The sequence below is a fragment of the Lacrimispora sp. genome, assembly GCF_046972725.1.
Taxonomy (GTDB): domain Bacteria; phylum Bacillota; class Clostridia; order Lachnospirales; family Lachnospiraceae; genus Lacrimispora.
In genome coordinates this window covers 1,669,820-1,727,490 of record NZ_JBKVXF010000001.1, presented here as the reverse complement: position 1 = coordinate 1,727,490, position 57,671 = coordinate 1,669,820, and the positions used below count along the sequence as shown (strand labels likewise).

General features: G+C 45.8%; 46 protein-coding genes and 1 other annotated feature (1 of these 47 cut by a window edge). Of the genes, 33 read left to right on the top strand and 13 right to left on the bottom strand.

Translation table 11 applies throughout. The features are described 5' to 3' along the window. Window positions 1-144 precede the first annotated feature (144 nt). From ACLTWA_RS08180 to ACLTWA_RS08170, 3 genes are read right to left on the bottom strand one after another with little or no spacing between them, the layout of a single operon-like run. Window positions 145-732, bottom strand: coding sequence for an ATP-binding cassette domain-containing protein (locus ACLTWA_RS08180; RefSeq protein ID WP_412327138.1), 588 nt, complete (start codon window positions 730-732; stop codon window positions 145-147). Between the two features lie 3 nt (window positions 733-735). Next, window positions 736-1,506 carry an ABC transporter permease gene (locus ACLTWA_RS08175; RefSeq protein ID WP_412327137.1) on the bottom strand — a complete coding sequence of 257 codons (771 nt, stop codon included), beginning with the start codon at window positions 1,504-1,506 and terminating at the stop codon, window positions 736-738. A 27-nt stretch (window positions 1,507-1,533) separates the two neighbouring features. After that, window positions 1,534-2,574, bottom strand: a complete 1,041-nt coding sequence (locus tag ACLTWA_RS08170; protein WP_412327135.1) for an ABC transporter substrate-binding protein — start codon at window positions 2,572-2,574, stop codon at window positions 1,534-1,536. A gap of 154 nt (window positions 2,575-2,728) precedes the next feature. On the opposite strand from ACLTWA_RS08170, the gene ACLTWA_RS08165 reads away from it, so the two are divergent. Both ACLTWA_RS08165 and ACLTWA_RS08160 read left to right on the top strand, forming a co-directional pair. Next, complete coding sequence (locus ACLTWA_RS08165; RefSeq protein WP_412327133.1) at window positions 2,729-3,559, top strand: purine-nucleoside phosphorylase; 831 nt, start codon at window positions 2,729-2,731, stop codon at window positions 3,557-3,559. Between the two features lie 302 nt (window positions 3,560-3,861). Beyond that, window positions 3,862-5,313, top strand: coding sequence for a 4Fe-4S dicluster domain-containing protein (locus ACLTWA_RS08160; RefSeq protein WP_412327132.1), 1,452 nt, complete (start codon window positions 3,862-3,864; stop codon window positions 5,311-5,313). A gap of 77 nt (window positions 5,314-5,390) precedes the next feature. On the opposite strand, the gene ACLTWA_RS08155 is transcribed toward ACLTWA_RS08160, so the two are convergent. Both ACLTWA_RS08155 and ACLTWA_RS08150 read right to left on the bottom strand, forming a co-directional pair. Continuing rightward, complete coding sequence (locus ACLTWA_RS08155) at window positions 5,391-5,636, bottom strand: spore coat protein (RefSeq protein WP_412327130.1); 246 nt, start codon at window positions 5,634-5,636, stop codon at window positions 5,391-5,393. 13 nt (window positions 5,637-5,649) lie between these two features. Continuing rightward, complete coding sequence (locus tag ACLTWA_RS08150; protein WP_412327129.1) at window positions 5,650-5,823, bottom strand: hypothetical protein; 174 nt, start codon at window positions 5,821-5,823, stop codon at window positions 5,650-5,652. 206 nt (window positions 5,824-6,029) lie between these two features. Between ACLTWA_RS08150 and ACLTWA_RS08145 the strand changes: the two genes are divergently transcribed. Continuing rightward, the gene (locus ACLTWA_RS08145; RefSeq protein WP_412327128.1) at window positions 6,030-6,995 is read left to right on the top strand and encodes a polysaccharide deacetylase family protein; all 966 of its coding nucleotides are present in this window, start codon (window positions 6,030-6,032) and stop codon (window positions 6,993-6,995) included. Window positions 6,996-7,069: 74 nt separating this feature from the next. On the opposite strand, the gene ACLTWA_RS08140 is transcribed toward ACLTWA_RS08145, so the two are convergent. Genes ACLTWA_RS08140 through ACLTWA_RS08130 form a run of 3 tightly spaced genes read right to left on the bottom strand, consistent with a single transcriptional unit; the run spans window position 7,070 to window position 9,236 of the window. Continuing rightward, complete coding sequence (locus tag ACLTWA_RS08140; protein ID WP_412327126.1) at window positions 7,070-8,275, bottom strand: class I SAM-dependent rRNA methyltransferase; 1,206 nt, start codon at window positions 8,273-8,275, stop codon at window positions 7,070-7,072. 17 nt (window positions 8,276-8,292) lie between these two features. After that, window positions 8,293-8,808 carry a hypothetical protein gene (locus ACLTWA_RS08135; RefSeq protein ID WP_412327124.1) on the bottom strand — a complete coding sequence of 172 codons (516 nt, stop codon included), beginning with the start codon at window positions 8,806-8,808 and terminating at the stop codon, window positions 8,293-8,295. Further along, window positions 8,805-9,236, bottom strand: coding sequence for a DUF4430 domain-containing protein (locus tag ACLTWA_RS08130; protein ID WP_412327123.1), 432 nt, complete (start codon window positions 9,234-9,236; stop codon window positions 8,805-8,807). Before ACLTWA_RS08130 ends, ACLTWA_RS08135 begins: the two co-directional genes overlap by 4 nt. A gap of 151 nt (window positions 9,237-9,387) precedes the next feature. Here ACLTWA_RS08130 and ACLTWA_RS08125 point away from each other — a divergent pair, with 151 nt between their 5' ends. From ACLTWA_RS08125 to ACLTWA_RS08105, 5 genes are all read left to right on the top strand, one after another. Continuing rightward, a complete protein-coding gene (locus ACLTWA_RS08125) occupies window positions 9,388-10,002 on the top strand; it encodes a hypothetical protein (RefSeq protein WP_412327122.1) in 615 nt (204 codons plus the stop codon). Between the two features lie 71 nt (window positions 10,003-10,073). Next, window positions 10,074-10,682, top strand: a complete 609-nt coding sequence (gene hisH, locus ACLTWA_RS08120) for an imidazole glycerol phosphate synthase subunit HisH (RefSeq protein ID WP_412327121.1) — start codon at window positions 10,074-10,076, stop codon at window positions 10,680-10,682. Window positions 10,683-10,693: 11 nt separating this feature from the next. Then, window positions 10,694-11,455: an imidazole glycerol phosphate synthase subunit HisF gene (hisF, locus tag ACLTWA_RS08115; RefSeq protein WP_412327120.1), complete on the top strand. Its 762-nt coding sequence runs from the start codon at window positions 10,694-10,696 to the stop codon at window positions 11,453-11,455. A 16-nt stretch (window positions 11,456-11,471) separates the two neighbouring features. After that, on the top strand, window positions 11,472-12,149 hold the full coding sequence (gene ung / locus ACLTWA_RS08110) for a uracil-DNA glycosylase (protein ID WP_412327119.1): 678 nt from the start codon (window positions 11,472-11,474) through the stop codon (window positions 12,147-12,149). Between the two features lie 15 nt (window positions 12,150-12,164). Further along, window positions 12,165-13,001: an undecaprenyl-diphosphate phosphatase gene (locus ACLTWA_RS08105; protein WP_412327118.1), complete on the top strand. Its 837-nt coding sequence runs from the start codon at window positions 12,165-12,167 to the stop codon at window positions 12,999-13,001. A 51-nt stretch (window positions 13,002-13,052) separates the two neighbouring features. Here the strand turns inward: ACLTWA_RS08105 and ACLTWA_RS08100 are convergent, their stop codons facing one another. Continuing rightward, a complete protein-coding gene (locus tag ACLTWA_RS08100; RefSeq protein ID WP_412327116.1) occupies window positions 13,053-14,081 on the bottom strand; it encodes a 3-deoxy-7-phosphoheptulonate synthase in 1,029 nt (342 codons plus the stop codon). Between the two features lie 176 nt (window positions 14,082-14,257). Between ACLTWA_RS08100 and ACLTWA_RS08095 the strand changes: the two genes are divergently transcribed. The 7 genes from ACLTWA_RS08095 to citG all read left to right on the top strand — a co-directional run bounded on the left by ACLTWA_RS08095 (window position 14,258) and on the right by citG (window position 20,300). After that, on the top strand, window positions 14,258-14,545 hold the full coding sequence (locus tag ACLTWA_RS08095) for a hypothetical protein (protein ID WP_412327115.1): 288 nt from the start codon (window positions 14,258-14,260) through the stop codon (window positions 14,543-14,545). Window positions 14,546-14,609: 64 nt separating this feature from the next. Further along, window positions 14,610-15,983: an MATE family efflux transporter gene (locus ACLTWA_RS08090; RefSeq protein ID WP_412327114.1), complete on the top strand. Its 1,374-nt coding sequence runs from the start codon at window positions 14,610-14,612 to the stop codon at window positions 15,981-15,983. After that, window positions 15,940-16,479 carry a citrate lyase holo-[acyl-carrier protein] synthase gene (gene citX, locus ACLTWA_RS08085; RefSeq protein ID WP_412327113.1) on the top strand — a complete coding sequence of 180 codons (540 nt, stop codon included), beginning with the start codon at window positions 15,940-15,942 and terminating at the stop codon, window positions 16,477-16,479. Before ACLTWA_RS08090 ends, citX begins: the two co-directional genes overlap by 44 nt. 164 nt (window positions 16,480-16,643) lie before the next feature. Continuing rightward, window positions 16,644-16,943: a citrate lyase acyl carrier protein gene (citD, locus tag ACLTWA_RS08080; RefSeq protein ID WP_412327112.1), complete on the top strand. Its 300-nt coding sequence runs from the start codon at window positions 16,644-16,646 to the stop codon at window positions 16,941-16,943. Then, entirely contained in the window at window positions 16,943-17,842 is a 900-nt protein-coding gene (locus ACLTWA_RS08075; protein ID WP_412327111.1) for an aldolase/citrate lyase family protein, read from the top strand. Before citD ends, ACLTWA_RS08075 begins: the two co-directional genes overlap by 1 nt. Before the next feature lies 1 nt (window position 17,843). Beyond that, a complete protein-coding gene (citF, locus tag ACLTWA_RS08070) occupies window positions 17,844-19,406 on the top strand; it encodes a citrate lyase subunit alpha (protein ID WP_412327110.1) in 1,563 nt (520 codons plus the stop codon). A gap of 3 nt (window positions 19,407-19,409) precedes the next feature. Continuing rightward, window positions 19,410-20,300, top strand: coding sequence for a triphosphoribosyl-dephospho-CoA synthase CitG (citG, locus tag ACLTWA_RS08065; RefSeq protein ID WP_412327109.1), 891 nt, complete (start codon window positions 19,410-19,412; stop codon window positions 20,298-20,300). 43 nt (window positions 20,301-20,343) lie between these two features. Here the strand turns inward: citG and ACLTWA_RS08060 are convergent, their stop codons facing one another. Then, window positions 20,344-21,030, bottom strand: coding sequence for a response regulator transcription factor (locus tag ACLTWA_RS08060; RefSeq protein ID WP_412327108.1), 687 nt, complete (start codon window positions 21,028-21,030; stop codon window positions 20,344-20,346). Window positions 21,031-21,142: 112 nt separating this feature from the next. Here ACLTWA_RS08060 and ACLTWA_RS08055 point away from each other — a divergent pair, with 112 nt between their 5' ends. From ACLTWA_RS08055 to ACLTWA_RS08030, 6 genes are all read left to right on the top strand, one after another. Next, complete coding sequence (locus tag ACLTWA_RS08055; protein ID WP_412327107.1) at window positions 21,143-23,320, top strand: ATP-binding protein; 2,178 nt, start codon at window positions 21,143-21,145, stop codon at window positions 23,318-23,320. Window positions 23,321-23,415: 95 nt separating this feature from the next. Continuing rightward, a complete protein-coding gene (locus ACLTWA_RS08050) occupies window positions 23,416-26,055 on the top strand; it encodes a calcium-translocating P-type ATPase, PMCA-type (RefSeq protein ID WP_412327106.1) in 2,640 nt (879 codons plus the stop codon). Window positions 26,056-26,258: 203 nt separating this feature from the next. Continuing rightward, window positions 26,259-27,635: a CitMHS family transporter gene (locus ACLTWA_RS08045; protein WP_412327105.1), complete on the top strand. Its 1,377-nt coding sequence runs from the start codon at window positions 26,259-26,261 to the stop codon at window positions 27,633-27,635. Window positions 27,636-27,670: 35 nt separating this feature from the next. Continuing rightward, on the top strand, window positions 27,671-28,789 hold the full coding sequence (locus ACLTWA_RS08040) for a sodium ion-translocating decarboxylase subunit beta (RefSeq protein ID WP_412327104.1): 1,119 nt from the start codon (window positions 27,671-27,673) through the stop codon (window positions 28,787-28,789). A 61-nt stretch (window positions 28,790-28,850) separates the two neighbouring features. Next, window positions 28,851-28,982, top strand: coding sequence for an OadG-related small transporter subunit (locus ACLTWA_RS08035; protein WP_412327103.1), 132 nt, complete (start codon window positions 28,851-28,853; stop codon window positions 28,980-28,982). 227 nt (window positions 28,983-29,209) lie between these two features. Next, window positions 29,210-29,515, top strand: coding sequence for a DUF3892 domain-containing protein (locus ACLTWA_RS08030; RefSeq protein ID WP_412327102.1), 306 nt, complete (start codon window positions 29,210-29,212; stop codon window positions 29,513-29,515). Between the two features lie 56 nt (window positions 29,516-29,571). Here ACLTWA_RS08030 and ACLTWA_RS08025 read toward each other — a convergent pair whose 3' ends face one another. Then, on the bottom strand, window positions 29,572-30,114 hold the full coding sequence (locus ACLTWA_RS08025) for a beta-class carbonic anhydrase (protein WP_412327101.1): 543 nt from the start codon (window positions 30,112-30,114) through the stop codon (window positions 29,572-29,574). A gap of 356 nt (window positions 30,115-30,470) precedes the next feature. On the opposite strand from ACLTWA_RS08025, the gene ACLTWA_RS08020 reads away from it, so the two are divergent. Together ACLTWA_RS08020 and tyrS are read left to right on the top strand one after the other, a co-directional pair. Next, window positions 30,471-36,500 carry a fibronectin type III domain-containing protein gene (locus tag ACLTWA_RS08020; protein WP_412327100.1) on the top strand — a complete coding sequence of 2,010 codons (6,030 nt, stop codon included), beginning with the start codon at window positions 30,471-30,473 and terminating at the stop codon, window positions 36,498-36,500. A gap of 77 nt (window positions 36,501-36,577) precedes the next feature. Further along, window positions 36,578-36,833, top strand: a binding site (T-box leader). Between the two features lie 39 nt (window positions 36,834-36,872). Further along, window positions 36,873-38,096 (top strand): tyrosine--tRNA ligase, encoded by a 1,224-nt coding sequence (gene tyrS, locus ACLTWA_RS08015; protein WP_412327099.1) that lies wholly within the window; start codon window positions 36,873-36,875, stop codon window positions 38,094-38,096. A 53-nt stretch (window positions 38,097-38,149) separates the two neighbouring features. Here tyrS and ACLTWA_RS08010 read toward each other — a convergent pair whose 3' ends face one another. After that, complete coding sequence (locus ACLTWA_RS08010; RefSeq protein ID WP_412327098.1) at window positions 38,150-39,481, bottom strand: HD domain-containing phosphohydrolase; 1,332 nt, start codon at window positions 39,479-39,481, stop codon at window positions 38,150-38,152. 190 nt (window positions 39,482-39,671) lie between these two features. Here ACLTWA_RS08010 and ACLTWA_RS08005 point away from each other — a divergent pair, with 190 nt between their 5' ends. From ACLTWA_RS08005 to ACLTWA_RS07960, 10 genes are all read left to right on the top strand, one after another. Beyond that, window positions 39,672-40,367: a DUF1961 family protein gene (locus ACLTWA_RS08005; RefSeq protein WP_412327097.1), complete on the top strand. Its 696-nt coding sequence runs from the start codon at window positions 39,672-39,674 to the stop codon at window positions 40,365-40,367. 211 nt (window positions 40,368-40,578) lie between these two features. Beyond that, the gene (locus ACLTWA_RS08000) at window positions 40,579-43,857 is read left to right on the top strand and encodes a glycoside hydrolase family 2 protein (RefSeq protein WP_412327096.1); all 3,279 of its coding nucleotides are present in this window, start codon (window positions 40,579-40,581) and stop codon (window positions 43,855-43,857) included. Between the two features lie 175 nt (window positions 43,858-44,032). After that, the gene (locus ACLTWA_RS07995; RefSeq protein WP_412327095.1) at window positions 44,033-46,162 is read left to right on the top strand and encodes a helix-turn-helix domain-containing protein; all 2,130 of its coding nucleotides are present in this window, start codon (window positions 44,033-44,035) and stop codon (window positions 46,160-46,162) included. Between the two features lie 228 nt (window positions 46,163-46,390). Then, window positions 46,391-47,353: an ABC transporter permease gene (locus ACLTWA_RS07990; protein WP_412327094.1), complete on the top strand. Its 963-nt coding sequence runs from the start codon at window positions 46,391-46,393 to the stop codon at window positions 47,351-47,353. 16 nt (window positions 47,354-47,369) lie between these two features. Next, a complete protein-coding gene (locus ACLTWA_RS07985) occupies window positions 47,370-48,272 on the top strand; it encodes a carbohydrate ABC transporter permease (protein WP_412327093.1) in 903 nt (300 codons plus the stop codon). A 36-nt stretch (window positions 48,273-48,308) separates the two neighbouring features. Then, entirely contained in the window at window positions 48,309-49,871 is a 1,563-nt protein-coding gene (locus ACLTWA_RS07980; RefSeq protein ID WP_412327092.1) for an ABC transporter substrate-binding protein, read from the top strand. Window positions 49,872-49,953: 82 nt separating this feature from the next. After that, complete coding sequence (locus ACLTWA_RS07975) at window positions 49,954-52,575, top strand: hypothetical protein (RefSeq protein ID WP_412327091.1); 2,622 nt, start codon at window positions 49,954-49,956, stop codon at window positions 52,573-52,575. A 22-nt stretch (window positions 52,576-52,597) separates the two neighbouring features. Further along, entirely contained in the window at window positions 52,598-55,744 is a 3,147-nt protein-coding gene (locus tag ACLTWA_RS07970) for an SGNH/GDSL hydrolase family protein (protein WP_412327090.1), read from the top strand. 3 nt (window positions 55,745-55,747) lie between these two features. Next, window positions 55,748-56,797: a glycoside hydrolase family 105 protein gene (locus ACLTWA_RS07965; protein WP_412327089.1), complete on the top strand. Its 1,050-nt coding sequence runs from the start codon at window positions 55,748-55,750 to the stop codon at window positions 56,795-56,797. After that, window positions 56,797-57,603: a polysaccharide deacetylase family protein gene (locus ACLTWA_RS07960; RefSeq protein ID WP_412327087.1), complete on the top strand. Its 807-nt coding sequence runs from the start codon at window positions 56,797-56,799 to the stop codon at window positions 57,601-57,603. Before ACLTWA_RS07965 ends, ACLTWA_RS07960 begins: the two co-directional genes overlap by 1 nt. Here the strand turns inward: ACLTWA_RS07960 and ACLTWA_RS07955 are convergent. Then, window positions 57,593-57,671: the final stretch of a manganese efflux pump MntP family protein gene (locus ACLTWA_RS07955; RefSeq protein ID WP_412327086.1), read on the bottom strand. The gene runs 485 nt beyond the window's last position; only the last 79 of its 564 coding nucleotides appear in the window; its start codon lies off the right edge, out of view; its stop codon occupies window positions 57,593-57,595. The genes ACLTWA_RS07960 and ACLTWA_RS07955 overlap by 11 nt on opposite strands.

Below are 57,671 nucleotides of genomic sequence, written 5' to 3'. Positions count from 1 at the left end.
CTTCGCAAAGGGGCCCTGCAAAAGGAATCTGCGGCAGCAGGTTATACAAAAAATCATAGGAATAACATGAAAACATGCCTTAATACCGGCTTTTACAGCCGGAAGCAAGGCATGTTTTTGTATGTTATGTTTTGTCTTAATGTTTTACACTGGCCCCAGTTTTATAGGGATTCCATGAAGTAGCCTGACATCTTCTTCCTGATGGGTACTGAGGATGACCAGTTTATTCTTGGTACATTCCATGATCCTGCGGATCACAGTCCGTTTTGTATCTTGGTCAAGCCCGGTAAAGGGTTCATCCATAAGGAGCATATCCGAGGTGGCCCACAAGGCTCTTGCAATTGCCACCCGCCGCTTCATGCCTCCGCTTAAGGTGAAAACCGGGCGGGATAAGGATTCTTCCGGCAGAAGCCTTAAAAGAGCTTCCTTTGCCTTTTCCCGGCTTTCCTTGGAATATCCGGCAGTTACCATAGTAAGGTTATCGATTGGTGTAAACTCCTCGCAAAGCCGGTTTTCCTGAAAGACAGCGGCGGTCTTTATGCCGTTCAGCCCTTCCATGCAGCCCGAATCTGCTTTTGAAAGTCCCAGGATGATTCGGAACAAGGTGGTTTTTCCCGATCCAGATGGTTCCATAAGGCAGTAAATGTTACCTGCCTGAAGCCTTAAATTTACATTGGTGAGAACTTCCAAGTCCCCATAAGATTTGGATAGATTTCTGATAATAAGCTCCATCTGTCATCCCTCCTGTTTTTCCGGCAAAGAACAGCCCGGCGAAGCCATTGCCAGTATCCGCAGAAACAGAGCTTCAAAAACAGCACTGATGACAATAATAACCAGTGTCCAGGCAAATAAATCGGCTGTGCTTAAGTAGATCTTTGCCATATATAACTTTTCTCCGATGGAATGGCCGGGAACTCCGATGACCTCGGCAGCGATGCCTGATTTAAAGCTCATCCCCAGGGCTACCCGGCAGCCGCTTATGAGAAAAGGAAACAGGGCGGGGCGGTAGATGAAAAGAAGCTTTTTTCCTGCCGGCATGCGAAAAACCCTTGCCATTTCAAGAAGTTTCGGGTCTGCGCTTTTGATACCTGCCATGGTATTGATATAGATGACAGGGAATACTACCAGGAATGCGATGAAGACAGAAAGGTTCTCGGACCCGACCCAGATCAGTGCCAGTATGATAAAAGAAGCTACAGGAACGGATTTAAGAAAGGTGATCACCGGCTTTAAAAAGTCTTCCATTAAAGGGAAGCGGCAGGCAGTTCCTCCGGCCAGAATCCCGGCAGCAAAAGCCAGAAGAAATCCCAGGATGATCTTTCCAAAGGAGAAAACGATGGTTTTCCAGAAATCTGCCATAAGGGTCTGGGCAAACAAGGCACGGACCACTTGAAAGGGGCCCACAAGGAGAATGCTGTTATGCAGGGCAAGGCTTACAGCCTGCCACAACAGGAGCCAGAAAAAAATGATACCGGTGTTTTTCAAGCGGTGATGGGCAGCTTTCATTGGTGTCTCCTTCCTTTTTAAAACAAATTACGGCATATAATAGAAGCTGTCATCCGGAAGAGCTCCTCCGATGGAAGACGGTTCCATGTCAAAAAGGACTTTTAAGTATCCGCTTAAAAGGGACTTCATTTTCTCCCCGTCTATATAGGTAATGCTGCAGTAAGGAATGGCTTTTTCTGCAATGGGTGCTTTTTCTATAATTCCGGCAGAAACCACCATGGCGGCAGCTTCGCTTACATTGGCATTGACGTATTCTGCGGACCTTTTATGCTCCGCCATAAAGGTTCCAATGGCCGCCTTCTGCTCCTTCAGCACTTCATTCCTGCAGATGGTAACGCCGGTTACCAGACTTCCGCCGTCGGTTCCTGCTTTGGCTTCCCATTCCTTTGTTAAATCAAGGACGATTTTAAGGCTGTCATTCTGAGCCATGGCTGCCGTTACAAAGGGCTGGGGCAAAAACCCTACGGCATCGGGTTTTTCTTTCAGGACAGAAACGACTTCCGCTGCTTCGGATTTGTATTCCAGAGTCACATCATCAGTGGTCAGGCCGTTTGCCTTCAGCACATGCTGCAGGGCATAATCAGGGGTCGTTCCTTTTCCCGTTAAGTAAACGGTCTTTCCCTTTAAGTCAGTTGTAGCTTTTATGGAGTCATCTGCGGAGATTCCATAGAGAACGCCCATGGTATTGATATCGAGCACCGTGATGCCGTGACCGGTCTTTGTATAGAGAATAGAAGCCATATTGGCAGGTACCAGCGCTACATCAAGCTCACCGCTTACGATTTTTCCAAGAAGTTCGTCTGCTGCGGTCACCATGGTGAATTCGTAACGGCCTTCTGTATTTTGTTTTTGAGACCGGTCCATTAATTCTGCCAGCCCCATGGAGGTAGGACCCTTTAAGGAACCGACCTTTAAGGAATAGGCTTCGTCTGCCTGTTTTGAGGGCTCATTGCTTTCTGCCTGTGTTTCAGCTGTGGCTTTGGTATCCGGGGCAGTGCCTGCATTACAGCCGGCCAGTAGAGCTGCTGCTATTGTAAAAGCCATCAGTATGGATATTGCTTTTTTCATAATAATCCTCCTTTTTTTCGTATGAAACAGGTTCAGTATAGCACCGGCATGTTTGATTTGTCAAAATGTTGATGCAGATTTTCAGGGATTTGTGTTATACTGAAAATACCTGCAGAATGTAAGTTCGTCAGGAATGTGAAGGGAGAAAGACCATATGAATCAAGTATATGAAAAATTACAGAATTGTTTGAAAAGTGTCAGGGAAAAAACTGATTTTATTCCGGAAGTAGCTCTGATCCTTGGCTCTGGCCTGGGAGAATACGCAGAAGAAATCGAAGTTACTACGGCCATTGATTATAAAGACATTGAAGGCTTTCCTGTATCGACTGTTGCCGGACATAAGGGAAGATTTATTTTCGGCTATGTAAATAAAGTTCCGGTGGTTATTATGCAGGGACGTGTTCATTATTATGAAGGTTATCCAATGACTGATGTTGTGCTCCCCACAAGACTTATGGGGCTGCTGGGTGCGAAGACACTGTTTTTGACCAATGCCTCCGGCGGGGTGAATAAAGAATACAGGCCCGGAGACTTTATGCTTTTAAAGGATCATATTGCAAGCTTTGTTCCGTCTCCGTTAATTGGAGAGAATATTGAAGAGCTGGGGCCCAGATTCCCGGATATGAGCGATATCTACCGAAAAGAGCTTCGGGCAGTGATTAAAGAAGCGGCAAAGGAAGAGGGCGTGGATTTAAGGGAAGGTGTATATATGCAGCTTTCCGGTCCGGCCTATGAGTCCCCGTCGGAAGTACAGATGTGCCGCATCCTGGGAGCTGACGCGGTTGGCATGAGTACAGCCTGTGAAGCGCTTGCAGCCAATCATATGGGAATGAAGGTCTGCGGAATCTCCTGCATTACCAATATGGCCTGCGGCATCACAGACCAGCCGCTCAGCCATGCAGAGGTACAGGAAACGGCAGACCGGGTAGCGCCGCTGTTTAAAAAGCTGATTACCGCTTCCATCACAAAACTTGCTGAAAGATAAAAAGACCTGGAAGAATCCCGCTTGCGGGATTCTTTTTATGTCTCATAAAAACAGGCATTGACAGGAAAAGCTGTATTCAAAAAAATACACCTAATCGGTAAAATTTTATTGATAACCTATCTGCGATATGCGATAATGGTCGAAAAGGGAGAAGATGAAACCGGAGGATGACTCATACTGCGGTCATTTTACATGCCGTGAAAAAGAAGGGTCTTTTCCGGTCTGTCTTTTAATCATCACACATTATTATACTTATAGAATATTTACACGGCCACATCTGTGGAAGTAACAGGAGGAAAATTATGGTAACACATGACGCAACATTGCATCGCATAACGCATGAGGTATTACTTGAAGTGGCAAAACTTGTATGGGAAGATAAGATCGAGGAACACAGAAATGAAATTCCTTATCACATCATTCCTGGTCCCAAGGCTCAGTTCCGATGCTGTATTTACAGGGAGAGAGAGATTATCAGGGAGAGGGTCCGGCTTGCAGAAGGTTTATGCCCCAGCGGAAAAGATACCAGCAATGTGGTCCAGGTCATCAACTCCGCCTGCGAAGGCTGTCCCATCGCCCGTTATGTGGTCACGGATAACTGCCAGCTCTGTATGGGAAAGGCATGCCAGAATTCCTGTAATTTCGGTGCAATTACCATGGGCCACGACCGTGCCCACATTGACCCGGAAAAATGTAAGGAATGCGGAAAATGTTCCCAGGCCTGCCCTTATAATGCGATTGCAGACCTGACCCGGCCTTGTAAAAAGAGCTGCCCGGTCAATGCAATTACGATGGATGAAAACGACATTGTTGTTATAGATGAGAAAAAATGCATCCAGTGCGGAGCCTGCATTACCGGATGTCCGTTTGGAGCCATTGGGGCAAAGACCTTCCTTACTGATGTGATTCGTCAGATTCAGGCAGGGAAAAAGGTAGTTGCAATGGTAGCACCTGCAATCGAAGGCCAGTACGGCCCGGATATTACCATGGCAAGCTGGAAGACAGCTTTAAAGAAAATCGGTTTTGCAGACATGGTGGAGGTCGCTTTAGGCGGAGATTTAACTGCGGCAGCCGAAGCGGCAGAATGGGCAGAAGCCTATAAAGAGGGAAAGAAGATGACTACTTCCTGCTGTCCGGCATTTGTAAACATGATCAAGCAGCATTACCCGACCCTTCTTGATCATATGTCTACCACGGTTTCTCCCATGTGTGCAGTTTCCAGAATGTTAAAGGAACAGGATCCGGAGACAGTTACCGTATTTATCGGACCATGTATTGCAAAAAAGAGCGAGAACATGGATAAGAATGTGAAGGGAAATGCAGACTATGTTCTGACTGTCGGAGAGGCTTATGCCATGATGCAGGCAAAGGGCGTGGATTTAGAGCCGGAAGAGAATACATATCAGCAGGCTTCAGTTTTTGGAAAGCGTTTTGGAAACGGCGGCGGCGTAACAGCGGCAGTGTTGGAGTGCTTAAAGGAAACGGAAGAAAACACCAACATTAAGGTAGCCAAATGCAATGGTGCGGCGGAATGTAAAAAGGCACTGATGCTGTTAAAGGTAGGAAAACTGCCGGAAGACTTTATCGAAGGCATGGTATGTGTGGGCGGCTGTGTAGGCGGGCCGGCCAGATTTAAAAATGAGAATGAGGCAAAGAAGGCACGTGACTTGCTGATCGGCCAGGCAGATGGCAGGCAGGTTCACGAGAATTTAAAGAGCCAGGGACTGGAGACGGTTCCTATGCACAGACATTAAGAAAAAAGCTATGGGCTGATCCCGTTTGGGAAAGCCCATAGCTTTTTTTGGGAGAATCCCGTAAGCGGGGTTCCTTCTTACATTCCGGAAAACTGATTTTTTACTTTGGATATTTTCTGCTGTTCTGCCTGTTCAGTGGTGTACCATCCCTTTGCGGACATTTTTTTATAAATATCGCTCTGCATGCACAGACTGTCTTTTAAAGCAGTATCGAAAGCCTGATGCACATTCATGGTAGGGGATTCAATCGTACCATGCATATACAGGTCACACACTCCCTTGGTGGTGTTAAGCAGGTTTTCCATAATACATTTGTCATCCATTTGCGGTTCCTCCTTACACTAAGTTATAGAAGTTGTCAAAAATCTGCTGGTGCTTTTGTGTTAATTCCTGCGCACATGCTTTTAATTCCGGGTCCTGCAGATTCTGTGCAGCTTCCTGGAATTGTGTTTTTAAAAATTTTTCATGTCCGAGAGCATCTTCGATATAGATTAATTCTTTTGGGCTCATATTTATCACCTCCAACCTTAGTTAGTATGGAGAATTTCATTCAAACCATTCATATTTATTGGGAAAACTTTTATTATTAAAATTTTTCTTAATTTTTTTTGATTTGAAAAAAAGGTATGTTTATACGATTTCTCTGGAATATTCTTTCAATTTCTCCTGGTTTCCTGTATAGTAGAAAGTAGCAAAAGGTAAAGGAGGTAAGAAAGATGAAACGACTTTTACAATGGATAAGTATTTTAATGGCAGTCATACTTGTGACAGCCTTTGTACCGGCAGCTCCATTTCCGTCAATGGCAGATGAGACAGCTCCGGCTCCCGATGGGACCGGTGTACGCAATGGCTGGATAGATGAAGATCTGGGACCTGGTGTTGCCAGATGGGTAGATGAAGAGGGTAATATTTCCGATGAACCTGGAAAACAGGTGGAAGAATCCAAAGCCTCCGAAGAGGGAGGAGCTGAGTCCCGGGATCCGCAAGAGGACCCGGAAAAAGAATCGGAAGGACAAGCACAGGAAGAAAGCGGACAGGCGGAAACGCAGCCTGCTGCGGAAGGAAGACAGATTGATCCGGCACGGCCTATGGTAGCGCTGACCTTTGATGACGGACCCTATGCACCTGTGGGAAATCAGATCATGGACTGTCTGGCCAGTTACGGAGGAAAGGCTACATTCTTTGTCGTAGGAAGCAGAGCGGCTGCTTATAAAACAGAACTCCAGCGTATGGTGGCAGAGGGACATGAGATCGGAAATCATACCTTTGACCATAAGTATTTAACAAAATTAAACGGAGCTCAGATACAAAGTGAGATCAGCCGCTGCAGCGACGCTGTTTTTGCGGCAGCCGGAGTCAGGCCTGCACTTGTAAGGCTTCCGGGAGGATTAAAGAACCGTACGGTTCTTGCAAATGTAAACGCTCCCATGATTATGTGGAGCATTGATACACTGGACTGGAAGACACGCAATGCTGGGAAAACGGTTCATTCGGTAATGAGTCAGGTCCGTGATGGGGATATTGTGCTGATGCACGAGCTTTATTCACAGAGCGGGGCGGCAGCCCTGGAGATCATTCCCCAGTTGGCAGCAGCAGGATATCAGATGGTCACTGTAAGTGAGATGGCTCAGTACCGTGGCGGCGTGGCTGCGGGTGGGGTCTATTCGCAGTTTTACAGATAATAAGGGATGAAAGAGAACCGGGGCAAAGGCCCCGGTTCCTGTTGATTTTCTGCAAAAAAGCTGCATATTATTAACTACTTTTCATCGCAAACCTGAAAGATATAAAATTTTAAATAATAAGAAGTCTCTTCCCCGGACCACAAGATGGGGTGGTCGGCGGCCTGGGTCCGGTATTCTACCTGACGAAGGCGTTTGTGGACGTTAGCGGCGGCTTCCCGTATGGTTTTGGTAAAAAGGTCTGGAGTCATGAAATGGGAGCAGGAGCAGGTGGCCAGATAGCCGCCGTCTTTGATGAGCTTCATGCCCCGGAGATTGATTTCCCGATAGCCTTTTACTGCATTTTTTACGGAATTTCTGGATTTGGTAAAGGCCGGAGGGTCCAGGATTACCACGTCGAACAGTTCTCCCTTTTTCTCTAATTCCGGAAGGAGTTCAAACACGTCGGCACACTGGAAGGTTACACGGCCGGATAAACCGTTTAACCGGGCATTCTCTGCGGCCTGAGCTACGGCAAGTTCCGATGCATCGACTCCAAGAACTTCTGCTGCTCCGGCAATTCCTGCATTTAAGGCAAAGGAACCGGTGTGAGTAAAGCAGTCCAGGACCCGTCTTCCCCTGCAGATGTTCTGTATGGCCAGACGGTTGTATTTCTGGTCAAGGAAAAATCCGGTCTTCTGGCCATCCGCAACGTCTACCAGGTATTTGACTCCGTTTTCTGTAATCGGAACCTTAGTGTCAAATGGTTCTCCGATAAAGCCTTTGACACGCTCCATTCCTTCCTGAAGACGGACTTTGGCATCGCTTCGTTCATAGATGCCCCGGATTTCAATGCCATCTTCTTTTAAGACTTTTTTTAATGTTTCCAGAATGAGTGGCTTTAACCGGTCGATTCCAAGGGCAAGGGATTCCACCACTAAAACGTCGGAGAACTTGTCCACGACGATACCGGGAAGAAAGTCCGCTTCTCCGAAAATCAGGCGGCAGCTGCCGGTATCAGACGTGGCTTTCCGGTATTCCCAGGCATTGCGGACACGCATCTCAATAAATGCCTCGTTAATTTCCGTGTCTTTTTTCCGGGTCATCATGCGAACGGTTATCTTTGAATTGGTATTAATAAAACCACGTCCGAGAATATAGCCGTCAAAATCCTCTACGGTCACAATGTCTCCATTGGTGAACTCTCCGGTGATGGTGTCGATCTCATTGTCATAGATCCACATGCCGCCGGCTTTTAAGGCGCGGGCTTCCCCTTTTTTTATTTTTACGATTGCTGTTTCCATGAGTAAGTGACTCCTTCTTATAATTGGATTCGTTTTAATCTGCAAAGCAGCCGGTATAACGGCTGAAACAGAATGAGGGCAAGGATAAAGTTACCGGCTCCGTGAACAAGGTCAAAGGGAATTCCGGCACTCCACCAGATAAAGGCTGCTCCCGGGCCTGAGAGTATAAGGTAGGACAGGGAGCAGAATAAGCCGAACAGCATTCCGAATATTCCGGAGAGAACGGAGATGCCAAAAGGCTTTGGTGAGGGGGTCTTGAAAAGAAGAAAGACAAAAGCCGGGAGTATGGGCCATACATATAAATAGGAAAACCACCACAGCCCGAATCCGTAAACCAATCCTTCCAAAGCAATAAACACGTACAGGATCAGCCATACGTGTTTTTTAAATACCAGAGTATATAAAATCAGTAACAGGGAGACCAGCTCTACATTGCTGATCCATGCCAGGCTGACCTGGCTGATGAATAAGATGGCAGACAGCAATGCGTCCCGGACCAGTTCGCCTGTGGTCAACCGTGGAAATGCTTTCATGGTTTTTTATTTCCGCTGTCTGCAGGAGTGTACTGGAACGAATAATGTTCCCCGTCCTTAATTGGCTGCTGACTGACCCCATAGCTGCAGGGCTCCCCTTCCAGGAGAAGAGACCAGTAGGCGTGATCCTTTTGGTAATCTGCTTCTTTTCCGTTAATTACAGTGACCATAAGACCAAACTCTTCGCTCTGGGTTCCTTCCACTTCAAGGCCCGGAATAGAATTTATGGCTTCCAGCAGAAAATGAGCTTCTGTTGTGACCTGGTAATGCTCTTTCATCCCGTTATCGTATACGACGTCAATGGTAATGTTCTTCGTTCCGGCCATGGGAACCGGTCTTGTAAAGTTATATATGACCAGCAGCAGTGCCAGGACTGCGATAGCAGCGCAGCCTCCCAGTAAGGGAGAAAGCTTTTTGCGTTCATTCATAATCCGCTTACTTCCTTTTACTTAAGTTCAATGCATGCATTAGTATAGCATAGATTCATAGCCTGCCGCAAGGATAGAATTTCCATCTTTTCTTAAAATGTCCGCTGATGTATAATAAAAAAGAACTTTAGATAAAAGGTGGATAACTATCATGACAAAAGAACAGATTGTGGAAGAAATAAAATCCTGTGAAAAACTTCTGATTGGAATCGGAGAAGAGTGGATTGCAGAAGGAAACGAGGATATTCAGCTTCTTTACCATAAGCTGCAGAACCTGATTCAGGATAAGGATTATTTTATTGTAACAACAGTGACCGACGGAGAGATCAGAAAATCCTCCCTGGTTCAGAGCCGGATCGTTGCCCCCTGCGGCAATGTCACATGGAGGCAGTGCTCAAAGTCCTGTACTAAGGATATATGGGAGCCGGGAGAGATTCCTGATGACATCTGTCCCCACTGCGGCCAGCCCCTTACAGGCAATACCATTGAAGCGGAAGATTACATAGAAGAGGGGTACTTGCCTCAGTGGAACGCATATACCAGATGGCTTTCCGGTACTTTGAATAAGCGGCTGGTGCTTCTGGAGCTTGGAGTAGGCTTTCAGACGCCGACGGTCATTCGCTGGCCATTTGAAAAGACGGCTATGGTGAATAAAAAAGCCCATTTGTACCGGATTCACGGCAAATTCGCCCAGCTTTCAGAGGCGGTAAAAGGGAAAGCGGATTCAATTTCAGAAAATTCTTTGGAATTCTTTCGGAAATTGTAGGCATATTTTGCGTTGTGCATTGGGTGGGACTGTGCTAAAATGTTGAAAAAAGGCGTAAAGAGGTGGCTGCCATGATTGCGATTATTGATTACGATGCCGGTAACTTAAAGAGTGTGGAAAAAGCTCTGGTCTCTCTGGGGGAAAGACCGGTCATAAGCAGGGATAAGGATACCATCCTTTCTGCAGATAAGGTGATTCTGCCGGGGGTAGGAGCTTTTGGAGACGCAATGGAAAAGCTCCATCAATTTGGACTGGTGGAGGTAATCCATCAGGTCGTTTCAAAGGGAACTCCATTTCTTGGAATCTGTCTCGGGCTGCAGCTTTTTTTTGAAAGCAGTGAAGAATGCGAGGGGGTCAGGGGCCTTGGCCTGCTTCCGGGAAAGATTGTTAAATTTCCAGATACTAATGGGCTTAAAGTTCCCCATATGGGCTGGAACTGTTTAAATATCACGCCTGGGGCCAGACTTTTTAAGGGGATTGAATCGGGGGCATATGTTTATTTTGTCCACTCATATTATTTAGAAGCCGGACAGCAGTCTGATGTGGCGGCGTCCTCGGAATACGGGCTGACATTCGGCGCCTCCGTGGAACGGGGGAATTTATTTGCCTGTCAGTTCCATCCGGAAAAGAGCAGTGATACAGGTCTTAGAATCCTTAAAAATTTCATCGAGCTGACCTAAGGAGGTGCCGGATGCTTACGAAGAGAATCATACCATGTCTGGACGTACACAATGGAAGAGTGGTAAAGGGTGTCAATTTTGTGAATTTAAAAGATGCAGGTGATCCTGTGGAGATTGCTGCGGCTTATGATAAGGCCGGCGCCGATGAACTGGTATTTTTAGATATTACCGCTTCTTCCGATCACCGGAATACGGTGGTGGATATGGTGCGCCGGGTGGCGGAAAAGGTATTCATTCCATTTACCGTGGGGGGAGGTATCCGCACGGTGGATGACTTTAAGATGCTTTTAAGAGAAGGGGCCGATAAAATCTCCATCAATTCCTCCGCTCTTAATACGCCCAGGCTCATTTCAGATGCAGCGGATAAGTTCGGCCGCCAGTGTGTGGTGGTAGCCATTGATGCCAGAAGGAGGGCGGATGGAAGCGGCTGGAACGTATTTAAAAACGGCGGCAGAATCGATACCGGGCTTGATGCGGTGGAGTGGGCAAGAAAAGCGGACCAGCTGGGAGCCGGGGAGATTCTTCTCACCAGCATGGACTGTGACGGTACAAAGGCAGGCTATGATGATGAACTGAACCGCATCATCGCAGATACGGTTTCCGTACCGGTCATCGCTTCCGGCGGAGCAGGAACCATGGAGCATTTCCGCCATGCCCTGGTGGAAGGAAAGGCAGATGCGGCGTTGGCAGCCTCTCTGTTCCATTATAAGGAATTAGAAATCATGGAATTAAAACAGTATTTAAAAGAATCAGGAATACCCGTAAGGATATAAATGCAAAGGAGAAACAATGGGAGCAATTGATAACGACTGGCTGGCCCCCTTAAGCGGGGAGTTTAAAAAGCCGTATTACAGGGAACTTTATCAGAAGGTGAAGAAAGAATATGAGACGGGCATGGTTTTTCCGGAACCCGATGATATATTCAATGCGTTTCAGTTCACGCCTCTTTCCAAAGTGAAGGCAGTGATCTTAGGTCAGGATCCTTACCACAACCATGGTCAGGCGCATGGCCTGTGCTTTTCCGTGAAGCCGGATGTGGATATTCCTCCGTCTCTTGCGAATATCTATCAGGAATTACGGGATGATTTGGGATGCGAGATTCCAAATCATGGATATTTGAAAAAGTGGTCCGACCAGGGAGTCATGCTTTTGAATACGGTTCTTACCGTTCGAGCCCATGCGGCCAATTCCCATCAGGGAATCGGCTGGGAGAAGTTTACGGATGCGGCCATCCGGATTCTCAATGAACAGGACCGTCCTATGGTATTTCTCTTATGGGGGCGTCCGGCCCAGAATAAGAAGGCAATGCTTACAAATCCCAGACATTTGATACTGGAAGCACCTCATCCAAGTCCGCTGTCTGCTTACCGGGGATTTTTCGGCTGTAAGCATTTCAGTAAAGCAAATGCCTTTCTGGAGGCCAATGGAGTGGCTCCTATTGACTGGCAGATTGAAAATATTAAATAAATCGGGGGAAATGCAATGGATTTTTTGGAAATTTTAAAAGTGCTTGTACTTGGGATTGTGGAAGGATTTACCGAATGGCTTCCGATCAGCAGTACGGGCCATATGATTCTTGTTGATGAGATCATTCATTTAAACCAGCCGGCTGACTTTATGAATATGTTCCTGGTGGTGATCCAGCTTGGTGCCATCTTAGCTGTGGTAGTCTTATATTTTGATAAGCTCAATCCATTTACACCCAGCAAGAAACCGGCACAGAGGCAGGCCACACTGGTTTTATGGAGCAAGATCATATTAGCCTGTATCCCTGCAGCGGTCATCGGCTTTCTGGTCGATGACATTCTGGAAGCCTATCTGATGAACGGCTATGTGGTTGCAGCAACCTTAATTATCTATGGAATCTTGTTTCTGGTCATTGAAAACAGGAACCAGTACCGGAATTTTGATATTCAGAAGGTGAACGAAATTCCTTACCAGACCGCACTTTACATCGGTCTGTTCCAGCTTCTGGCTTTAATTCCCGGAACCTCCCGTTCCGGTTCCACCATTCTCGGAGCCATGATTCTTGGTTGTTCCAGAGCAGCCTCTGCGGAATTTTCCTTTTTCCTTGGAATTCCGATCATGTTTGGTGCCAGTCTGCTAAAGATCGTGAAATACGGAGCGAACTTTAACGGTACTCAGATCTTCTATCTGATCCTTGGCATGGTGGTAGCATTTGTGGTATCTGTATATGCCATCAAGTTTTTAATGGGATACATCAGACAGCATGATTTTAAGTTTTTCGGATACTACCGGATCGTTCTGGGAGCGGTCGTGCTGCTGTATTTCGGAGTCACAGTTGTTCTTGGTCTATAAAAAAAGCTGGGGAAAACGGTTAAATCCGCGTTCCTCAGCTTTTTTATGTTTTTATACCAGTTCCGCGATTTCGTAAAGCAGACGTTCGGAATCATCCCAGCCGAGACAGGGATCGGTGATGGATTTTCCGTAACATCCTTCTCCTACCTTCTGAGCCCCTGGTTCGATGTAGCTTTCGATCATCAGGCCTTTCACCAGAGAATGGATCTCACTGGAGTGTCTCCGGCTGTGAAGGACTTCCTTGCAGATGCGGATCTGCTCCATGTACTTTTTATTGGAGTTGGCATGGTTGGCATCCACGATGCAGGCGGGATTTTTTAAATTTCTCCGGCTGTACATCTCATGAAGCAGGAACAGGTCTTCAAAATGATAGTTAGGGATGGATTGTCCGTGCTTGTTGACTGCGCCTCTTAGGATGGTATGAGCAAGAGGGTTGCCGTCGCTTTTTACTTCAAAGCCGCGGTAGGTGAAATCATGGGCCTGCTGGGCAGCTACCACAGAGTTTAACATGACCGATAGATCTCCGCTGGTTGGATTTTTCATTCCTACTGCAACGTCACATGCGCTGGAGGTCAGACGGTGCTGCTGGTTTTCCACGGAGCGGGCACCAATGGCAATGTAGGACATAATATCGTCAAGGTATCCTAAGTTTTCCGGATAAAGCATCTCATCTGCAGTGGATAAGCCGGTTTCCGTAAACACCTTCATGTGCATCTTGCGAATGGCAATCAGACCTTCGTGCATGTCCGGTTTTTTCTCCGGATCTGGCTGATGGAGCATACCCTTGTAGCCTTCGCCGGTAGTTCTTGGCTTGTTGGTATAAATTCTTGGAACAAGGATAAGACGGTCTTTTGTCTTTTCCTGAACTTTAATGAGCCGGTTTACATAATCGCATACAGACTCCTCATTGTCAGCGGAACAGGGTCCAATAATAACAAGGAATTTATCGCTTGTCCCGGTGAGTACGTCGCTGATGGCTTGATCCCGCTTCATTTTCACGTCTTTAAATTCCGTCGGAAGCGGAAAACGTTCCTTGATTTCTTCCGGGCTTGGCAGATTGTTTACATATTGAAATCCCATAGTATCCTCCTGTGTATGTGGTTATTCTGTATTTTTGCAGTTGATTATATAACAGATTCGTGAAAAAATCCAGTGCAGGTTTAAATTTTGTCAAAGTGCAGCAGATCGGTGTTTCTTTTTAAGAAAGAATGGTGTATGATATTTAATAATGATAACAGAGGAAAGGTGTTGAAACAATGGTAAAATACTGGAGTTGGGGAGGAAGGTATATTGGCGTAAGACAAAAGGATTACCTGGTGAACTGCAATGGAACCATTCTGGGGAAATTTTACGGAACTGAGATTTACGACCAGAACGGGGATTACATAGGGGAACTGGGAAGAGATCACAGGCTCATAAAGAACTTGACCAAGGAAAATAACCGCCGTCCGTCTTTTAGCTATTATGTGAAAGGTACCGTGACAGCCCCTATGAAAAACTGTGCCCCTTATTCAATGATTCCGGGATTTGTGGATTTTTCCTGACAAAATTCTCCGCACCTGACAGCAGCCCGGTTCAGGCAGTAATGTACGAAATGGAGAAAGAAACGTGAAAGACTTAACAAAAGGAAATCCTGCTAAAGTTATGCTTCAATTTGCCGTTCCGGTAACTCTCGGCAATGTGTTCCAGCTTTTTTACAGCCTGGCGGATACCAGGATCGTGGGCAGTATACTGGGAGAGAAAGCACTGGCTGCTGTAGGGGCTACAACTTCAATAAGCACACTTTTTATTGGCTTTTTATCAGGTCTCACCGGCGGCTTTGCACTGCTGACTGCAAAAAGCTACGGGGCCGGAGAAAAAGACGGGGTCAGGCGCTACTCCGCCGGGTGCCTTCTTTTGGGAACCCTGACCTCCCTTTTTCTTACACTGGTCTGCGTGGGATGCCTGCCTGTATTTTTAAAGCTTTTAAATGTACCGGATGATTTGCTGGCGGATGCAAGGAGCTATATCCTTATCATTTTACTTGGAATGATCATGACCATGCTTTATAACGCCTGCGCCAACATTTTGAGATCCGTGGGAGACACGGCGGCTCCTCTTTTATTTCTCATGGGCTCCAGTCTGCTCAATATTGTTTTGGCAATTCTCTTTGTTTTAAACTTCCGCATGGGAGTATCGGGGGCTGCACTTGCAACGGTCATCTCCCAGTCCGCCGCTGCGCTTTTATGTCTTGGGTATATGATAAAGCGGTATCCGGTGTTCCGCTTTCGTCTGGAGGACTTTCATATTACGAAGCAGGAGGTCAGGGAGCTTTATTCTTCCGGACTTTCCATGGCGTTTATGATGTCTCTGGTGTTCTTTGGAACCTTGTCCTTACAGAGCGTGATTAATACCTTTGGTACGGAGATCATTGTGGCTCATACAGCTGCCAGAAAGATGACGGAATTTTTTATGCTGCCCTTTTCGGTCATGGGAATTACCATGGCAACGTTTTGCAGTCAGAATATGGGAGCAGGAAAGGGAGAGCGGATTTATCAGGGAATCCGCAAGGCTTTGTCCATTACCTTTATATGGTCTGGGGCCATGATTCTTTTAAGCTATACCCTTTCCCCGTTTCTGATCCATCTGATTACAGGATCGGACAGTCCGGGGGTTTTGCATACGGCGTCTTCCTATTTAAGGATCAATTCTCTTTTTTACATGGTGGCTGCGTCCATATCCATTTTCCGCAATGCCCTGCAAGGCTGCGGAGACCATAAGACTCCGGTGGTATCAAGCTTTATAGAGCTTGTGGGAAAGGTAGGGATCGCCCTGTTTTTGACCCCGGTTTTTCACTATTCCGGTATTATTGCGGCAGAGCCCATGGTATGGATCATGATGGTGATTCCTCTGGCCATTAAGATAAAAAGATCAGGAAAAGAAGAAGGAGAGAAGCGGTATGAAAGAACTTGTAACCCTGGAAGAAATGCTTCGCTTCCGTGAAGAAAAGGTACGGTTGCAGGAGGAACTTCAAAAGAAAGAAAAAGACTCTGTGATTGTGGCTCTGGGAATGAATATCCCCGGTCCCGTAAAATGTTCTCCGGAAATCCTTGAAGCGTTTCACGCTGGAGCAAAAGCAATGACTGAATCCTTAAACAGACAGGGAATCGGAGTAAAAGAAGAGCTTGAAGCCATAAAAAAGGAAGGCTGTCTGAAAATTTTAGCGGTAGAACATAAGGACCCCGCTTTTATAAAAAAGATCATGGTCGATATAGAAGAGACCCATCCATTAGGAAGACTTTTTGATATTGATGTATATGATAAGGAAGGAAGGGGGCTTTGCAGAGAAGCCTTTGGTGCACCGGTGCGCCGGTGTCTTCTCTGCGGGAAGGAGGCAAAGGTGTGCGGACGGAACCGGAGCCATACCGTAGATGAATTATATAAACGTGTGGAGGATATCATAAGGGTGTGGCAAAATGAAACACGGGGAACCTCATAATAGTAAGGAACAAGAAGAGAGTGCTGTAAAATTGATGTTGTCAGATAAGAACATTGATTTTGCAGCACTTTCTGTCTTAACAAATTTTAAGGTTCCTTTTTCCCCTGATTAAGATTCTGCATTTAAAATAAAACCATACAAAAAAAAGGGAGGCTTTAAGCAAAATGGAGATAAAAAGACCAGCGATAGCCGGTACATTAGAGTCCAGCGACTGTCAGGTGACTGTAGAGCCGGGAGATGGTAAGATCGAGTTTTCACTGGAAAGTGCAGTGATAAACCAGTATGGAAACCAGATCCGCAAGGTGGTTATGGAGACTCTTAACAATTTAGGCATCAAAGATATAAAGATTGCCATTGTTGACAAGGGAGCCCTGGATTGCACCATTAAGGCGCGTGTGGAGTGTGCAGTGAGCCGTTCCACAGACCATTTTGAAAATAATCTTTGGGGAGGCGCAGGAAAGTAATGAATCCGAATAAGAAACGGCTTAGAAGAACCATGATGTTTTTAAATGCCCAGAAACCAGGTCTGGTGAAAGACCCGTATATTTATAAACCGGATTCCATCATGCTGGATTTAGAGGATGCGGTAGCGGAAAATCAGAAAGATGCAGCAAGATTTTCCCTTTACCATGCATTAAAGGAAATTGATTACAGAGGCTGCGAACGGGTGGTCCGAATCAATGGACTGGATACGGAGTACTGGAAAGAGGATATCCGCTGTGCAGTTGCAGGCGGCTGTGATGCCATCCGTATTCCAAAGACAGAAAGACCGGAAGAGGTTCTTTTAGTAGAAGCAGAGATCATTGCTGCAGAGAAGGATTTTGATATTCCTGTGGGCAGAACGCTTATTATGGCAGCCATTGAATCTGCAAGAGGAGTCATGAAGGCCCTTGATGTCTGCGAGGCTTCCGAACGTCTTTTTGGTATTGCATTATCCGGCGGAGACTATACCAAAGACTTACAGACCCATATCACCGGAACCGGTGTGGAATTAATGGGAGCAAGACAGAACATGATCATTGCGGCAAGAGCGGCAAAGGTTCAGTGCTTTGATACGGTATTTACTAATCTTGATGATATGGAAGGCTTCCGCAAAGAGGTGGAAACCATTCATCTGATGGGCTTTGACGGCAAATCCATTATAAATCCGCGTCAGATCCCGGTTGTCCATGAGATATTTACACCAACCCAGAAAGATATTATATTTGCTGAAAAAGTCGTTAAGGAAATCGACGAGAAGAAAGAAAAAGGAATCGGTGTATTTACCGTAGACGGAAAGATGATCGACATTGCTTTCTATGACGGAGCGAAGAGAACCATAGAGCTGGCTAAGGCCTCCGGCGTGTATAAAGGAGATTTATAAGATGATTAATGCAGTAGGGAGAGAAATTCCGGAAGAAATCTTACAACAGACAGGAAAACAACCCTTTATGGGAAGCCATCATTTTGATGGATATGAATATAAAAAAGACGGCCCGGTAACAAAGTGCGTGATCAATTCCAATGGCAGTAAGCTGGTGGACAGCATTCACGATGTGCTGGTAAAATGCGGAATCAAAGACGGCATGACTTTGGGATTCCATCATCACTTCCGAGACGGCGATTACGTTGTAAACATGGTTATGGAAGAAATCCATAAGATGGGCATTAAGGACATTACCATCTGCGCAAGTTCCCTTGGAAAAGCCCATGACAAGCTGGTTGAAATGATTGAGGATGGAACCATTGTAGAGATCCAGTCTTCCGGTGTAAGAGGAAAGATCGGCCAGGCCATTTCCGAAGGAAAGTTAAAAGGGCTTGCAATCATGCGTTCCCATGGCGGAAGAGTCCGTGCCATAGAATCCGGGGAAGTGAGAATCGATATTGCTTTCATCGGTGCTCCGACCTGTGATGATTACGGGAACTGCCGCGGGATCGGCGGAAAATCTGACTGCGGGGTACTCTCATACTCCATGGTTGATGCAGATTATGCAGATAAGGTAGTTGCTGTCACCGACTGCCTGGTTCCATTTCCCAACTTCCCGGCTCACATTTCCATGACAAAGGTGGATTATGTGGTGGTGGTTGACGAGATCGGTAATCCGGATAAGATCGCAACCGGAGCAGCAAAGCCGACCAGTGATATGCGTAAGCTTATGATGGCGGATTACTGTACCCAGTTTGTCGTAAATGCACCTTATTTTAAAGACGGGTTTTCTTATCAGACAGGTGTGGGCGGCGCGTCCATCGCGTCTACCATTTCACTTGCAAAGATTATGAAGGAAAGAAACATCCGCATGCGTTTTGGCGTGGGCGGACTGACAAAGCCCATGTGTGATCTTCTGGAGAACGGACAGGTGGATGCTTTACTGGATACCCAGGATTTTGACTTAAATGCAGTAGAGTCTGTAATCCATCCAAAGCATTTCCGTATCAGTGCAGGGGAATATGCTGATCCATTCAATAAAGGAGCAGTTGTGAACAAGCTGGATTACGTAATCCTTGCTGCTCTGGAGGTTGATGTTCATTTTAACTGTAACGTAGTCGTAGGATCTGACGGTGTCATCACCGGCGCCCAGGGAGGCCATCCGGATACTGCAGCAGGTGCAAAATGTACCATCGTTATTTCTCCTCTTCTTCAGGGAAGGATTCCGGCAGTCTGTACGGATGTTACTACAGTTACCACTCCTGGAGAATCGGTTGATGTGGTGATTACAGATTATGGTATTGCCATCAATCCGCTGAGACAGGATCTGATCGAAGCCATGAAGGATGTGGACCTGCCTTTCAAGACCATTGAGGAGTTAAGGGATATTGCTTATTCCATCGTAGGTGAGCCGGAACGTGTACAGTTTGAAGATAAAGTTGTTGGTATCATCGAATCCCGTGACGGAACCATTATGGATGTGGTACGTAAAATAAAAACGTTTGAATTTGCAGGAGAATAAAACATGCAATTCTGTTCTGCCATCTCTCAGGAAAGAAAGACTGAACATGCTGCCGCCCTCGGCGGTTTGGCTTACCGGGCCCTGCTGGAGGAGGTTTATGCCTCCCCCAAGCCGGGGCTGGTGGATTTGTGCTCCAATGGTGCCCATAAGGATATGGATGTATCCACCTTTGAGCGGAGTGCGGACGCTCTAAAACCATATTTTGCTTTGATGGCCATGGAAGGCATAAAAAATTCTGCAAATCCTGAGCTTATATTTGCAAATATCAGGAAACTGGGACTTGATGCGGAAAAAGCCATGTACGGTGCTACTGCAGGTGTAAATACTCACAAGGGACTTATCTTTCATATGGGAATACTCTGTGCGGCTGTGGGGGCCTGCATTGGGAACTATAAGACCGTGACCATAGAATGTCTGATGGAAATGGAACAGGCTATGGTGCGGGAAACCTTATTAAAGGAAGTCGGTGAGATGCGTGATTTCACCAGCAACGGCGAAAAAAATCTGCAAAGATATGGCACCATGGGCGCCAGAGGAGAGGCCATAAGCGGGTATCTTTCCGTGCGGAGTATCTCCCTTCCGGTTATGTTAGAAGGTCTTAAAAAGGGCAGGGACTGGAACCGGGTGAAACTGGAAACCCTGTTTGTACTCATGAGCCGGGTGGATGATTCCAACATTATCGCAAGGCATGATCCTAAAGTCTTAAAAGAAGTCCAGACCGTGGCGGAGGAGTTTTTAAAAGCCGGAGGTGCGTACCGGAATGACGCCATTCCGATTTTGGAACAGATGGATAAGGATTTTATAAGAAAGAATATCAGTGCCGGAGGCTGTGCAGATCTTCTGGCTGTGACCATATTTCTGGCCGGGATCATGTGGGAGCCAGCCTGGTTTTAAATGCAACGAAAAGAGATGAAAAGAACAAAAAAAGGCCAGAGGCCTATGGGACAAACCGGTATCCCAGACCTCTGACTGTTACGATATGGACCGGCTTCTGCCGGTCTTTTTCGATTTTACTGCGCAGGCGGTTGATGTATACCATAATGGCGTTATCGTCTATGGCAATGCTGTTTCCCCATACGTGCTCGTAAATCATATCTTTAGTAAAGACCTGATTGGGCCGCTTGATAAATAACAGCATCAGGCTGCTTTCCTTAGAGGAAAGAACGATCTCTTCTCCATTCTTATAGAAACGCATGGTAGAAGTGTTATAGGTAAAAGGTCCGCATTCGATCAGTTCAGAACTGTCAAGTACCTGATTTTTGTTGCGCCGGATCAGGGCTTTGACTTTGGCACCAAGAACCAGAGGACGGAATGGTTTTGTAATGTAATCATCAGCGCCAAGAGACAGGCCGTAAAGAGAATCGTAATCTTCGTTTCTCCCGCTGACGATCATAACAGGAGTCTGGTCGCCCTGGCTGCGAATGCGCTTGATGACTTCAAAGCCTTCCATGTCCCCTAGCATAATATCCATAAGGATGATATCATAGGAATGGTTTTTCAGTAAATTGAGTGCCGCAAGGCCGCTGTCTGCGACAGTGGTTTCCAGATCGTTGCTGTGCATGACTTTTTCTAACAACTTATAAACAGCCGGATCATCATCCACGATTAATACTTTATCAGACATAGCTTCCCCCAAATTTAAAATTTTTGTAGAAAAACAGCGAAAATACTCTAAAAAGATTATAATATTAACCTGGAGACAAGTCAATGAGGAATGGACAAACAAGGGGATATTCATGAACATTTTAATGGAAATCAGGAAATATAAGGCAGCATTGATGTCATTAGTGATGACGGCCGTGCTGATTGTATTTTCATGTCTTGTGTTCAGCATCTGGAAAGAATACAAAGAAGCAATTATAAATAATCAAAAAAAACAGATGCTTCTGACCACTCAGACCATGGGAGACAACTTAAAAGCATTTATTGAGGGATATCAGGAGGATATTAATTCCCTGTGTGCAATGGAAGATGCGAATTATGAACGGACCGGTGTAAAGAACTGGAATGTGCTGGCCGAATATGTCAACTACCATACCCGCTATGTCTACGATGCGATTTTAGAGGACAAAAACGGCAAATTATTAAAAAGCCTTCATGGATATGGCGTGAAGCAGGTCTATTCCACCACCGGCATCAATGATGAGATGAGCTTTCGCCAGTGTAAGCTGGAGAATGGGGAAATGTATCTGCTGGTAAAGAAAAATCTTCCGGATGGCAATTCTGTTTCCATCGTTATCAATACAAAAAGTTATTACGATTCTCTTGTTTCCAACATCAGGCTGGGAACCAACGGGTACGTGGTCATAAAGGATTCCCATGGCAACATTCTGGTCCACCCTCAGAAAAGCCAGTGGGGAATTAATGTTATTTCAGGCAGGCAGGTGATGTTCCCTGAAGTGGATTTAACCAGCCTAAAGAAGATGATTGAAAGGCAGAACCGGGGAGAGACGGGAGTTGCAGAGTATTATTCCTACTGGTGGTCAGACCCTGGTGTTCCGGAGGTGAAAAAAATCAGCGCCTTTTCCCCTGCCTTTATAGGCGGAGGCTTTCTCGTAGTAAGTGCGGTGATCGATTATAATGATATTTATATACCGGTGGCGGCCGGATTCTTTAAAATAGGGCTTGTCTCTTTGGGAATCGTGGCAGTGGTGCTTGGAATGGTCTTTTATATCGGTGCTTTATGGCTTCAAAAAAGAAAAGACCGGGAAGAAATCGCTTATCTGCTGGAGCTGAACAAGATTCTGGAGGAGATGCATCAGAGCGAAGAAACCATTGCTCACCAGCAAAGGCTGCAGATCATGGGTACTATGACGGGGGGAATCGCCCATGAATTCAACAATCTGCTGACTCCGATCATGGGGTATGCGGAGTTGTTGATGGTTGAGCTGCCCGATGACTCCGAAACCTATGACAATGCTATGGAAATCTATGAAGCATCTGCAAAGGCAAAGGAAATCATTCAGCAGATTTCTTCTTTAAGCAGAAAGAATATGGAGACTGCTTACAAATCCATCAATGCGGCAAAGGTGCTGCGCCGGGCGGTGAAAATGGTGATTTCAGTATGTCCGGTAAATGTTCATGTAGAGGAAGAAATTATTCTTTCGGAAGAATGTTTTCTGGGAAATGAAACCCAGATGAATCAGGTGATCTTAAATATCTGTGTCAACGCCATACATGCGATCGGTCATTCGGAAGGAACCATCCGGATCAGGGCAAGTAATGTAAATCCATATGACCTGGAGCAGTTGAAGCAGTCGGCGGTATCCGGAGAATGGAGCTCCTATATCCGTATTGATATTTCGGATAATGGAGAAGGAATGAGTGAAGACATCTTAAAGCAGATCTTTGACCCGTTCTTTACCACCAAGAAAAACGGGGCAGGAACCGGCCTCGGTCTGTCTTTGGTTGAACAGATTATTCATTCCCACAAAGGGCATATCTTTGCGGAAAGCAGCACCGGAACCGGAAGTGTGTTCCATATCTTTCTGCCTGTCATAGAGCAGAAGGAGCAGGAAGTCAGCCAGACCTTAGAAACAGATACTGACGGAGCTTTAAGACTTCTTATTATTGACGATAATCCAAAAGTGCTGAAGCTTTTGGAAAAAAGTTTCGGTAAGCTGAAAGTGACCGTCTTTTCATGTATGAATTTTGAAGAAGCCAGGAAAACTTTAAAAGAACAGGAAGTGGATGCCGTTGTCACCGAGCAGTATGTGGCAGGGAAGAGCGGAACAGATTTCTGCATGTCTCTTCAGGGCTCTTACCCGGAGCTGATACGCATTATCATGGCTGACCGGGTGACGAAAGAGATCGTGGAAGCCAAGCAGCGCAAGATCATCGACGATTATATTGATAAACCTGTATCTGATTCCGCAATTTTAAAGTCGGTAAAGAATTGCATTGAAAAGATTTAGTGGGATTTATACACATAAAATGGTATTTATTGACAGAAACCTATGATAGACAGTATATTATAAAAAGCATCAAATAATTCCAATGGGAGAAAGAAATGCAAAAAGAATATTTAATGGAATCCGAAGATGTACTCCGTCAGTTGGAGACATCGCACCAGGGACTTTCCGACGCACAGGTCGAAGAGAGACGAACGAAGCATGGATTAAATAAGCTGACAGAAGGAAAAAAAGAAAGTCTGATTCATAAGTTTTTAAAAGAACTTACAAACTTTATGACGATTATCCTGATTGCTGCGGCATTTGTTTCCGGTGCAACCTCCCTTTATTCAGGGGAAAGCATGATTGATACGGTTATTATTTTACTTGTGGTCATTATCAATGCGGTTCTGGGAGTATACCAGGAAGCAAAGGCAGAATCCGCCATTAAATCTTTACAGGAGATGGCAGCAGCCACTTCTAAAGTAATCCGTCATGGCAGGCATCTGGTGGTACGTTCGGAAGAGCTTGTTCCGGGTGATATCATTCTGCTGGAAGCCGGAGATTCGGTTCCGGCTGATGCAAGAGTTTTGGAATCCGCCAGCTTAAAGGTAGAGGAAGCGGCACTGACTGGTGAATCCTTATCGGTATCAAAGATTGAATCCGTTGTTGGCAGCAAAACTGCAGAAGTACCACTTGGCGACCGGAAGAACATGGTATATACCGGTTCTACCATTGTTTATGGAAGAGGAAAAGCGGTTGTCTGCCATACGGGAATGGAAACAGAGATCGGCCATATTGCAGACGCTTTAAATTCCGCCAAAGACGAAGAAACGCCTCTTCAGATCAAGCTGAACCAGTTATCAAAGATTCTTTCCATCTTGGTACTGGTCATCTGCGGGGTAATGTTTGCCGTTGATTTGACCAGAGTCGGACTTTCCGGTAACGGAATCCATTTTGAGGAACTGATTGATACCTTTATGATCGCTGTTTCCCTGGCGGTAGCTGCGATTCCGGAAGGTCTGGCAGCAGTTGTAACGATCCTGTTATCCCTCGGTGTGACCAAGATGTCCAAAAAGCAGGCCATCATCCGAAGGCTGACAGCAGTAGAGACACTTGGCTGTACTCAGATCATCTGCTCGGATAAGACGGGAACACTTACCCAAAATAAGATGACGGTGGTAGAACATGCCGCCGGTCATGAGACCATGCTTATGACAGCCATGGCCCTTTGCTCGGATGCCGAGCTTGACGCCGACCGGAAAGAAGCGGTGGGAGAGCCGACTGAATGCGCACTGGTCAATGATGCGTTTAAAAACGGTCTTTCAAAGAATGAATTGAAAAAAAGCTATGTCCGTATCGGAGAAGCTCCTTTTGATTCCATGAGAAAGATGATGTCCACCGTTCATAAAAAAGAGGACAACACTTTGGTTCAGTTTACAAAAGGTGCGCCGGATGAAGTGCTGAAACGCTGTACCAGGGCTTATATCGGCGGAAAGGAAGTGGAGATGACCGAAGAAATTCGGGAAGATATTCTTCGGGCGAATAAATCCATGGCAGACAAGGCCCTTCGCGTGCTTTGCGCAGCCATGAGAAGCTGGGATGAGGAACCGTCTTCTTATGAACCGGAAGTGCTGGAACAGGATCTTGTATACTTAGGTCTTTCCGGCATGATCGATCCGGTACGTCCGGAAGTGAAGGCTGCCATCAAAGAATGTCAGGAAGCGGGAATCCGCCCCATCATGATCACCGGAGACCACAAGGATACCGCAGTTGCAATCGCAAAAGAGCTTGGAATCCTGGAGAATGAAAGCATGGCCATAACCGGCGGGGAGCTTTCTAAAATCTCCGATGAAGAGCTGTTAAAAACCATTCAGAATTATTCCGTATATGCAAGGGTGCAGCCGGAACACAAGGTGCGCATTGTTAAAACATGGAAAAGGCTGTCAAAGGTAACTGCAATGACAGGCGACGGTGTAAACGATGCTCCTTCGATCAAAGAAGCGGATATCGGTGTTGGTATGGGAATCACAGGAACTGACGTAACAAAAGATGTGGCGGATATGGTTCTGGCTGATGATAACTTTGCGACCATAGTGTCTGCAGTCGCTGAAGGACGGCGCATCTATGACAATATCAGAAAAGCGATTCAGTTTCTTTTATCCTCCAATCTGGCAGAGGTTATCTCCGTATTTATTGCCAGCCTTTTAGGTTTTACCATCTTAAAGCCTGTACATTTATTATGGATCAATTTGATTACAGACTGTTTTCCTGCCATTGGACTTGGTATGGAAGCAGAGGAATCGGATATTATGAAAAGAGCGCCGAGAAATCCAAAAGACGGCATATTCTCTGATGGTGTTGGCGGTGAGACCGTGTTCCAGGGCTTCGTAATTGCGATTCTTACTTTAGCTGCTTACTTTATAGGCCATTATATGGAAAGCGGAGTATGGGAGATTGCTGAAAGTGCAGATGGTATGACGATGGCATTCTTAGCCCTGTCCCTGCTTGAGATGTTCCACTCCTTTAATATGCGGTCCAGAACCGATTCTGTTTTCAGACTGAAAACAAAGAATGTATTTTTAAATGTTTCTCTGTGCATGTCATTTGTACTGACCACTGCCGTCATCTATGTACCGTTTTTAAGAGAAGCATTTTCTTTTGAATATATTTCTTTTAAAGAATATGTAGTTGCTGTTCTTATAGCTGTTTCAATCATTCCGATTATGGAAGTATTAAAATTAATTAAGAGGAGATAGAGAGCAATTATATCATAAAATTCTCTTTATTATCCTCTTAATGAAAAAAATTATCGGGTGCCTGGCTTGTAAATATTATAAATGTCTTAAAATACTATTAAATCTTACAATTTTTTAAGTATGTTTTCATTACTCTTTAAGAATCCCCGGTTAATATGGTTACATGATACTTATGCATCTATATTAAAAGGGGGATCATTTATATGATTACTATCTTAGCATGGCTCATGATAATCGTTTTTCTTGGATTAGTCATGACCAAAAGGCTGCACCCGTTTACGGCACTGATCAGTGTCCCGCTGGTGTTTTCCATTATCGGTGTACTCACCGGAGTAATGAAGGAACCCATTGCCAAATATCTTGAAAAAGATGCTGCTGACTCTTTGTCTGTTATGGACCAGATCGTTGCACTTGGAAAGATGTCCCAGGATGGACTGGTAAAGAGTTCCAAAACTGCATTCATGCTGCTTTTTGCTATTTTATTCTTTTCTATCATGCTGAATGCAGGGCTTTTTGATCCGGTCGTAAACACGGTGATCCGCATTGCTGGCGGAGACCCGGTGAAGGTTTTGATCGGAACTGCAATTGTAGCTGCTGCCGTTTCTTTAAACGGTGATGGAACAACTACCACGCTGATTTGCTGTACTGCCTTTATCCCGATTTACAAAAAGCTCAATATGAAGATGCTTTATCTGGGCGTTTTGATAATCCTGATGAACACGATCATGAACCTGCTTCCGTGGGGTGGACCGACCGCCCGTGCCATGGCGGTTATGGAAGTGGAAGGCGGCCCGGTTCTTTCGGCTCTCGCTCCAGGTATGGTTGTTTCTATTATTTACATGCTTGGTGTAGCTTTCTACCTTGGCATGAAGGAAAGAAAAAGAGTCGGTATCCAGAAGCTTTCCGCAGCTGAGTTAGCACAGACGACACATTCTGACCCTGAAGTGGAAGCATTAAAACGTCCAAAACTGATCTGGTTCAACGCAATCCTGACTATTGGTACCGTTGTACTCCTTGTTATGGATAAACTTCCATCTTCTTTCTTATTTTTAGTTGCATTAGTTATCGGTCTTATGGTAAACTACACAAAGATCAAGGATCAGAAAAACCGTATTCAGGATAATGCAGGTGATGCGTTACAGGTAGTAATCCTGGTGATTGGTGCAGGTATGTTTTCCGGTTTATTCGGAAGCACAGGTATGAGTGATGCGTTGGCACACAGCATGGTAAGTGCACTGCCGGCTTCCCTTGGAAGATGGTGGGGTCTTGTTACTGCAGTTGTTTCCGCACCCGGTACTTTCTTTTTATCAAATGATGCTTACTACTATGGTATTTTACCAGTGTTCGCTGAGGCAGGCGCAAAGTATGGCTATACGGCTCTGAACATGACGGTAGCATCACTTTTGGGACAGGCATTCCATTTATTAAGCCCGTTGGTTGCATTCATTTACCTGCTGTTGAATATGACAGGACTTGAAATGGGCGAGTGGCAGAAGGAATCCGCGAAATGGGCATGCGGTATTTTCGTAATATTTATCGCAGTTGCCGCAATTACCGGGGCTTGTCCACTATTTCTTTAAATGTAATTACAGGCAGATTGAGATTGGAGAGAAACATGAGCATATTATTAGAAGGGCTACTCTCGTTTACATGGCAGCAGGCAGTGATGATGTTGATCGGCTGCGCCCTAATGTATCTGGGTATCAAAAAAGAGTATGAGCCGACACTTTTAGTCCCCATGGGACTGGGCACTATTTTAGTAAACTTCCCCATGTCCGGTATTATTACACAATCAAGTACCGGAGCTGAAGGAGTACTTAACGTGTTATTTGATGCCGGAATTTCAACAGAATTATTCCCGCTTCTGATCTTTATCGGAATCGGAGCAATGATTGATTTTGGCCCATTGCTGCAGAACCCTTTTATGATGTTGTTTGGTGCTGCTGCACAGTTTGGTATTTTTGCAGTTGTAATAGTCATTGTATTAACGACGAATTTATCTCTTCAGGAAGCTGCTTCTATGGGTATTATCGCAGCAGCAGACGGACCTACCAGTATCTTTGTAGCCGGTAAACTGGCAGCGAATCTGTTAGGGCCGATTACCGTAGCGGCATATTCATACATGGCTCTTGTGCCGATCATACAGCCGCCTGTCATCAAAGCGCTGACAACAAAAAAGGAACGTCAGATTCATATGAAATATGAGCCAAAGGACGTTTCCAAAACAGCCAAGATTTTATTCCCGTTAGCAATTACATTTGTTGCAGGTTTTACAGCACCCATGTCACTGCCTCTGATTGGATTTTTGATGTTTGGTAATCTGTTACGTGAGTGCGGCGTTCTGGACCGTTTAAGTGCTTCTGCACAGAATGAATTGGTAAATATTATCAGTATTTTACTTGGACTTACGATTTCATTAAAGATGACTGCCGATGAATTTTTAAATCTTAAAACGCTGTTAATCATCGGATTTGGTCTGTTAGGTTTTATATTTGATACTGCAGGCGGTGTTATTTTTGCTAAGATCTTGAATGTTTTCCGTAAGGAAAAAATCAATCCTATGGTCGGAGCAGCAGGTATTTCCGCTTTCCCAATGAGCAGCCGTGTTATTCAGAAGATGGCAACGAAGGAAGATCCTACAAACTTTATCCTGATGCATGCAGCCGGTGCCAACGTCTCCGGACAGATCGCATCTGTAGTGGCAGGCGGACTTTTACTATCCTTCTTCATGTAACTGATTGCAACTTTATAAATAATGAAATGTGCTGCCCCGTAAGGGGGGATTGGAGGTAACAATGACAGATATCGTAACTCAGGCATTAGAATTAATGGGTATTGGCATGGGTGGTATTTTTGTCGTAATGATTTTACTTTACGGTATTTCCCAGCTGCTTTTAAAGCTGACTGCACCAAAGAAAGAGAATTAATTACATTAGCTGACTGTCTATTTATTAGAATCCTAAAAATAAAATGTTTAAAGAAAAAACGGTGGAAGACATTCTGCCGTTTTTTCTTGTGCAGAGAAACCGGTTTTTTGTCTTGCATATTTTGAGACAGAAAAGAGACACTAGGATTGAGAGGATATAAGGAATCAAGAAAGCAGACATTCAGGAAAAGAAGTATTATTACCATTAAAATAATGCGGGAGGTAACGATGATGCCAGATAATAAAGAGCCATCTATGGCAAACAATCTGCCTATGATGGCATTGGATGATATTCCGGTACCCAAGGCCGATGCAAAACAAATCGTTGCATTGGTGAAGGAAAGCGGACGTGTTACCGGATACAAGCTGTCAGATGGAACGGTGCTAGATAAAGAAGAAGGCGTGCAGCTGGCAAAGCAGGGTGGTATCGAAGGCGTGGGAGTAGCTTCCAGAAACGGCAATGAGTATTTGAAGTCCTTACCGGATGGCAGTGAAAGTAATAATTTAAGCAATTTACCATCCATCAGCAATTGAATTTAAAACAGAATCAAAAAGGTCCGATCCCCTGCCGGGGATTGGGCCTTTTTGAGTTAAGAGACTGGAGAGAGCCTGCCGCAGGATATATCCATAAGGAACCCCTGGATTATCACATTATCCGGAATGAGGGGATGGGTCTTCAGTAAAGTGACTGACTGTCTTACGGCTGTTTTTATGCTGTCCATACCCTGAAGCCAGGAATCCAGATCAAACCCCTCTTCCTTAAGCTTTTGTATGGTATCCCGCTCGATTCCACGCTGGATCAGATGGGTGATAATGGTTTCTGATGAAATCGTGGCAGATAAGCAGTCTGTATGGCCGATGACCATGACTTCCTCCACTCCGAATTCCAGGATCGCGATCAGAAGGCTTCGTATGGTACTGTCAAAAGGATTTATAATCATACTGCCTGCTGTTTTTATCAGTTTCACATCTCCGCTGTGCAGACCCAGGGCAGCAGGGAGAAGCTCTACCAGTCTGGTATCCATGCAGGTAATGAGAGCCAGTCTTTTTTTGGGGTATTTGTTGGAAGCGAAGTGCTTATAAAAGCCGCTGTTAACAAACGTGTCATTATACTTTAAGATTTCCTCAATCATAGTCTACCTCCATGATAATTGAATTGGTTTTATCATAATAAGTAAATCTTAACGGAAACCGGACGGCTGTCTTAAAGATTGTTTAGCTAGGAAAAGAATTCCAACGTATAAAACGTAAATGATGTAAGCGATTAACCAACAATATGCATAAAAACATGACGAAAATAATCCAAATAATATGGATAATATATATTACGAATATTTTATTTTACAAAAGATAATAGTAAAATAATACAAATAATTATATATATAATTAACAAATATTAAGCATATTGTAAACTTTGGTTGAAATCTTGGGAAACAGAATGTAAAATGAGTCTGTAAGCGCTTTCACTATTATTTGGGAGGGAACCATAATGAGAGTTAACTGGAAACGATGTAAAAAGGCCCTGGCCCTGGCTCTGACGGCTTCCATGCTGCTGCCGTTTTTAGTGCCAGAAGGGGGAATTGCTTATGCGGAGTTTTCCTTTGGGCAGGCTGAGGAAAAGCCTGCGACTCCGTCAAATGCAAGCGGAATGCCGGTAACAATTCCTGGACCGGAGGCGACGCCATCAGAGGCTGACAGCTTTAGGTCAGAAGACGTGGCCACATCATCAGAGGCACAGGTGTCTTTGGAAAATCCTGCAACACCGTCAGAAGCCATGGGCTTGCCGGAGACCGAACCAAGGTTTAAAAAATCGGAGGGAAGCTGGGAGGTGACCGGTCTGAGAATTCCTGCGCTTGCCTGCGACGATACTTCGGTCACTCTGGTTTGGGACAAACCGGAAAATTATGAGGAAGTTGCAAATTACAATGTGTATCGGGATGGGGAGAAAATCGGAGATGCGCGAAGTAATTTTGCAGAACATGCGGATTGGGCGGATACTTATATGAAGGCATTTTATGACTACTATGAGAATCGGTCCGTGGATATGGTAAACGTGGATATTCATACATTCCGGGCAGAAGGGCTGTTGCCGGAAACCAGTTATGATTTCTCCGTGGTGGCTGTTGACGCAGAGGGGAACGAATTGGGAGACCGGGTCTCTATTGGCTGTTCCACGAAAGCAGCACCGGAGGTATTTCATATCAAGGACTATGGGGCTGAGCCGGTGGAAAAGGGCTACACATCCCTTGATGAGGAAGCGGCGGCTTTTGTGGTCAGGAATACCAGAGCCATCCAGGCTGCCATTGATGATTGCAGCGAGGGCGGTAAGGTAGTGATACCAAAAGGGATATACATGTCCGGAGCCTTGTATCTAAAGAGTCATATGACTCTGGAACTGGAAGAAGGAGCCGTTCTTTTTGGATCACCGGATGTCAGCCATTATGACCAGAATTACCTTCTCTATCCCTATTCCACAGATACCAGGTCCTGGGCGCTGATCAATACCTACAGTGCAGATGAAAATGGGGGATTTGAAAATATCCGTATTGTGGGAAAAGGAACGGTTTACGGAAATGGATGGAAGTACGGTGCCGGAAAAGAGGTGAGCGGAGACGGCTATGAGCCTTACTATCAGCAGAGAAAGGACGGTGATCCTGACTGGAATGAGGAGGGGTTAAGGAAGTATGGACTAAAACGCTGGGTGGGCAGATCAAAGAACGACAAAATGGATTTGGGAATCCTGGCGAAAAGCGCGTATGACAATGGAATCAGAAAAGGATTGAATGAGACTGCAGCGTATTCCACCAGACCCAATCTGATTGTCCTTCGGAATGTGAACGGTGTTTATATTGAAGGGATCACAGCGGAAAATCCGGCTATGCATACCATTGCAGTTTTAGACAGTGAAAATGTGGTCTCGGAAAATGTCAAGTATATTACATACGATGCAAACAATGCAGACGGCATTGAGCTTGGAAACACACAGAATGCCATGGTCTATAATAATTTTTTTGATACGGGAGATGATGCCGTCAATTTTGCGACCGGAATGGGAAAAGGTGTACAGGATACGGAACAAAAGCCGTCAAGCGGAATCTGGACCTTTAATAACTTTTTCAGGGAATGCCATGGAGGTGCAATCGCGGCGGGAAGCCATACCGGAGCCGGGATCAGTGACATGCTGGTGGAAGACAATGTATTAAATCACAGTGATATGCCTTTCCGCTTTAAGAGTGCACCCGTAAACGGAGGAGGTGTGAACAATGTCTTAATCCGTGACTGTGCGGTAGGAAATGCGGATAAGGTGTTTACATTTAACACCACCTACAGCGATGTCAACCAGTCCACCACAGTGGAACCGGCAGATAAGCCGGCGGAATTCTATGATATCAGCGCTTACAATATTACTGCAGATACCATTTCCAAGAATACCATTGACATTGTGGCAGACGTTGATTATGAAAAACCTCATAAAACGTGGCACACCCACCACAATCTTTATTTTCAGGATATTACCTTTACGAACATTAACAAGGCTCTGGCAAAGAAATCGGAGAATATCGTGGGAGCGTCCAATGTGACATTTCACAATGTGGTCATGAACTGGAAGGGAATTGAAAAGAAGGAGGAGGATGCTTCTGCTTCGGAGTATAAAGCCTGGGGAATCATAAAGTTCAGCAATGATCTAAGATTTACAGGAACTACCACCCAGTCCGTCAACTCCTATAATTCCATGGCAAAACCTGTGTGGCCGGAGGAGGTTTTAACGGCTGCCAGCGCATCAGAGGCCATAAGAGCCGGGGGAGAGCACCGTGTTACTTTAAAATGGCCTGCTGCTAAGGACGGAGAACAGATATCCGGCAGCGGTAAAGTCTCCGGGTATATTGTTGAGACTTATCGAAATGATGAGCTGATTGATGTGACGAAGCCGGTTCCTGCTGCCTCTATAGAGCTTACCGGTCTTTCCTCCGGAACTGATTATGTGTTTGTGGTATATGCGGTGGATGAGCCGGGAAATAAGATTGCCGGTCCCCGCTTTGAGTTTACTACGTCTTCTGGAGAATCCATAAACTTAAAGGAGCCTTCAAACAGTAAGGTGACTTTCTCTGGAATCGGGTATACCTGGGGAACGGCCAGGTTTCAATCGGCAAAGGCTTTTGAACCGAGAGTTCGCGGTTACCGTGCCTATGTGGATGGGGAACTGGTGGATACGGTATATAATTATCAGTTTGAAAAGCCGGAGGCAGAAGATCTGTCAATGACCATAGGACGGATGCTGGAGGATGAAAGTGAAGTGGTTTTAGAAGCATTTACAGATACGGATGATAGCTTTGCTTACGAGGAGGCAACTGTAAAAACCATAAAAAAATACGATTTTCATGCCCCTGTCTGGGGGGATCATGGGTTAAAGGCTGCAAGGCGCGGCGAAACCATCCGACTGACCTGGAAGGAGCCTGCGGATGAATCCGGCATATATGGTTACCGTATTTATGTAGACGGAAAGCCGGTTTATAAAGCCGAGGGGGATTATTTCAATCACGTAAACGATGCTTATACCACTAAGGAATTGTTTTACGATGTGACAGGACTTGATTTAAATACTGCCCATACATTCCGGGTAGAAGCTGCAGACAGCTGGGGAAAGGCGTTAAACGGAACCGGGCCATTCCACTGGACCAACAGCGGACCGGAGATTGTCTGGGATGGGTCAAAAGGAGAACAGCTTTGGAAATCCTCTGCATTTGGCCAGTCTACAGATTTGAATTTCAAGTCCAACATACTTCCGGATAAGGTGGGAACCAATGATACCTGGCCCATAGGAACGGATATTCCTCTGAACCTGGAAGGAAAGCCGGTCCAGGATGTGGTGCTGGAATCCAGAGGCGGAAAATTACAGGCGGGACATGACGGGCTGACCTTCTATTACACAGAGGTTCCTGCCAGTAAGAATTTCTCTCTGACCGCAGATGTTACCGTGGAACAGTTAGGACCGGAGGAAGGGTCTAAGGCCAATTTGCAGGAGGGGGCAGGTCTTATGGTCCGTGATGTGAACGGAAGTCCGAGAAAGAATCCGTTAGAGGAGGGATATGAAGAATATCCAGCGGCGTCCAATATGGTCATGCTCAGCATTCAGGCAGCCTCCAAGTCCTTAAATGCAGATTTAAATCTTCTGGCCGCTGCCCGCTACGGAGTCAACAGTCCGGCAGGAAATTTAAAATCAGTTAAGACCACGGCAACCTTTGAAAAATCGGTTTCCAAGGCAGATAAAAAATATGCGCCTTCGGATGCACCCTTTACTTCCAACTATTACGGAACCCAGATGAAATTAAGGCTGGAGCGGACGGATGAAGGATTTTTCCTGTCTCATCTGGACGAGGAAGGAAAGGCCGTTACGTCCTATACCTTTGCGGATAAAAATGTAACACCCAATATCGTGGCTCATCTCGATCGGGAAACCATGTATGTGGGATTTTTCGCAGCCAGAAATGCCAGAATGTCGGTAAAGAATATTTCTCTGGATCTAAGTGATGTGATAGACCCGGATGAAACGCCGGCTTATGTGGCACCGGACAGCGAAGGAGCTTCTTTAAATGTGGCTTCCGCAGCGTATACAAACAGTTCATCCTATACCGTGCAGGCACTGACCAATCAGTCAGGCACCATGTCGGTCAGCCAGAACGGAAAGATGATAGCTTCCGGGGAACCGGTTACCGGAGGCGTACAATTTTCTTATCCGGCTGTGATTGAGGGAGAGGAAGCTGAATTTGAGCTGCGTTTTATTCCTTTTGAAGGTGCGGACGCCGGTAAGGAGAAGGTGCAGACCTTAAAGGTCCAAAAGGAAAGCTACGGAAAGGACTTATATGTTTCTCCAAAAGGAACGGATGCGGCAGCAGGGACCAAAGAGGAACCCATGTCTGTGGAGTCGGCAGTAAGCCGCCTGGTTCCGGGAGGAACCATCTATATGGCAGAGGGAACCTATGATGCGGTGACGATTCCTCTGACTTCATCAGGAAATAAAGAAGCAAGAAAAGCCTTAAAAGCACAGGGAGCAGTGAGGATCACAGGAAGCGGCAAGATATTTGTACTGGATTCTGATTACTGGGATGTGTCGGGACTTGATGTGGATGGAGAAAAGGTGGAAGGAAGCAGAGGCGTAATGATCCATGGCAGCCACAATGTGTTTAAGGATTCACTGATCCATAACACTTCCAGCGATGCAGGCCTTACGATCACAAAGAAGAGAGGAAGCAGGTCCTTATGGCCGTCTTATAATCTGGTTGAGAACTGTGAATCTTTTGACAATGTTGACGGTTCCAAAATCAATGCGGACGGATTTGCAGCCAAGTCCGGTTCCGGAGACGACAACCGGTTTTTGAACTGTGTCTCCCATGACAATGCAGATGACGGCTGGGATACCTACAACACTCTGGCTGATGGGCCAAACGGAAGAACCATCATTGAAAACTGTGTGGCCTATAATAATGGAAACAACGGCTTTAAAATGGGCGGTGAGGGCAGGGAAGTGCCTCATGTTCTAAGAAACAGCATTGCATTCCATAACAACCTTGACGGCATTACGGATAATTTTAATCCTGGGGAATTGATCATTGAAAATAACACCTCCTTTGATAATGTCCGTTTCAACTTTATTATGCGTCCAAGTCCGTATAAAACGGATGCCAACGGAGAACTGACGGCGGACGGCACCGCAAGGAATAATGTTTCCTTCCGTTCAAAAGCCTACAGCGCCTCCTTACACAAAGTATATGATGATAAAATTGCTGCAAAGGTTTCGGAAAATAATTATTTTTACCAGAACGGCGCCAACGCCGTTGGGCCGGAAAACTTTGTATCTCTGGACCCGGCCGACTGCTTTTTCCGGGTTGACGGAAAAATCGTATTTGGTGATTTCCTGCGCCCTGCAAAGGGAAGTGTCATTGCAGAAGCAGGTGCCGGTGGAATCCTTCCCGGCAAAGATAATCCGGCTCCGGAACCAGAACCGGAACCGGAACCAGAACCGGAACCAGAACCAGAACCGGAACCAAAACCGGAACCAGAACCAGAGCCGGAACCGGTGGATCAGGGAAAGAATTCCGGGTCTGATTCCGATTCTGACAGAGACTATGGCAACAAGGCTCATTCCAGGGAGACAAAAGGAGCCTGGAACAAAGATTTGGCAGGCTGGCGCTTCCAAAAGCCGGATGGCACCTTTATGAAGGAAGACTGGGCCATGGTCAGCGGCATATGGTACTATTTTGGTCAGGACGGATATATGACCACCGGCTGGAATAAGATCAATGGAATCTGGTACTATATGGACCCTGGCGGAGCCATGAAAACAGAGTGGGTCTTATCCGATGGAAACTGGTATTATATGCACAAGGATGGTTCCATGGCAGTTGGCTGGATCTATGTAAAAGGCCACTGGTATTATCTGGACCAGAGCGGAGCATGTCTGATGAATACGGTCACACCGGATGGTTACAGAGTCAATGAAACGGGGGCATGGATAAAATAAAAGAGTACAGAGATGTTTAAAATGCCCTTGACAAACTTAAAAAAAATCCATATACTAATCAATAACTTCATATACCATTAAAAGCGTTGATAAGAACAAGTAGCAGTGCGATGGACCACACAGAAAGCAGCCGGTCGATGAGAGGCGCGTGGAAAGCGGATTGTGAATACATCTTTGAGCTTCACACCCAACGGCGGAGCGCCCAGTAGGCTGTGACGGATTCCTGCACCCGTTATTGTGCTAGAGTATCGGATCAGGTACTCAAAAAGGTAAGCAGTGTGAGCTGTTTATGAACTTAAGGTGGTAACACGAGATTTTAGCCTCGTCCTTTTGAAAGGACGGGGCTTATTTGTATTTAAAAGGAGAATTGTTATGACGATTTACGAAGAACTGAAAGCCAGGGGATTGATCGCCCAGGTCACGAATGAAGAAGAGATAAGCAAGATGGTCAACGAAGGAAAAGCCGTATTCTATATTGGCTTTGATCCTACGGCTGACAGCCTTCATGTTGGACATTTCATGGCACTGTGTCTGATGAAGCGCCTGCAGGAGGCAGGAAACAAGCCCATCGCCCTGATCGGAGGAGGAACCGGAATGGTTGGTGATCCATCGGGCAGAAGTGATATGCGTCAGATGATGACGGTGGAGATGATTCAGCATAACTGTGACTGCTTCAAAAAGCAGATGAGCCGTTTCATTGATTTTTCTGAAGGCAGGGCGCTTATGGTAAATAACGCCGACTGGCTGATGGAGCTCAATTATGTGGAACTGCTCCGGGAGGTTGGCCCTCACTTTTCCGTAAACCGCATGCTGACAGCAGAATGCTACAAGCAGCGTATGGAAAAAGGGCTCAGCTTTCTGGAATTTAACTATATGATCATGCAGAGCTATGACTTCTATGAGCTGTTCAGACGCTACGGCTGTAACATGCAGTTTGGCGGAGATGACCAGTGGAGCAACATGCTTGGCGGTACGGAGCTGATCCGCCGCAAGTTAGGCAAGGATGCCCATGCCATGACCATCACCCTTTTGTTGAATTCCGAAGGCAAGAAGATGGGAAAGACCCAGTCCGGTGCCGTATGGCTTGACCCGGAAAAGACTTCCCCGTTCGACTTTTTCCAGTACTGGAGAAATGTGGCGGATGCCGATGTACTCAAGTGTCTGCGTATGCTTACCTTTTTGCCTCTTGAGCAGATCAATGAGATGGAACGCTGGGAAGGCAGCCAGCTCAATCAGGCAAAAGAAATCCTTGCATATGAGCTGACAAAGCTGGTGCATGGAGAGGAAGAAGCGCAAAAGTCACTGAAGAGTGCGAAAGAACTCTTTACCGGAGGAAATGCGGCTGACATGCCAGCCTGCGAGCTGGAAGAATCTGATTTTACAGATGGAAATGTGGATATCCTGACCATGTTACAGAAATCCGGTCTGGCACCTACCCGTTCTGAGGCAAGACGCAATGTGGAGCAGGGCGGTGTTACTGTTGACGGAGAAGGGATAACCGATGTGAAGGCCCTTTTTACAAAGGAGCAGTTATCCGGCGAAGGAGTTGTAGTAAAGCGCGGAAAGAAAAAATTTGTGAAAGTATTTGTAAAATAAATAGAAAAGGGCTGGTGCAAATCGGTGGAACCGACGTTTGCACCAGCCCTTTTTTAGGGCCAGAAGGAAGGCGGCTGAGGCTTTTGGATAGAAATGGCGTAGCTGATTTTTTCGCTGCTGGAGCGCAGCCTTAAAAACTGATCGTATTCCTTCCGGAACTTTTCATAGATGTTCAGGACAGGACGGCACCGGTCTGCGGTGGTTTCAAGGATCCTGTCCAGATTAAGGACTGCCATATCCACGATATGGGAATCCAGAAACCCTTCTTTTTTCATATTCAGGAGTATGGTGCAGATCCGGTCTGTGGAAAAGGCATCTTTATAGCTTCTTATCCCGGTAAGGGCACTGATAATATCCGCGATGGCAACCAGACGTTCTTCGGTTGTCAGATCTTTGGCAGTCAGGCCCTTTGGGTATCCGGTGCCGTTTAACTTTTCGTGATGGCGAAGGGAAATGCGCGCAATGGCTTCATCGATCATACCTCCGAATATTTCTTCTGTTAAGTCTACGTGAGTCCGCATAATTGCCATTTCCTTATCCGCTAATCTGCCCGGGAATTCTAAAATCTCAACGGGAATGGCAATTTTTCCCAGGTCATGGAGCAGAGCACCGCAAAGAACCAGATTCAGCTGTTTTTCATCTAAAGATAGAAGTTTTCCAAGCTCATAGCTGATGCTGGTGGTGGTTATGGTATGTGTTACGGTGTAGTGGCTTCGGAAATCAATGATAAAGACGAGCATCTTTAAATACCCGGTAATCTCTTCTCCGGAAAGAGGAATTCTGCATAAAAAATCCGAATATTCGGGGTCATGTCTCCAGGCATCATCGATGGAACCCTGAAAATCCAAATCTGCGGCAAGCTCTAAGATATGGGGGGCAAATGTAATGTCCTTCCCGTTGTTCAGCATGTGAAGTGTTTCCTGCCAGGTCCTGTTTTCCAGAGACATGGAAACATCGATCCGGTCAGCTATGTGGATGAGCTGGGCCAGGTCCTTTAGTTCCCTGCTTATGTAATCCTGCTTTTTTAATAAGCTCCATCCGATATGATGAAGCAGGACTGCCGGCGCAAACTTTCTTAGTGGGGAGAAATAATGGATAAATAAATATCCGTAGAAGGAATGGTTCCAGACATCTTTGGTTTCAAACTGCAGCATTCTTGAAACTTCTTCTGTCTTAAAGGCTCCGATGTCATGAAGCTGGGCGGTGAAACAGATATTACGAAGTTCTTCTTCGGTATACTGGCCGCTTTTCCGGATCATCCGGTAAATAATGTAGGCCACGTGCGTGCCATGTTCTGTAAGTCTTGTATCTATATAACTGCAAAAGCGGCGAATGATTCCCAAAACGCTTTCGTTATTTATAATTTGGGTATATTGCATTTGCATGCAGGTTCCTCCTATGAATGATTGCTCTACCAATAGTTTACCATATTGTACATTATATGGAAAGGAAAATAAACGCTCAAAAGCGTCTGGTTTTCAAAGCTGTCCTTTGGAAAACGGTTGAGAATAATGGCTGTCAGAGGTATAATTATTCCATCACACAGGAAGTAAAATAATTGGAGGGACCATTACAATGAAAGAAGCAAACGGATATGCAAGGCTGATGGAGGAAAGGCTGATCTATGACAATCCTCTGGCAAAAAAGGAAGACATAGAGGGGTTCGTTCTTGAGGGGAAGGCGAAAATCAGTTTTGAAGATGGAGCGATGCGGTTAAAAAATGAGCTGGATGATCAGATGGGACAGCGGGCCAATTATGTGCTCTGGTGCCCGGTGGATTTTCCGGAAAATATAAAAATCACCTGGGAGTTTAAGCCTGTGACCGATCAGGGACTTTGCATCCTGTTTTTTGCAGCTTCCGGGAAAGAGGGAAAAGACCTTTTTGATCCTTCTCTTTCTCTACGTACAGGGGAATATCCCCAATATCACAGCGGAGACATCAATGGGTTTCACGTTTCCTATTTCAGAAGAAAGGAACCGGATGAGAGAGCATTTCATACCTGCAATTTAAGAAAGAGCAGAGGATTCCATCTGGTGGCCCAGGGCGCTGACCCCATTCCGGATGCAGCGGATGCCAATGATTTTTACCGTATCAGCATCCGAAAATACAAAGACCACATCAGCTTCTCCGTCAATGATTTGACCGTGTTTGCATTTGATGACGATGGAAGTACCTATGGAGAACCGTTAAAAGGAGGGAAAATCGGTTTTCGCCAGTTAGCACCTCTGACAGCGGATTACCGGAATTTGAAGGTGTATGAGTTGGACTGATGGCACCATTGCCCTTTCTGGAATTTCATAAGGACAGAAAAAGCATATCAAAAAAAGAAGGCATAAATTGATAATTGAAAGAAAAAATGGGACCAAAACCTGACCATTAAGAGTCAAATGAGAGTAAAAGTGGATAGAAAATGATTATTTACAAAGAACTGTACCGAGGATATAATACCCTAATAATTTTAGATGAAAGCGGGGAAGGATTATGATACCGAAAGGTAAGGTACAGGGGAAAACATATTTTTTTCACAACGGATGGAAGTTTCTTCTGGCGGATGTATTTCCAATGGAAAAGGCTTTAAAAAAGACACGTGATGAAAACGGACATTATTTCTATGAGAAAGAGTATACAGAAGAAAGCTGGGAAGAGGTAACGCTTCCCCACACCTTCAATGACAAAGACTTATTTAAGGACCGGATTCAGGACGCGGGAAGCGGACAGAAGCGGACGGCCGCCTTTTACAGAAAGTGGTTTTCAGTCCCTGAACAGCATCGGGGGCAGAAGGTTTTTATGGAATTTGAGGGGCTTCGCCAGACATGCTATCTTTATATCAATGGAAAAATGGCAGGATATTATGAAGCAGGAGTTGCGCCATTCGGATTTGATCTGACTCCCTGGATCTGCTACGATACCCCCAATCTGATTGCGGTGGCCACGGACAACACCTCCACCAGAAATATTGATTTCTGTATTGGGGAGACACCGAATAAGCCGGAGGTGGTTCCGGGCAGTTATCTGGTGGCTCAGGACCAGGAAGCGGACGGGTATAAAAGGGGAGTCGGATTTTTCTGGAACTGCAATGATTTTAATCCGTCGGTAGGAGGGATTACGCGGCCCCTGAAGCTTCATTTTAAGCCGGAGGTCTATCTGACGCTTCCTCTTTACAGCAATCTGCGGACAAAGGGTGTTTACGTATACGGGCAGAATTACTGTTTGGAGCAAAAGCGTGTTCAGATAGGGGTGGAAGCTGAGATACGGAATGAGAGCACAAGGGCTGTGACGGCATGGTTGGAGATTACTGTCAGAGAGTTAAACGGCAGGGAAGTTGCGCATTTCCGTTCTGAAAAGCAGAAGGTGGCACCGGCAAAAGAGCTGGAAACAGAACTTTCCGTAACCCCACGGGATGCTTATATCTGGGATCAGGAGGCAGACCAGTATGTGCCGGTCAATGAGGAAGATCAGGTAATGGAGACCGAGACAAAATCCAGGTCGGTTTCCGTAATCTCTGCGCTGTCTCCTCAGGAAAAGGTGCGTTTCTGGAGTATAAAAGACCCTTATCTGTACCGGGTAGAGGTTCAGCTTTATTCAGACGGGCAGCAGGTGGATGCTATGGTGATCGAAACCGGTTTTCGCAGTGTTGGCTATGACAAAGACAAGGGCGTTCTTGTAAACGGGGTGCCTGTATGGCTGACAGGCTATGCACAGCGGGCAGCGAATGAATGGGCGGCAATCGGGATCGCACCGGAATGGCTGAAGGACCAGGATGCCATGTGGATCAGGGAAAGCAACAGCAACCATCTCCGTTTTATGCATGTGGCTGCCTCACCGGCGGATATCCGTGCCTGTGACCGGCATGGAGTGGTATGTACTCAGCCTGCGGGAGACAAGGAAAGAGAGAATTTTGGAAGGCAATGGGATCAGAGAGTGGAGCTGATGAGAGATGTGATCATCTTCTTCCGTAATAATCCTTCTATCTTTTTCTGGGAGGCAGGGAATAACTCCATCAGCAAGGAACACATGCGTGAGATGCGTCTGTTAAAGGAAACGCTGGATCCCAGGGGAGGCCGTTTTATGGGATGCCGTACCTTGAATACAGAGGATGTAGTGAATGAATCGGAATATACAGGAACCATGTTGAACCGCCACGCAGCCCGCTTTTTGGCGGAACATGGTCCTGTGACGGAAACAGAATATGCAAGGGAAGAAGCGCCAAGGCGGATATGGGATGATTTTACACCACCGGATTTCGATTATAAAAATAAATGGCTTGGAAAAGGCGGGAAGAAGCAGGTTGGACTGGATTTTTATGATCTGACCTCGGAAGACCTTGCCTTGACGGCTGCCAAAGGCTACAGTGAATTCTTTCATGACAGGATCGGCGGTGCTTCGGGGAAAAATTATTACAGTGCCTGCGCAGCCCTTTGCTGGACGGATTCTGCCCAGCACGGACGCCAGTCATTCAGTGAAAACGGCCGTATGAGCGGACGGGTGGATCCTGTTCGTATAAAAAAACAGAACTTTAACGTTTTTGCAGTCATGCAGTCCCAGGTTCCCAGAATAGGAATTATTGGACACTGGAATTATCCGCCGGAGGATGGGATCAATTACCGGTATGTGGAGAAAAGCTTTAACGGCAGTTATTGGGAAGAAAACGGGATCATAAAATATAGAGATCCCAGACATAAGACCGTTTATGTAACCGGCAGCTACAGCATCAAACGGATCGAACTATTTGTGAACGGAAAAAAGGCAGGGGTATGTGAAAAGCCGCAGGATACTTTTATTTTTCCTTTTCCCAATGTAGATGTGACACAAAACGGGGTGATCGAGGCTTATGGATATGATTATGATGACAGGCTGGCGGCAAAAGATGTGATTCATACGGCTGGGGAACCTGCTATATTACGTCTTGGACTGCATACCTCTCCAGAGGGGATGTATGCAGATGGAGCGGATATTGCTTATATTGATGTGGAAGTATTGGACAAAGAAGGAAGAGTCTGTCCTCTATGTGAAGAACGGATTGATTTTTCGGTAGAGGGAGAAGGAATCTTTCTGGGAGGCTATAACAGCGGACGGTTCGCAGGCTTTGGCATGGATAACAGTGTGATTCATGAAAAGCATGTATATTCGGAATGCGGAGTGAACCGGGTTTTTGTCCGTTCTACCAGAAAATCAGGGGGAATTATAGTAAAGGCGGAGATGAAAGGGGTCCCTCAAGCCAGCCTTTCCTGGGAGAGTATTCCCATAGATACCTCTCCACTGACGGAAAAGGGTCCGGTAAGGTGGTATGAGGAGTATTTGGTCAATGCTCCGGAGCCGGAACCGGCATTTCCTTCCATCCCTCTTGCGGATGCCTGCAAATACCAGCCGGAGGATGAGGGATACTGCAAGATTCTGGTTAATGGTCAGGAGCCAGACACAAGAGGCGTAAGAAGCGTAAACAAAAACGGCAGTATCTGGGGGGCGGTTTTATGTATCCTGGAACGGCTGAAGCTGGAATGGGCGGATGCATTTTCTTATACCTATATTCCGGAAGAGAGGAAGCTTGTACTGGTATCGGGGGAGAATTCGGTAGAAGCGGAAGCCGGAAGGACCCATCTTCTGGTAAACGGGAAAGAAAATCTCATGGATGGGGAACCATATGTTACGCCGGAGGGGAATTTTGTTATGGAAGTCAATGCATTAGTGCCTTATATCTGCGGTATCAATGCCTTTTATGATGAAAAGATCGGCGTGTACCGCATCGAAACAGGAAAATAGAACGAAACAGAGGCTGCGTGAATACGAACAAAGGCGCAGCCTTTGTTTCTACCGTTCTATAGGAATACCTGTAACAGGGGAATTGCAGAAGAACAGAACTAAAGGGGTGTAAAAATTGGGGATTAAATGGATAAAAAAAATAATTAGCTCATTGACCTATGAAAAGCAGGTGTTTGTGAGATTGCTGGGGTTAGTGACGCTGCCTTTGTTTGTCATGGGGCTCGTTTCATTCAATATATATATAAAAGCGGAAACCTCCAAAAACCAGATGGCGTTAAGCTCCTACAGTGACGAGATCTCACGGGAATACGAAAATATTCTGTCTTCCTTAAAGGAGTATTATATTGAGACTGTTAATGGGGATGATGTCCGGTGGCTGATAAGGCAGGAGACGCCGCCTTTTTCTTCTTTCAGTAATTTAAAGCATGCACAGCGGATGATAGAAGGCAATTATTTTATGGCAAAATACATTAAGGATTACGAATTTATAAATGTAAAATACGGCTGGGTATTTAATAATTATGGTATGTTTTCCTTTGATCAGATGAAAAATAAGGAAGAGGTGCAGGAGTTTTTAAAGGAACAGGAGAATAAGCTGTTATCGGTCTACTGGTTAAACCGGCCCGAATCCCATATTCCCGTAACCGGAAGTATGCGGGCCACGAATTCGGTGGATACTTCCGGCCTTCGCCTGGTGATAAAAAAGGAACTGGGAATCAGCGGATTGTCCTGGCTTCTTACCATCAAACTTGACAGCAGCCAGTTAAAGGAGATGTCTCAGGCTTATAAAAAGTTGGGATATGACGTTTCTCTTATCAGCAGGGATAACGTGCTGTTTGAGACAAGTCCCGGTATGACAAAGGCATATCTTGACAGTGAAACCAGGGGCTCAGGCTTTTATAACGACGGCACAGAGAGATATCATATCATTGAAAGAACAGAGGATATCAGCGGTCTGACCTATTTGGTCGGGTACAATGGGACAGAGGTACAAAGAGATGCTTTTGTTTTTATTTTTGCTTCTTTTGCCGTACTGGCAGGCTTTGCCCTTATTCTGTTCGGTGTGAGAATGACGGCAGTGGCCTTTGCAAAACCTCTTCAGCGGTTGGAACGGTTTGCAGATGACCAGGACCGGCAGATAAAAAAGCTGCTGGTAGCCAGCCTGATCGAAGGGGAGCTTAATGTGAAAAGCATTGAGGAAGCATTAAAGAAATCAGAAATCGTTCCCTGGCCGTCTTACCGGATGCTTGCTGTGAACTGCAAAGCGGATCAGATGGGGGAAGAAAGTATGAAAGAAATATATACGGAGCTTCTTCAAAACTTTCCGGAAGAATTGAATAAGGATGTATTTATTACACCTGTTTATTACCGGGAAAAGCTGATAATCATCACAGGCGCCGAGAATGATATGGAGGTGGACTCCAGAACCGCCACGCTATATAAAGGGGTAAAGGACTATATGGCAGATACGTATGGACTTGCAATCGCTGCAGGCATCAGCCAGCCCTTCCACAAGCTCCATCATGTGAAGAGGGCCTATACAGAGTGTGCAGAGGCACTGTATAATAAATCCAACCAGTCGGATATGAAGACTTCCTCTCTGGTCCTTTTTGATGATTTTTTAATAATGAATCAGGTAGGAAACGTTTATGATATGATCATGGAGAATGAGCTGATACAGGCGATTGCGGGCTGTAAGGAAGAAGAAGCCTTATGTCTGCTCCAGCTGGTCCTTGACCGTATGGAAAAAAGGAATGTGGTAGGAATTGAACGGAATTTTTACTGGACCAGGCTTTTGACGGCAATCCTGAATATTCCTTCGGGGGAAGGGATATCCCTCTCCGATGTATTTAACGGGGAACAGCACAATATCCTGAATTCCATTACCCAGATCTATGATAAGAAAAAGGCGGTGGAAGCGATCCAAGGAGAAATCATACATCCTGTGATTACCGCTCTCATGAAAAAAGGGGAGGAGGGAGAGGGGTCAGAGGTGGTTAAGCAGATGATCGCTTTAATTAAAGACAGCAAAGGGAATTTGAGTCTCAATGAATGTGCGGAAAGGCTGTCTTATAACTCCAATTATCTAAGTAAGGTCCTGAAGCGGGAAAAGGGTATAACGTTTACGGACATGGTAAATGAAGAGAAGCTGAAACAGGCGAAATATATGCTTTTGACGACGGAATATTCTGTAGCTGAAATATCTGAAAAACTGATGTATAATAATGTACAAAATTTTATTCGATTTTTTAAGAACCATGTAGGATTTACCCCTGCATCTTTCCGGAGAGAGCACCGGAAGTAATGGAATAAAATGATCATTTCACTGTACAAGCCTCATAAAACCGTTTAAATATGCGGGGATATGAGGCTTTTTTGTGAAAAAATCCAGTCATAAAATGATTATTTACAAAGATGCGTTCCTGTGTATAAAATGTGCTTACACAGCGGGACCGCAAAACAAAAAAAACTGACATAATTACCAATACTATTGGGTTTATGAAATTCAGGTTTGTAAAGTAAAGGAGAGTATATGGAAAAGACTCAAAGCATTGCAAAGGCCAGAGCCGGTACGTGGAAACATGCGTTTTCGGCACATAAATGGCTGTATCTCATGATAATACCGGGCGTTGTTTATCTGCTGATATTCAAATACCTGCCCATGGGCGGACTGATTATGGCTTTCCAGGATTTCAGTCCATATAACGGGGATTCTATGATAGGGGCATTTGTGGAAAGTCCTTTCGTAGGGCTGAAGATTTTCAGGAAATTTTTAACAGGTCCAGATTTTTTGCTGGTGCTGAGAAATACGTTATCCATTTCCATTGCCAGTCTGATTTTTTATTTTCCGGCTCCAATCATTCTGGCCTTACTGCTTAATGAAATAAAGAATATGGCCTTTAAGCGTGTGACCCAGACGCTGGTATATATTCCGCATTTTATTTCCATGGTTATCGTGGCAGCTCTTACGGCCCAGCTTTTCAGCACCACAGATGGATTGGTGTACCATGGTCTGGTCCAGCTTTTCGGAAGAGCCAATGCACCGGATATTATGTCAGATCCAAAGCTGTTCGTTCATATGATCGTAGGTCAAAGCATGTGGAAGGAAACCGGTTACGGCACCATTATTTTCCTTGCTGCTTTATCCGGGGTCGATGTACAGCTTTATGAGGCAGCGGAGGTGGACGGTGCCAACCGCTGGCAGAAGATGTGGCATATTACCCTTCCAGCCATTCGTTCTACCATTGTTATTATGTTGATTTTAAAGGTAGGTACCATCTTAAATACTGGATATGAGCAGATATTTTTGATGCAGAATTCCATGAACCGGTCTGTTTCTGATGTGTTTGATACCTACATCTATACAAGAGGTGTAGTAAACGGTAATTATTCCATGGCAACGGCGGCTGGTATGTTTAAATCCATAGTGAGCATGATCATGGTACTGGGAGCCAATAAGCTGGCAAAGGCTTTTGGAGAATCTGGATTCTATTAAAAAGGAGAACAATGCAATGGCAAAAACGAAACATTTAACGATTAAAAGGAGTCCGGGAGATCAGGTGGTTCAGGTTTTGATTTACCTTTTCGTGGGAATATTTGCACTGGTTACTCTGCTGCCCTTTGTCTATATCGTAGCAGGCTCCTTTGCAACAGAAAGGGAATTAACGGAAAGAGCATTCTTTTTGTTCCCCCGTACTCTGTCTCTGAATGCATATCAGTACATATTTAAAACGGGAGATGCAGTCCACGGCTTAATGAATTCCGTGATTGTAACCTTTGTAGGTGTACTGATCAATATGTTCTTATCCTGTACGCTGGCATACCCCCTTTCCAGGCCGTATTTCAAGGGAAGGCTGTTCTTTACCAATATGGTTATTATAACCATGTTGTTTTCCGGAGGTATGGTACCTACTTATTTGCTGGTTTCCAATGTACTTCACTTAAAAGACTCGTTTTGGGCTTTGTGGCTTCCGGCAGCCGTCAATCCGTTTAATATGATTATCATAAAAAATTACTTTCAGGGGCTGCCCACAGAACTGGAGGAAGCGGCCAGAATGGATGGCTGTAATGATCTGCAGACTTTTATTAAAATCATTCTGCCTCTTTCCAAGCCTGTGCTTGCAAGTGTTTCCCTGTTCTATGCAGTCAGTCATTGGAATGCTTACTTTGATGCCATGATGTATATTTCTGATAAAAATAAAGAGGTAATCCAAATTGTACTCAGGAGAATCATATTTATGACTTCTTCTGTGGCAACGGAAAGCGGGTTTGACTGGGGAGTCTTTGGTATGCCGCCTGAAAAAGCAGTAAAAATGGCTACCACTGTAATTGCTACCATTCCAATATTAGCAGTATACCCATTTGTCCAGAAGTATTTTACACAGGGCGTAATGGTGGGGTCTGTAAAAGGTTAAAGGAATAAAAATTTCATATAAAAGGAGAAGTGTATCATGAAAAAAAGTTGGAAAAAGGTTTTAGCAGCAGCATTATCTGGAACTATGGCGTTGTCTTTAACTGCTTGTGGGGGGGCAAAAGCCACTGCCAAATCAGAAAGTGTAGCTGTGGCTTCCGATGGTAAACCAACCATTACATTTATGGCACCGTCGTTTCACGGTACTGATTTAAAAAATGACAAGTCTGATGAAGTTATTAAGCGTTATGAGGAACACACCGGCACCCATGTAGACTGGCGGTGGGAATCCAATGATACCTATAAAGAAAAGCTTGGACTTACCCTTATGGATAAGAATAACATGCCCATGGTTGTTACGGGAACAGGCGATATAACGGCAAATGTGGTGGATGCGGCAAGAAAGGGTGCATTCTGGGACTTAACCGAATTTTTAAAGGATAAGGAGAGTTATCCCAATCTGTCCCAGGCAAATCCTGATGTATTAAAGGCAATAACAGTCGATGGAAAAGTCATTGGAGTTTACAGGGCAAGACAGATCGGGCGCTACGGCCTTTCCTACCGGACCGACTGGGCAGAAGCAGTGGGAATTACAGAGAAGCCAAAAACCATTGAAGATGTTTATAATATGCTTTATAAGTTTACCTATGAAGATCCTGATGGAAATGGAAAGGATGACACCTATGGCCTTGAATTGACAAAATATACAGGTCCTATTGATATTATGCAGACCTGGTTCGGTGTTGGCAATGAATGGGTGGAACAAGACGGAAAAATGGTGCCTGTTCATCAGACCAAGGAATACCTGGAAGCTTTGAAATGGATCAAAAAAATCTATGATGAAGGTCTGGTCAGAAAGGACTGGGCAACTGTTGATTCCGGAACGTTCCAAGATGGCTGCAAGAAGGGGGAAGCTGGAGTATTTATTGATGTAATGGATGGCGGAAAGAGAATTTGGGAATATTACAATATGAATAATGTGAAATCTGTTACAGATCCCTCAAAGAATGCTTCCATGACACTGGTGGGACCAATTAATGACAAAACACTGGCAACCAGCGGCTTTAACGGATATTATCTGATTACAAAGGCCGGAGCAAAAACTGAGGAGGATGTAAAGAACTGTCTTCATTTCCTGGATAAAATGAATGATGACGAGATGCTTGTGCTGGCTGATTACGGTCTCGAGGGTGTGACCTATGATTTGAATGAGAAAGGAAATGTTGTGAAAAGGGGACAAATGGAACCACAGTATTCTCCGTCTGCAGGTCTTAACCAGTGCGTATCCTATATTCCCAATATGGCGCCTATAAGTCCTCAATTAGAAAAAACCGAGCCTATGAAGGCACAGGATGAAGCCTATGAATATAACAAACAGTTTGCAGTTTTAAACCCGGCTCTCGGCTATCTGGCAAATTCAGAGGTAAATGCTGAAGTAGGTACGGATATTGAACAGATCATTGATGATGCAAGAACCCAGTATATCTGCGGACAAATTGACGAAGCGGGCCTGGAAGCAGCTGCACAGCAATGGCTGGACCGCGGAGGTGACAGACTGGTTGAGGAAGTAAATAAATTATATCAGGAAGACACTGCCAAATAAATAAAACATATACATGAAAGGCTTCAAGCGTAGGTAAACGGTTGAAGCCTTTTGTGCAGATATATTTGAGGAGGAAAACAAAATGAAGTTACATAGCCTGGGAGACCGGAAAATCACAGGATACACGACCTGGGGCTGTATGTGGGAAAAAGGCCGGTGTACAGAAGAAACCGGGTATACCGTAAAAAACAAAAAGGGCGAGACTGTGGATGCACAAAGCAGGATCACTGCCCTTTGGCCCGACGGTTCTGTAAAATGGACCGCTCATACGGCGGATGCTTCCTGTCTGGGAGAGGAGATAGAAGTTCTGCCCGGAAAGTCAGTTCCCCCAAAGGAACACATGCAGATCAAGGAGAATGATGGTTTTTGGCATATTTTGGCGGGAAACACCAGAGTAAGCATTGATTGCAGCGGTGACAGGCTGTTTGATGCGGTTTCTTTTTGCGGGAAAAAATATCTTTTAGATGCAACGCCCATCCTGCTTTTGGAAGAACCCTCCGTCTGGAATGGAAATCCGGTTAAGACCGAGAAGCGGTATGAAGCCAGAATTACAGAACGGACGGTTGAAGAAGCCGGAAGCCTGCAGACCACAATCAAGTATACCGGCTTTCATGAATCCGCAGATGGGGATCGAAAGTTCCCCTTTGTGATCCGCATGAAAATCGGTTTTGACAGTCCCCGGATTGATTTTATGCATACCTTTTTGTATGATGGGGAGGAAGACAGGGATTTTTTAAAGGGGCTGGGAATTCGTTTTCAGACGCCTCTTTCGGGAAACATCTACAACCGGCATGTCAAGTTCATGGGGGATTACGGCGTGTTTCACGAAAGTATGGCTCAGCTTCTGTCGTGGAGGCCTGCGGTGCCGGAAGGAATCTACGCCAGGCAGGTTCGCGGGGAAATGCTCAAGCTTTCTGGCAGTGAGGAAGAAACCGTGAATACCGTTTTAAAGGATATGCCCTTCTGGAGTGAATATGATCTGTGTCAGGATCAAGTCAATCACTACGCCGTCAAAAAAAAGATAAAGGATGAAAACTGCTGTTACCTCAATTGCCTTCATGGAAGAAGAACGGAAGGGGGAGCGGCATTTGGTTCGGAATACGGGTCTGTAATGGTATCTATCCGCGATTTCTGGGAGAAATATCCATCAGGCTATACCTTCCGGAATCTGGATGGGGATATGGCGGAGGCCGTGATCTGGCTGTGGTCTCCAAATGCGGAGCCGATGGATTTTCGCCATTATGCCAACCGTGGCTATAATCAGGTGTATTATGAAGGATATGACTATAAAGGGGCCACTCCTTATGGAATCGCCTGTACCAGTGAGTGTTCGGTGGCTGTTTCCGGAGAGATGATACCGGCGGACGGAGAGATTACTGACTTTGCAGAATCCGTAAAAAGACCGGTCCAATATGTGGGAATGCCGGAATATTACCATGAAAGAAAAGCCTTTGGTCACTGGTCTCTGCCTGAAAGGAAAACAGAGACAGAAGCGTGGCTGGAGGAACAGCTTGACCTTGCCGTGGATTTTTACCGGAATGAGGTGGAGCAGAGAAACTGGTACGGAATGTTCGATTACGGTGATTTCATGCATACCTATGACCGGGAACGCCATCAGTGGAGGTATGATATGGGCGGTTACGCCTGGGATAATACAGAACTGGTTCCGACGCTGTGGTTATGGTATCAATTCCTAAGGACCGGCAGAGAGGATGTCTTTGTTCTGGCAGAGAAGCTGTCAAGACATACCTCGGAGGTAGATGTGTATCACATGGGGAAATACAAAGGTCTGGGTTCGCGCCATAATGTCCGCCATTGGGGCTGTCCCTGCAAGGAGGCAAGAATTGCCATGGCCGCCCACCACCGTTTTTATTACTATATGACCGGAGACTTCCGTATGGGGGAGATTTTCGAAGAGTTAAAGGATAATGAACTGACATTTTTAAACAAGGACCCTTTGGGAGATTTCTATAACAAGGAAGATATGGTTTATGACAGCCATGCAAGAAGCGGTCCGGACTGGTCCTCCTTATGTGCCAACTGGATGACCCGGTGGGAGCGGTTCAACGATAACAGGTACAGAGATAAGATAGTGACCGGCATAGAGGACATTAAACAGGCTCCCTTAAAACTTGTTTCCGGTCCTGACTTTGAGTTTAATCCCCAGAATGTCCATCTGCGCTACATCGGTGAACGGGCAGCAGGCGGAACTCATCTCCAGATCTGTATGGGAGCTCCCCAGGTATGGATGGAACTGGCGGATTTGCTGGAGGATGAGGAGTGGAAACGCATGCTGGCAGATTACGGCAGGTTTTACTATCTGCCAAGGCAGCAGCAGCTGGAGGAATCCGGCGGAATCATCGGAACCAGGGAGTTTTCCCTTCCTTTTATGGCAGCCGCTATGGGCGCCTATGGAGCCTCATATTTAAAAGATGAAGAACTGGCAGAGCGGACCTGGTGCCATCTCCTTCATGCGGCCCTGTCTGAGGGGAACCATGAGGGCTTCAGGACTGTCTTAGTGCCTCAACAGGGAAATCAGAAGCTATTATCGGAGATCCCATGGATCAGTACCAATTTTACGGCTCAGTGGTGTTTGAATGTTATCTGTGTTTTGGATTTTATCCGGGAGCAGCTTCCCAAAGACTTAAAAGAAGCGGATGAGCTTGTGGCAGCCATGCCTGCAGGCAGTTTCCGCAAAGCATAGGGGCAGAAGGACGGAGGAGATTATGATAAAAATTATATCCATAGAAAGAGAAGGGGTCACCATTGCCTGGGAAATCAAAAATGGTGCAAAAGCGGCCAGAATCTATTGGTCTGACCGGGAAACGGATTTTAAGAATTACCGGCTGATGGCAGAAATACCGGCATATGAAAAGCAGCAGTTTTACTTAAAAAAGGCCACGTCCGTTCCCCATTATTTCCGTGTCTGTCCGGTATTTGAAAACGGGGAGTCCGGGGAGGGAGAGACCTTTGTGACTCCGGTGCATTTTTTCTTAGAGGAACAGCTGGAAACTCTTAACCGTGGATTGGTTGCAGTGGAAACCCCAAATGGAATATTTTTAAGCTGGCGCTTCTTTCTGACGGAGGTGACCGGATATGATGAACAATCAAAAGGGCTGACAGGAGCCGGTTTTATGGTGTACCGGGATGAAAAGCCGGTGGCTTATGTTACGGACAGCACCAACTACTTAGACCCGAAAGGAAGCCGCCAGTCAAAATACCAGGTAGCTGCCGTTTTAAACGGAGAGGAGGAGGCTGCCTGTGAACCTGTGACCGTATGGGAACAGGGCTGTTTGGATATACCTTTGAAAAAACCGGAACCAGGAGTCACTCCCGCTGGAGAAGCCTACACCTATTCGGCCAATGACATGTCTGTCGCTGATGTGGATGGAGACGGGGACTATGAATACCTTGTCAAATGGGACCCGTCAAACTCTCATGACGTTTCCATTAAAGGGTATACAGGACGCTGCTACATCGACTGCTACAAGCTTGACGGAAGGCTTTTATGGCGGCTGGATATGGGGCCGAATATCCGGGCAGGGGCCCATTATACCCAGTTTATGTGCTATGATTTTAACGGAGACGGGAAAGCGGAAATGGCCCTTAAGACAGCTCCTGGAACCTGTATGACACGGTTTGATACTGATGGGGAAGAAATGGAAACATTTTTTATCACCATGCCGGAAGCGGATTTGAAAAAAGGGTTCAGTCATAACGATTCCTATGTATCCAGTGCGTCGGATTTCCGGGAGCATCTGGTTGAAGTCTTTGGTAACTGGCAGAAGCATCCGGAGGTTAAGGCCGGGCATTGGCCGGGGACCTTAGAGGAGTGCTTTCAAATTCCTTCCATGGCGTCTTATCCGCTGAATCAGGAGGATGCCGGGCGTCTGGCAGATTATTTCCTGGATGAATATGCTCCTTCCAAAAGCGCCAGAAACAAACTTCGGGAATTTGAAGGCTTTATCTATCAGGGACCGGAGTATTTGACCATGTTTTCCGGAGACGGAAGAGAACTGGAAACCATTCCCTTCCCCTTTGACCGGGTGGATGACGGGCTGTTATGGGGAGATTATGCAGGAAAGCGGATAGAACCCTGTAACCGGGTGGACCGCTTCTTATCTGCGGTTGCCTATTTGGACGGCAGACGGCCCTATCTGATTATCTGCAGGGGATATTATACCAGGTCTGCCGTAGCTGCCTATCAATTCTTTGAAGACCGGTTGGAACAGGTATGGTCTGTGGACAGTGGATTTGTGCCCATGAACAACCCCTTCCATGATACGCTTGGGGCAGAAAATGGTACCGACCCGGTGTACGGAGCGCTGGCGGGCCAGGGAAACCATTCGGTTTCCATCTGTGATGTGGATGGAGACGGGTTTATGGAAATCATCTACGGAGGGGCATGCATTGACCATGACGGAAGCCTGCTTTACAGCTCCCGGGATAAGCTGCCGAACGGACAGGAGGCAAAGCTTGGGCATGGAGATGCCATGCATGTGGCAGACATTGACCCGGACCGTCCGGGGTATGAGATCTTCAATGTGTTTGAAGGGGCCGAATATGCGCCTTACGGCTATGCACTGCGGGATGCGGAAAGCGGAAGGGTTTTATTCGGAGAATATGCGGAAACGGATCTGGGACGGTGTATGGTCGGAGATGTGATTCCGGAGGCCAGAGGACTGCAGTGCTGGGTCAATGGTGTGGGGACCTATGACTGTCATGGGAATCTCTTAAAAAAGGAAACCCTGGGAACCAATATGTCCATCCGCTGGGCAGGCGATCTGACCACCCAGGTCACCGATGGAGAAGATTATTTAAGGCAGTCTCCCACTGGTGTGATCAATGACTTTACTCACGGGGTCATGCTTCTGCCGGATGATACAAAGACCAATAACGGGACAAAGGGCAACCCCTGTCTGGTGGCCGATATCTTCGGTGATTTCAGGGAGGAAATCCTGCTGCGAACCAAAGACAGCCGGGCCATACGGATCTATACCAATTCCCAGGTGACAGACCATAAGCTGTTCACTCTGATGCATGACACCCAGTACCGCTGCGGCATTGCCTGGCAGAATAACTGCTACAACCAGCCCTGTTATCCTAAATTTTATTATGCTTCGGATATGGAATTTGGCCGTGTCCTTCCTTATATGAAACGGAAGCCGGTGCTTTATCTGGCAGGAGATTCCATCAACCAGACTTATAAGGAAGAGGAACGTCCAATTACCGGCATAGGGGAAATGCTTCTTTCCTATATGGACCAGGGCAACCGGTATGCGGTCAGCAAACGGCCCGGATGTGGATTTTCAAATGAAAGGCGCTATGAAAGCAGACATCTGATCGTTGATAACTGCGCGATGGCAGGCAGGTCCTCAAGAAGTTTTATGGAAGAAGGCCGCCTGGAAGACATAACCAATCAGATGAAAGAAGGAGATTATCTTCTCATTCAGTTCGGCCACAACGATGCAGCAGCCAATAAGCCGGAGCGGTATGTGGCAGTTCCTGATTTCCCAGGCTATCTGGAAGCCTATGTAAAGGCCGCCAGGGAAAAAGGCGCATTGCCTGTTCTTTTATCCCCTGTCTGTCTATGCCCATGCTGGGAAAACCAGGAAGGGGAAAAAGGAGAGATCGCAAGGCAGCTTCCCGTGTACGGGGAGGCAATGAAACAATTTGCAGAGAAAAATAATATCATCTTTGTGGATATGTACGGCCTTACAAAAGAGTATTGTGAAAAAGCCGGTGAAACGGAAGCCAGAAAGCTGTACATAAAGGATCTGGTTCATCTGTCGGAAGAAGGCGCCAGTCAGTATGCTGGCATATTGGCAGATCATTTAAAATCAATTATAATGGAAAAAAACATGGAGGATTAGCAAATGGGGAAGCTGAATTTTGACAGAGCAATCATTGAGGATGCCATGGACCGCATTCTGGAACGGACAAAGCGGATGGATATGTCCTGGGACTGGCCCTGCGGCGTTGCATATTACGGCATTGCAGAAGCCTATGATATCACAAAAAAAGAAAGTTATCTGGAATTTTTAAAAGAACGTGTGGATGAACTGATCAGCCTGGGGCTTCCTGTGTGGACGGTGAATACTTGTGCCATGGGCCACTGTCTCATCACTCTTTATGAGGCTACCAAAGAAGAGTCTTATATGGACATCATAAATTCCAAAGTGGCTTACTTACGGGAAAAGGCTCTTCGTTTCGGAGATAACGTGCTCCAGCATACGGTATCTGCGGATAATGATTTTCCGGAGCAGTGCTGGGCGGATACGTTATTTATGGCTGCCTTCTTTCTTTTGAGAGTGGGAGTAAAGACAAAGGATGCAGCACTGATTGACGATGCCCTGAACCAGTATTACTGGCATATCCAGTATCTTCAGGATGAAAAAACAGGCTTGTGGTATCACGGCTACAATAACATCACCAAAGATCATATGTCCGGCTTTTACTGGGGCAGAGCCAACTGCTGGGCCGCATATACCATGAGCAAGGTGGGCCGTATTCTGCCGGAATGCTACCTATATCCCCAGTATCTGGAGATCGTAGGAAGTTTGAATGAGCAGCTTTCTGCTCTAAAGCTGTTGCAGACAGACAACGGCCTGTGGAGGACCATTCTTGATGATGAGGAATCCTATGAGGAAGTGTCTGCCTCTGCCGGCATTGCAGCAGCCATGACATTAAAGGCAAATCCTCTTCATAGAAAATACATAGAAAAGTCCATAGAAGGCGTTTTAGCCCATGTGGCACCGGATGGAAGAGTGACGGATGTGTCTGGTGGAACAGCCGTGATGAAGGACCGGGATGGTTACCGGAATATTTCAAAGAAGTGGATCCAGGGCTGGGGACAGGGAATGGCTTTGGCATTCTTTGCCGCAGTATTGGATTTTGAAAATATTGCAGGAGATGGAGCATTATAATGGAAAAGCTAAAAAATATTTATACATGTTTTCCAGGGGGAAAGCACAAAGTACTTACCATGAGCTACGATGACGGACGGGTGGAAGACAGACGGCTTGTGGATATCTTTCATGCAAACGGTATCAAAGCCACATTTCACGTCAATTCCGGTCTTACTGACAATGAAAACCGTCTGAAGCCGGAGGAATGGAAGGAGGTCTACAGGGGCCATGAGATTTCCTGCCATACGGTGCTCCACCCCACCATAGCAAGATGCCCCCTTCCTCAGGTAGCGTTACAGATTTTAGAGGACCGGAGAGCCTTAGAGCGGGTTGCAGGTTATCCGGTCCGGGGGATGTCCTATCCCAACGGCTCCTATACAAAGGAGATCGTAGATATGCTTCCGGGTCTTGGCATCGAATACTGCAGAGTAGTAGGAAGTACCGATGATTTTGCCATGCCGGAAAATTACCTGGAGTGGAAATCCACCTGCCATCACAATCACAATTTACTGGAGAATGGAAAACGTTTCATAGAACTTTTTAAGACCCAGTATCTCTATATGATGTATGTATGGGGACACAGCTTTGAATTCCCGAGAGATGACAACTGGGAGCTGATGGAAGAATTCTGCCGTATGGTGGGAGGAAGAGAAGATATCTGGTATGCCACCAACATTGAAATCGTGGATTACATGAAGGCCGCCGCCAATTTAAAATTTACCATTGACGGAACCACCGTTTATAATCCCTCCGCTTTAAACGTATGGGTCAGCATTGATGGAAAACAGGTGGAAGTTCCGGGCGGAACACAGATTACCATATAAAAGCCTGCTCCAGCAGGATATTTACTCCCATAAAGATCAGGATAAGACCTCCGAAGAACTCGGCCTTT

Bases quoted from the DNA above. Each gene is read 5' to 3' on its own strand.
- ACLTWA_RS08140 (WP_412327126.1), bottom strand. From the start codon at position 8,275: ATGGAAACAGCAATCGTAAAAATAAAAAAAGGGGAAGCCCGCGCCTTA.
- citF (WP_412327110.1), top strand. From the start codon at position 17,844: ATGATTAATGCAGTAGGGAGAGAAATTCCGGAAGAAATCTTACAACAG.
- ACLTWA_RS08025 (WP_412327101.1), bottom strand. From the start codon at position 30,114: ATGATTGAGGAAATCTTAAAGTATAATGACACGTTTGTTAACAGCGGC.
- citX (WP_412327113.1), top strand. From the start codon at position 15,940: ATGAAAGAACTTGTAACCCTGGAAGAAATGCTTCGCTTCCGTGAAGAA.
- citD (WP_412327112.1), top strand. From the start codon at position 16,644: ATGGAGATAAAAAGACCAGCGATAGCCGGTACATTAGAGTCCAGCGAC.
- ACLTWA_RS07965 (WP_412327089.1), top strand. From the start codon at position 55,748: ATGGGGAAGCTGAATTTTGACAGAGCAATCATTGAGGATGCCATGGAC.
- ACLTWA_RS08060 (WP_412327108.1), bottom strand. From the start codon at position 21,030: ATGTCTGATAAAGTATTAATCGTGGATGATGATCCGGCTGTTTATAAG.
- ACLTWA_RS08075 (WP_412327111.1), top strand. From the start codon at position 16,943: ATGAATCCGAATAAGAAACGGCTTAGAAGAACCATGATGTTTTTAAAT.
- hisF (WP_412327120.1), top strand. From the start codon at position 10,694: ATGCTTACGAAGAGAATCATACCATGTCTGGACGTACACAATGGAAGA.
- ACLTWA_RS08135 (WP_412327124.1), bottom strand. From the start codon at position 8,808: ATGAAAGCATTTCCACGGTTGACCACAGGCGAACTGGTCCGGGACGCA.
- ACLTWA_RS08045 (WP_412327105.1), top strand. From the start codon at position 26,259: ATGATTACTATCTTAGCATGGCTCATGATAATCGTTTTTCTTGGATTA.
- ACLTWA_RS08105 (WP_412327118.1), top strand. From the start codon at position 12,165: ATGGATTTTTTGGAAATTTTAAAAGTGCTTGTACTTGGGATTGTGGAA.
- hisH (WP_412327121.1), top strand. From the start codon at position 10,074: ATGATTGCGATTATTGATTACGATGCCGGTAACTTAAAGAGTGTGGAA.
- ACLTWA_RS08040 (WP_412327104.1), top strand. From the start codon at position 27,671: ATGAGCATATTATTAGAAGGGCTACTCTCGTTTACATGGCAGCAGGCA.
- ACLTWA_RS08165 (WP_412327133.1), top strand. From the start codon at position 2,729: ATGAATCAAGTATATGAAAAATTACAGAATTGTTTGAAAAGTGTCAGG.
- ACLTWA_RS07985 (WP_412327093.1), top strand. From the start codon at position 47,370: ATGGCAAAAACGAAACATTTAACGATTAAAAGGAGTCCGGGAGATCAG.
- ACLTWA_RS07990 (WP_412327094.1), top strand. From the start codon at position 46,391: ATGGAAAAGACTCAAAGCATTGCAAAGGCCAGAGCCGGTACGTGGAAA.
- ACLTWA_RS08150 (WP_412327129.1), bottom strand. From the start codon at position 5,823: ATGAGCCCAAAAGAATTAATCTATATCGAAGATGCTCTCGGACATGAA.
- ACLTWA_RS08170 (WP_412327135.1), bottom strand. From the start codon at position 2,574: ATGAAAAAAGCAATATCCATACTGATGGCTTTTACAATAGCAGCAGCT.
- tyrS (WP_412327099.1), top strand. From the start codon at position 36,873: ATGACGATTTACGAAGAACTGAAAGCCAGGGGATTGATCGCCCAGGTC.
- citG (WP_412327109.1), top strand. From the start codon at position 19,410: ATGCAATTCTGTTCTGCCATCTCTCAGGAAAGAAAGACTGAACATGCT.
- ACLTWA_RS07960 (WP_412327087.1), top strand. From the start codon at position 56,797: ATGGAAAAGCTAAAAAATATTTATACATGTTTTCCAGGGGGAAAGCAC.
- ACLTWA_RS08050 (WP_412327106.1), top strand. From the start codon at position 23,416: ATGCAAAAAGAATATTTAATGGAATCCGAAGATGTACTCCGTCAGTTG.
- ACLTWA_RS08175 (WP_412327137.1), bottom strand. From the start codon at position 1,506: ATGAAAGCTGCCCATCACCGCTTGAAAAACACCGGTATCATTTTTTTC.
- ACLTWA_RS08180 (WP_412327138.1), bottom strand. From the start codon at position 732: ATGGAGCTTATTATCAGAAATCTATCCAAATCTTATGGGGACTTGGAA.
- ACLTWA_RS08005 (WP_412327097.1), top strand. From the start codon at position 39,672: ATGAAAGAAGCAAACGGATATGCAAGGCTGATGGAGGAAAGGCTGATC.
- ACLTWA_RS08095 (WP_412327115.1), top strand. From the start codon at position 14,258: ATGGTAAAATACTGGAGTTGGGGAGGAAGGTATATTGGCGTAAGACAA.
- ACLTWA_RS08160 (WP_412327132.1), top strand. From the start codon at position 3,862: ATGGTAACACATGACGCAACATTGCATCGCATAACGCATGAGGTATTA.
- ACLTWA_RS08010 (WP_412327098.1), bottom strand. From the start codon at position 39,481: ATGCAAATGCAATATACCCAAATTATAAATAACGAAAGCGTTTTGGGA.
- ung (WP_412327119.1), top strand. From the start codon at position 11,472: ATGGGAGCAATTGATAACGACTGGCTGGCCCCCTTAAGCGGGGAGTTT.
- ACLTWA_RS08055 (WP_412327107.1), top strand. From the start codon at position 21,143: ATGAACATTTTAATGGAAATCAGGAAATATAAGGCAGCATTGATGTCA.
- ACLTWA_RS08020 (WP_412327100.1), top strand. From the start codon at position 30,471: ATGAGAGTTAACTGGAAACGATGTAAAAAGGCCCTGGCCCTGGCTCTG.
- ACLTWA_RS08000 (WP_412327096.1), top strand. From the start codon at position 40,579: ATGATACCGAAAGGTAAGGTACAGGGGAAAACATATTTTTTTCACAAC.
- ACLTWA_RS08030 (WP_412327102.1), top strand. From the start codon at position 29,210: ATGATGCCAGATAATAAAGAGCCATCTATGGCAAACAATCTGCCTATG.
- ACLTWA_RS08130 (WP_412327123.1), bottom strand. From the start codon at position 9,236: ATGAATGAACGCAAAAAGCTTTCTCCCTTACTGGGAGGCTGCGCTGCT.
- ACLTWA_RS07970 (WP_412327090.1), top strand. From the start codon at position 52,598: ATGATAAAAATTATATCCATAGAAAGAGAAGGGGTCACCATTGCCTGG.
- ACLTWA_RS08145 (WP_412327128.1), top strand. From the start codon at position 6,030: ATGAAACGACTTTTACAATGGATAAGTATTTTAATGGCAGTCATACTT.
- ACLTWA_RS08155 (WP_412327130.1), bottom strand. From the start codon at position 5,636: ATGGATGACAAATGTATTATGGAAAACCTGCTTAACACCACCAAGGGA.
- ACLTWA_RS07980 (WP_412327092.1), top strand. From the start codon at position 48,309: ATGAAAAAAAGTTGGAAAAAGGTTTTAGCAGCAGCATTATCTGGAACT.
- ACLTWA_RS08125 (WP_412327122.1), top strand. From the start codon at position 9,388: ATGACAAAAGAACAGATTGTGGAAGAAATAAAATCCTGTGAAAAACTT.
- ACLTWA_RS08035 (WP_412327103.1), top strand. From the start codon at position 28,851: ATGACAGATATCGTAACTCAGGCATTAGAATTAATGGGTATTGGCATG.
- ACLTWA_RS07975 (WP_412327091.1), top strand. From the start codon at position 49,954: ATGAAGTTACATAGCCTGGGAGACCGGAAAATCACAGGATACACGACC.
- ACLTWA_RS08100 (WP_412327116.1), bottom strand. From the start codon at position 14,081: ATGGGATTTCAATATGTAAACAATCTGCCAAGCCCGGAAGAAATCAAG.